This is a genomic window from Mesorhizobium sp. M0040 (assembly GCF_040323505.1).
Classification (GTDB): Bacteria; Pseudomonadota; Alphaproteobacteria; order Rhizobiales; family Rhizobiaceae; genus Mesorhizobium.
In genome coordinates, this window is record NZ_JAMYVA010000015.1 from 1 (window position 1) to 56,389 (window position 56,389).

Genomic DNA, 56,389 nt, shown 5'->3' on the forward strand with positions numbered 1-56,389 from the left:
CAGAGCCTGCCAGTCGGTTTCGATCGAATCATTCGTTCCCATCTGGCCGAGGAATCACATCTCGATTCCACCAGTCCACATCTAAGTTAGCGCCTATGGGGCGGCTACCCTCTCTCAGCGTTCCTTTCTGACCCATTCGGCAGCGAAAGTCATAAGACAAGCAATTCCAGGAAAAGGGTGGAACGGTTTTCCGTCCGGAACTGTGCAAAAATAAAGAGATAGAGCGGTTCGGCGTTTCCGTGAAACGATGAACCGGTCTAGAGAAACGGGCGCACGAGCGAACGCAGCAAAGGCGAGGGCTCGTCATCGCCGGTCGAAGCGAGCGCGCGTTCATAGCGCCGGTAATCCTCGATGGCGCCGGCATGGTCGTTCCTGGAGAGGCTCTCCTGGATGAGCGTGCCATGGAGTTTGGCCGATTCCGGGTAGAAATCGAGCGCACGCCGGCACGCCTGGCGTGCCCGATCCGCGTTGCCCTGGCTCTGCCAGTGTTTGGCGATCCGCACGGCAAGCTCCACCAACCCGTCCCGCACCCGGTCGGCCGCGGCGTTCGACCAGGCGGGCGCCGGGCCGTTCGAGAAAAGCGGGCCGACAAAGCCTTCCAGCAGCATCTCCTGCTCCTCGATTGCGCTGTCTCTTTGGCCCGACAGGACGGGTTTCAGCCGGTCTTCCCAATCCTGCAGATCGATCCAGACCTTGTCGGCAGCGAGCCGCAAACGGCCTTCTCTCAGCGTTACGAGTTCGCCTTGCCCGAGCAATTTGCGCAGACGATGCAGCGCCTGCTCCAAGGCCGCTTTGGCCTGGTCGCCGTCGAGGTCGGGCCAGAGCCAATCCTGCAGGGTTTCCACCGAACAGACCTGGTCCCTCGACAGGCAGATAATGCGCAATATGTCGAGCGCGCGGGTAGGTTTGGCACCGGGCGCGACCTCGGCGCCATCGATCTCGAGGCGGAAGCCTCCCATCAAGTGGATCCTGAGCGGCCAAGGCCACTGGGCGGGTCGGCCAGCGGGCGGGACCAGATATCGCGCCCGAACGACGCGGCGGCAGAGATCGACGTCGATCTTTCGCTCCAGCGCATCGGCGACAAGATCGGCCAATAGGTCCGGCAGGTTGAGCAGGATTGCGGAGGGATTGACCTGGCGCAACGCCTCCATGAATTCAGCCAGACGACTGCCATAGGACGCGCCGCCGTTCCACTTCTGCTCCAGGGCCTGAGCGGCCAGAATGTTGAGTTCGACGCGCTGGCGAGGGCCGCCGCTCAGCCTTTCGACGATCTCCTGGAGTAGCGCAATGGCCTCCGCTGGACGCCGATCGGCCACCAGGACCTGGTATTTGGTAACGTAATGCGGCCAGCGTTCGATCATCGGCTCATTCGCCCGCTCGATCGCATCCATGAAGGCATCGCAGTCGAGATAAGCCTTGACGAAGTCGCCGTTGCGCGTGTGCATCGCCGCGTGGCAGTCGGCGACTACAGCGACCTGGGTTGTGAACCTGCTGTCCGCGATCTCGCCCAGCCGGGAGACGAGCGCATTGAATTCCGAGAACCTGTTGTGAAGCTTCATCAGCAATTGAAGCTGATAGAGGGCGCTGAACTCGACGCCCCGTAAGGCGTGCTGCTCGCCTATCGCCGTTGCGCGTCGCAACGCATCCTCGGCCGACGCATAGACAAAACCGCGCCGCGAATACGGGAAGTAACGGCCGCTGGCCGAGCCAAAGGACACCAGCCACATGCCGAGCACCAGCGGCGGGATATCCGGATGTTCGAGATCGGCGGCAACGCTGTCCACGGCATTGGCAAAAATGTCGCGCTGCCCCGACGAGGTCGCGTAGTCGATGAGCGCTTCGCTTGCCAGCAGGCGCAACTCGACCGAATCCTCGATCGGCAGATGTGTCAGGCGCTGCTGGATATCATTCACGAGGCGCTTCGCGTCATGGGCGTCGAATTCGCCAGGTTCGGCGAAATCGACGGCCCGCAGGATGCCGAGCCTGACCATCATGAGTTCCTCCGGATCCAACTCCGGCAATCCCTTGGCAAGAACCTGTGAGGCTCGGCGCGTCCAATCCGCCAGCCCCTCATGCGTACGCCAGCTGGCGGTCTTGACTACGACCGCCCGCGCCACCGTCAGGCATCGGCCGCGCATGTCGGTGTTCTCGAATGCTTGCCATGCCTTGGAGAAGTGCGGTTCGGCCTTCGCATCGTCCGATGCGAAGGCGACGCCCAGCCAATAATGGACCCACCCGTCCATCTGGTCAGGGGGCAGCCTGTTGCACCATTCGACGAAGCTGGCCCTGCGCCCTTGCGAGAGAACGCCGTTAGCGCACTCCAGAATGAGCTGGCGTGCCAGCGGCCAGGCGCCCGCCTGCAACGCCAGCACGATTGCCGCGTCGGTTTTGTCTGCCTCGTGCAGGACCTTTGCTGCCTGCTCGCGCAGCCTGGAACGGTCCGCTTCCGTCACGCGCCGGTCCAGTAGGCCGGCAAGGTATTCGCGCAACAAGTCATGCAGCTGGAAGGCGGCGCCGCCCGGACCGTCGCGCGTGATCAGCAGCTGGCGATGCTGCAGCCGCACCAGCAGGCGAGCAGCCTGCGGCGAGCCCAGGAACGCATCGGCAAGCTCCGTGCTGATCTCCGGCAGAACGTTGAGCCTGATAAGCAGATCCTGGTCCTCCGGCGCGATGTCGCGCAGGAAATAACGTCCGACAATCTCCCGAAGGCCGGCGCCTCCGGCAAGGCCGGTCTGCGAAAGCGGGTAGTACATTCCGGCGTTGGCCAGCAGGAGAAGGCCCACCGCCCAGCCGCGCGCCTCCGAAATGTCGCCGACCTCGGACGGCGATTGCGAGCGGGCGGTGACGAGGTTGCGAGCCTCCGCAGGCGAAAACTCCAGCAGCGTTTGGTTGAGGACCGGCAACTGTCCCGACAGCACGAGGTCGGCGACATCGCCCTCGGGCAGCATCCGCGATGTGCAGATGCAGCGGACGGTGTTGGGGCGTTCGCGCAACAGGATCGCCAGCGTCCGGCGAAAGCCTGGCGCATCGGCACGATGCAGATCGTCGAGGACCAGGATCGTGCCCGGATCAAGCCGCGAGAAATAGGTGCGGAAGAACAGCCGCGCGAAATCGTCGGAATTGTCGGCATATTCCGGACCAAAGACCGGCATGCCGGCATGCCTGCCGTCGAGCGACAGCGTCAGATAGTGGAAAAGGCGCGCAACGTCCTGGTCCTCGGTGTCGACCCGATACCAGTTATACGCCGATTCGCCTTGCTTCAGCCCGCCGTGTTCCAGCCCGCCGTGTTCCAGAAAGTCGATCACCGCGGTGGTCTTGCCGTATCCACCAGGCGCAGCCAGCCAGCATGCACCGCTGTCGAGGGCCTGCGAAAGCAGCGCCACTACGCGCGGACGGCTGACAATTCCCACTGGCCGGGGTGCCGAGAGCTTTGCTATCTCGCGCGGCGCGTCCCGGAAGGATTTATCCATTGTGAGGACTCTCGCAGCGCAGTCGCCTCGCGAAAACAGGTAATCGGTTCGCCCGCAACAACAAATCGCCGGCCGGCGTTGTGCTCGTCTGACGTGCCGTGCTCGCCGGCAAGGTCGCGGTTATCCCTTGTGCGACATGATATGCGAAACCCCGACACTCACGTCGGCGGTGTGTCTTGCCATCACTGCGTTCATTCGCATTGCAATCGTCGCATAGCCGTTTCGTTCGTGGTCGGTAACTTCCGAGGGCTTGAAGAGCCAAGGAAGGGGTGCAACCTGCGCGTCCTCGAAATTGGCCGGCAGGTTCGATGGCAACGCTTTTTTCCCTAAAGGCAGCTCTAGCCCAAGGTCGCTAAATTCCTCCTCGAGACTGGCGTGCAGATGAGAAAGCACCACATAGATCGCCAGCTTTGATCTAGTCCTTTCTGTGTTGTTTTGATTGTACTCTTGAAGAACCTCATCGAACGATGGCGATACGTCGCTTTCCGCAGCGGTGGCTCGTGTTGCAACAGCACCGGCCAGGGCAGTCGCTGCCATTCCTGTAAGACCTACAAAATCACGCCTTGTCGCGCTGGTCATGGTGAATTCCCCTCGGTTTTGAAGACGGACCAAGTCTGGCAAGGACGAGGCGCAGTAGCAATAGGCCGCATACGCTACTGGTGTAGAGGGCCTTTACGTCGCCGATGTGAATCCACCCGGCGATGACACTGCCAAGCCGGCAGAGGCTCGCGATGCATTCGGTTGCTTCAGCTGAGGATAGCCATGGACTCCAAGCGGGTCTTCGGCATGCAACCAGGCAAGGGATTCTAAAAATCCGCTGGTGGAGCTGAGGAGGATCGAACTCCTGACCTCGTCATTGCGAACGACGCGCTCTCCCAGCTGAGCTACAGCCCCGTCCAGCGGATGGGGCTTTTATCGGCCGCTGCGGTTTCCTGTCAAGGCTGCGCTTGCTGCCGAAATGCCGCTCGGCCGTTTGTCCGGCCTCGCCATGCGGCAGAAGGCGGCTCTTGCCGCTTTCCCCTACAGTGGCTACATGTCGGCAACAATCGGAGACCGGCATGATCGCCCTCATTCAGACCATTGTCATGGCGCTTGACCTTTACTGGTGGATCATCATCGCCTCGGCGATATTTTCCTGGCTCTACGCCTTCAACGTCGTCAACTCTCGCAACCAGTTCGTCGACACCATCAGCAACATGCTCTATCGGCTAACCGAGCCGGCGCTGCGGCCGATCCGCCGCTTCATGCCCGACCTCGGCGGCATCGACATCTCGCCGATCATCCTGCTGCTGATCCTGTTCTTCATCCGGCAGTTCCTGCTCACCACCGTACTTTCGCTGGTCGTCTGAGCCCAGGGCGTCGATGAGCGCGCCGTTTCGCACGCGCGCCGACGGCATCGACCTGTTCGTCCGGCTGACGCCGAAATCAGCGATGGACAGGCTCGAGGGGCCCGAAACGACCGCGGATGGGCGAAGCCATCTGAAGGCTCGCGTCCGCGCCGTGCCGGAAAACGGCGCCGCCAATCGAGCGCTGGAAAGGCTGGTCGCCAAGGCGCTTGGCGTGGCCGCTTCGGCCGTCTCGATCGTCGCCGGCGGCACCGCTCGGCTGAAGACGCTGCGCGTGCTTGGCGATCCCGCGGAGCTGGCGAAACGCATCGATACGCTGGGCACGCCTGCGCCGTGATCTCGGCTCGCTGATCCACCCTAGAAAAAAGGCCGGGCTGAAAAGCCCGGCCAAGATGTGAAGGTCGAAACCTTCAGAGGGGAACGCGCCGAACGAATGGGAGGAAACATCCGACGCGAATTGCATATGGGTTGGCATCGACGACGTTTCAATGAGGTCGGGGGAACCACCGTCGCGATCACGCTTTTAAACATTTCGACTATCTGATCAGCAGCTCGACAAGTCGATCCGTCCTACCGCGCCTGACGCGGGAGGACACGTATCGCAACCCGGACCGGAAAGCTCAATGACCAGTGCTACTCGAGTTCTATTCTTCGATGTTCTGGGAACAGTCGTTGACTGGCGCAGCGGTATCGCAAGGGAGGCCGGCGCCTTCCTCGCGCGAGTTGGTGCAGAGCAGGTCGATCCCGGTGAATTCGCTGATGCGTGGGCGTCGCGCTATGACGCCTCGACCGAGGCGGTGCGGACGGGGTACCGGCCTTTCGTTTCACTTGACGTGATCAACAGGGAGAATCTGGACGCCACCCTCGTCCAGTTCGGGCTGGCCCCATCCGAGCTGCCGACCGCCGAACTTGAGGAACTCAACCTCGCCTGGCACCGGCTGGAGCCGTGGCCCGATTCGCTGAAAGGCCTTGCGAGGCTAAAGGAACGCTTCATCATCGTGCCCTTGTCAGGGGCCAATACCCGGCTGTTGCTGGATATGGCCAAGCGCGCCGGCCTGCCTTGGGACACCGTCCTTGGCTCGGATGTGTTCGGCACCTACAAGCCTGCGCCGCAGGCTTATCTCCGCGCAGTGGAGATCCTGGTGGTGCGACCTTCGGAGGCCGTGTTGGTCGCCGCGCATAATGACGACCTGGCTGCGGCGCGAAGGTGCGGTATCGGAACCGCCTTTGTTGCTCGGCCAAAAGAGCATGGCCCGGCGCAGACGACCGATCTCTCGCCTCTTGAGAGCTGGGACTTTGTGGCCGACGACCTTGTCCATCTCGCCCAAGTTCTCCCGTAGGCACAGGGCAGAAAACCTAAGCGATGTCGTCGCGGATGCAGGCCTTCAGATGGCCCTCGGCTGTCGCCCTCAGCGGCGGTACAGCCCCGGCGCAAGCCTCCAGCGCGAACGGGCAACGGGTCCGGAAAACGCAGCCCGACGGCGGATTTGCCGGACTGGGAATATCCCCTTTGAGCACTTGTCGGCCTTGCCTGGCCAGCGGATCGAGCGATGGAATGGCTGACAGCAGCGCGCGCGTGTAGGGATGCTGCGGCCGGGCATAAAGCTCGGCCGCCGGCGCAACCTCCATGATGCGCCCGAGATAGAGCACGATGACCGTGTCGCAGATGTACTCGACGACAGCCAGATCGTGCGAAATGAACAGCATGGTCAGGCCGAGCCGGAGCTGCAGGTCGCGCAACAGATTGATGATTTGCGCCTGGATCGAGACGTCGAGTGCCGAGACCGGCTCGTCGGCAACGATGAATTCCGGCTCGAGCGTCAGCGCCCGGGCGATGCCGATGCGCTGGCGCTGGCCGCCCGAAAATTCATGGGCGTAACGGTCATAGGCGTCGACCGGCAACTCGACCGCGGCAAGTGCCTTCTCGGCCTTCGCCCGCCGCTCGGACTTCTTGCCGATGCCTTGAATGTCCAGGCCTTCGGTGAGGATCTGCCCTATTGTCATGCGCGGCGACAGGCTGGCGAAGGGATCCTGGAAAATATACTGCATCTTGCGGCGCTGGCGGCGCAACTGGGCGGCACCCAGCCTGGTGATGTCGGTGCCGTCATAGTTGATTTGGCCGGATGTCGGCTCAATCAGACGCAGCACCGAGCGGCCGATCGTCGTCTTGCCGGACCCGGATTCGCCGACCAGGCCGACCACCTGGCCACGCCTGATATCGAAGGAAATATCCTCCAACGCCCTTACGACGGGTCCGCGCGAGAACGCTGTCGGCGCAAAATGCTTGGTCAGGTTTTTGACCGAAAGGAAAGGAACGTCGGCCATCAGAGCTCCTCCCAACGCAGGCAGCGGCTTTGCTGGGTCCGCGTTGCCGCAAACAATGGAGGGACCGCGGCGCGGCAGGCAGCGATAGCCATCGGGCAACGCGGCGCGAAGGAACAGCCTTTGGGCAGCAAGGCGAGCGACGGAACATTTCCGGCAATGGTCGGCAGCGGCGTTCCCGCCGCCTTCAGCGCCGTGGCCTGTCCGAGCCGCGGCACCGAGCGCATCAACCCGGCGGTGTAGGGATGACGCGGACGGGTGAACACTTCGCTCACCGGACCTGTTTCGACGATACGCCCCGCATACATCACCGCTACCCGGTCGGCGATTTCGGCGACGACGCCGAGATTGTGGGTGACGAACAGGATGCCCATGCCGCGCTGCGCCTGCAGTTCGGCCAAAAGATCGAGGATCTGGGCCTGTATGGTGACGTCCAGCGCGGTCGTCGGCTCGTCGGCGATCAGCAAGCCTGGATCGCAGGACAGGGCCATGGCTATGGTAGCGCGCTGGCGCATCCCGCCCGAAAGTTCGTGCGGATATTGCCGCGCCCGCCGCTTCGGATCGGGAATGCCGACCTGTTCCAGCAGCCGCACCGCGTCTGCTTCTGCCTCGCGGTGCGATTTGCCGAGATGGATGCGGATCGGTTCGGCGATCTGCTCGCCGATCGTGTAGACCGGGTTGAGGCTGGTCATCGGCTCCTGGAACACCATGCCGATCTCATTGCCGCGTATCTTGCGCAGCGACTCGGCATCGAGGCTGGTCAGCTCGGTGACCGTGCCGTTCTTGCGCCGCAGCGCGATCGACTCCTCGGCGATATGTCCGACCCTCTTTGGCAACAGGCCGATGATCGACAGGCTGGTGACGGACTTGCCGGACCCGGATTCGCCGACGAGCGCCACCGTCTCGCCGGAGCCGATCGTCAGGTCGACATCCGTTACCGCCGCGATGTCGCGGCCCGCGATGCGGAACACCGCGCGCAGGCCGGAAATCGAGAGGATCGGCATGGCGCTCAGCGGAGCAGCCCCACATCGCGAAGGATCATTTCGATCTTTGCGGTTTCCTCGTCGTTCAGGCTGCGCTGCGGCCGCGCCATGGTGTTCGACGCGATGATGCCGAGGCTCTTCATCGCCGCCTTGAAGGCGCCGACGCCGGCCGAGCCGGCGCTTGTCCTGCCGAGCGAGATCCAGACGATCTCGAACAGTTTCAACAACCGCTCCTGCTCCAGGCGGGCTTCGGCATGCTGGCCCGCCTGCGTCAGCTTCCACAGCCTGACATAACCATGCGGGTCGACATTGGCGAGCCCCGGGACGACGCCATGCGCACCCATCGCCAGCACGCTGTCGACCAGGATCTCGGAGCCGGTCATGCCGAAGAAACCGGGGTCGTCGGCCATGTCCTTGAGCACGTAACGCAGATTGCCGTCATCGCCGCTGGAATCCTTGATGCCCGCAATGGCGCCTTCCCTGGCGAGGCCGACCGTGGTCTTGCGCTCCAGCTTGATGTGAACGCAGACCGGGATATCGTAGGCGATGACCGGAATGTCGATCGCATCCTTGATATAGCGGAAGTGGTCGCCGATCTCCGGCTGGCTGGTGCGGGTATAAAACGGCGCGGTGACGACGATGGCGTCGGCGCCGGCCGATCTGGCGATCCGGGCGTGGTTGATGACGCGGTCGGTAGTCGGGTCGATTACCCCAGCGAAGATCGGAACCCGGCCGTTATTGACCTTGACCGCGTGCTCGAGGATGGCCCTGCGGCCCGCCTCGTCGTGGAAGACCACCTCGCTGGTCGAGCCGAGCACAAACAGCCCGTGAACACCACCGTCGAGCAGGTTCTCGATAGTGCGGGTGAACGACGGGAAGTCGATGCTGAAATCGGCATTGAGCGGGGTGACGACAGGTGGCACGACGCCGGTAAACAGGGGCATTTTGATGAACCTTTGAGGTCAGTTGAGATCGGAGCGAGGGTCGAATGCGTCGCGCAAGCCGTCGCCGATGAAATTGATGGCGAGCACGGTGAGCACCAGTGCGGCGCCCGGGAACATCCATTGCCAGGGGTAATTTTCAAGCACGACGGTGGAGCGGGCGAGATTGAGCATGTTGCCCCAGCTGGCTTCGGGCGGTGCGATGCCGAGGCCGAGGAAGGACAGGCCGGCCTCGAGCAGGATGGCGTTGGCGATCTGCAAGGTGGCGTAGACGACCAGGATATCGATGCAGTTGGGCAGGCCGTGCCGGAACAAGAGATGCGGCAGCCCTGCCCCCATGCCGCGGGCAGCGACGACAAAATCGCGCTCGCGCAGTTCGAGCAGCCGGGCGCGCACCATGCGCGACAGCACCGGCCAGGAGAGCAGCGAGATCACCAGGATGGTCGGGGCGATGCCGGTGCCGGCAATCGAAGCCAGCACCAGCAGGAAGATCACCGGCGGCAGCGTCATCGCCAGGTCGACCAGGCGCATCACCGTGCCGTCGACAAGACGCCCGCCAAAGCTGGCGACGGCACCGACCAGGAAGCCGATGACGGTGGAGATGGCGACCGAGCTGACGGCAACCAGCAATGAGATCCGCCCGCCTTGCAGCAACCGGGCCATGACGTCGCGCCCGACGCCGTCGCTGCCCAGCCAATGAATGGCCGACGGCGCCTTGTTCATTGCTCGGAGGTCGATGGTGTTAGGACCGAACGGCCACCACAAAGGATAGGTCGAAACAGCCAGCAGGATCGGAATGACGATCAAAAGCCCGGCACGCGCCGCGCGGTTTTCAAAAAAGCGGTCGAGCGCGCGGCGAAGCGGGCCTTTGGTTTGCGGCACGGCTGTCGGGTCAACTGTAGGATCTGGCGCCGTGATTGCCATCATGCCACCTGAATGCGCGGGTCGACGACGGCATAGACGACGTCGGTCAAGAGGTTGACCAGGATGACGCAAACGCCGATCACCAGGGTAGCGCCCATGATCACCGGGTAATCGCGGGTGCCGACGGCGTTGACCAGAAGCAGTCCCATGCCCGGCCAGTTGAACACGCTTTCCAGGAAGATGGCGCCGCCGATGGCGATGCCGACAGTCGAGCCGATCAAGGTAATGACCGGCAAGAGCGCATTGCGGGTCGCGTGCTTGATGATCACCCAGAACTCGCGCACGCCCTTGGCACGCGCCGTCCGCACGTAATCCTGGTTGAGCACTTCCAGCAGCGAGGCGCGCATGTAACGCATGATCAGCGCGGCATGGCCGACGGACAGCAGGCAGGCGGGCAGGACGAGGTGCGCAAGCACATCCGTCGCCGAGAACGGCGCACCCGCGGTCTGCATGCCGCCGGACGGCGCCCAGCGCAGCAGCACCGAGAAGAAATAGAGACCGAGCAGCGCCGTCAGAAAAGCCGGGCTGGAGATACCGATAAACGACAGCACCGACAGCGCGATGTCGGATGGTTCGTTACGGCGCACCGCGCTGAAAATGCCGGCGGAAATGCCGAGCACGATGGCGATCGCCAGGCCCGTACCCATCAGCAGCGCCGTCGGGCCGATGCGTTCCATGACCAGTGGCAGCACGGCAATGCCGCTGCGCTGGATCGAATAGCCGAAGTCACCGCTCAGCGCCGCGCGCAGCCAGGCGAGATATTGCACGGGAAGCGGCCGATCGAGCCCGAGCCGTTCGCGCAGGCCCTCGAGGTCGGAAGCCGACATGGGGACCGATGGGTTGATATAGGCGTCGATCGGATCGCCCGGCGCCAGCCGCAACAGGATGAAGATGAGGACGCTGAGCGCGACCAGCATCAGCAATCCTGTGGCGCTGCGGCGGGCGATGAAGCTCAACATGGGCTTTCCGTGGCGGTGGCAGGCGGCGCCAAAGTGGTCCCGCCTGCTCGCTTGGTTGCGGGTTTCTTACTGGATGTCCCAGCGCTCGGGGTGAGCTGCGTAGGGGCCGCCGCCCGGCGCCGGCGTCCAGACGAAGTCATGCAGCTTGTTGGAGGCTACGCCATAGCGGTTGGCCACCCACAACGTCGCCCAGGGTAGGTCCTTGTTCATGACCTTGCAGACCCCCTGCCAGGATTGATCGAGCTTGGCCGGATCGGTTTGGCCTAGCGCGGCGTCCAATGCGGTGCCCAGATCGTCGAACTCGATGCGCATGGTGTTGAAGCCTGCCGGCGGGATCTGCGACTTGTTGAGGCCGGGATTGAGGCCGGCCGGGTTGGGGCCGTTCTGCAGGCCGGCATAGACCATCGGAAAGGCGTTCCAGTCCGGCGTGCCTTGCTTGTAGACGATGCCGTTGTAGGTCGGCGTATCGACGACCCGCGGCACCACATTGATGCCGACCTCGGCCAGCATCGACTGGACAGCGGCCATCACATTGGCCGCTTGCGGCGAGCCGTAATAGGTCAGCAAGGTGATCGGCTTGTCGCCGTTGATCTTGTCCCAGCCGGCCTCGCTCAGCAGCGCCTTGGCCTTTGCCGGATCGTAGGCATAGGGTTCGAGGCCTGCGGGAACGAGATGCGGCGCGACATAGCCGCAATTGGCTGGCTCGGCGGCACCGCCGTAGAGGCTGTCGATGATGGCGTTGCGATCGATCGCGTACATGATCGCCTGGCGGACACGGATATCCCTAAACAGGTCGACCTTCTGGTTCAGGCCGATATAGTTGACCACGTACGAGGCACCTTCGATCACCTTGAAATTGCTGTCGCTCTTGAACGATGCCGCATCGTCGGGCTCGACATAAGTGAACTGGATTTCGCCGGCACGGAGCGCGGCAACGGCCGCCGCCGGCGACTCGAAATAGCGGTTGATGAGCACGTCTATCTTCGGCTTGCCGCCGCGATAATCGTCATCGGCTGCCAGTTCGACATATTGGTCGGTCACGTAGCGCTTGAACTTGAACGGGCCGGTGCCGACCGGAGTGGTCGACCACCAGGTGCTTGTCGCCAGCGATTCCGGCGGCAGAGCGGCCAGGGCATGCTCCGGCAGGATCATCAGCTGCGAGAGGATGGATAGAAACGAGCCGTTCGGTTTCGATAGCTTCACCACTGCGGTGTGGTCATCCGGGGCATCGACCGAGGCGATGTTGGCGAGGCGGGCGGCAAACAGGCTGCCGGAGGCCTTGTTCTTGGCAAGCTCGAGGGTGAACTTGACGTCCTTCGAGGTGAACGGTTTGCCGTCATGCCAGGTCTCGTTGACCAGGTTGAACGTATAGCTCAGCTGGTCGTCGCTGATCTTGTAGTCCTTGGCGAGGTCGCCTTCGATATCGGCCAGCCCGGCATTGTAGATGACCAGCGGTTCAAAATAGGTGCTGAGCCAGGTGTAGCCGCCGGTCGCCACCAGCGGGTTGAAGTTCTTGGGAAAACCGCCGGGGCCGACGTCGAAGCCGCCCGCAATGGTCTTGGCGCTTTGTGCCTGGACACTGGTCAATGGGGCAATGCTGGCGAGCAGCAGCCCGGCGACTGAGAATGCGATGGTCCTGATACGCATGGTTTCCTCCCTTGGCATAGTCAGGTTGTTCTTCAGCTTGTTCGGTTTTTTGCGATAACCTGCTGGATCCCCCGGTAATGGTCGTCGAGTCGCCGACGCGCCTGGTCGACGTCCTTGGCGGCGACAGCCTCGACGATCTCGTGATGGTCGCGCCATGTCGCCAGCGGCGTCGGATTATCGAGATTGGTGAAATTCGAGGCCTTGTTGAACGCCGTCCAGAAGATGTCGATCAGCGCGCTCAGCATGTGATTGTTCTGGCAGCGGAACAGCAGCTGATGGAATTGCTGGTCCTCTTCGGCGAAGCTCTCATGGCGCTCGGCACGTTGCCGCATGCGCTCGGTCAACTGGCGCAGCGCCTCGATGTCCTCGGCACTGATCATCTCGATCGTCTTGGCGATGAGGCCGGTTTCCAGCACGCGACGGATTTCGCGCAGCTCTTCGACATCGCGCAGCGAATCCTGCAAACCGTAGGCCAGGTTATCCAGCAGCGGCTTGAACGAGAACTCCTTGACGAACACGCCGATGCCGCGTCGCGTCTCCAGGATGCCGATCGATTCCAGCGCCTTGATGGCTTCCCGCACGGAGTTGCGGCCGACGCCGAGCCGCTGCGCCAGGAACGTCTCCGGCGGCAGGGGATCGCCTGCCTTGAGCTGGTTGCTTTCGATATAGGCCCTGAGGCTTTCCTGCACGGTGACGTGAAGCAGCGGCGGTCTGCTCAACGGTTCGATCGACTTCAGTTCCGCCATCCCACTGCCTTCATCATCCGCTGAAGCTTGACCGCCGCTTGTCGTATAGCCACTTGTAGGATATCCTGCAAGCCCATAACAAACCTGCTGCCTCCGAATGAAGATTACCCTCGCCGGCTCGAGCCACTGGCACGCCGAAATACACCTCGACGCCGCACGCTTTTACGGCACGGAGATCGCCGGTATCTGGGACGAGGATCCTGGCCAAGCGCAAGCGTTCGCCGCGCACCACGACCTGCCGTTTATCCAGGATTTCAAGGAGATACTCTCCAGCCCACCGGATGTGATCCTGTTGATGGGGCACCCTTCGATGGTGCCGGCGCGGGCACGTGCGATCATCGCGGCAAGGATACCGCTGATCCTGGAGAAGCCGGCGGCCAGCCATACGAGGGAACTGATGGCACTGCGCGACCTTGCCAGGCAGTACCAGGCTTTTGTCGCTGTTCCCCTGCCCAACCGTTTCGGGCCGGCCGTTGCCGGCCTTGAACGGCTGCGCCGGCAAGGTCGCGCCGGCCCCGTGGCGCATTGCCAGTTCCGGCTGGTCAACGGCCCACCGCAACGCTACATCGCCGACGGTGTCGCCTGGGTGCTCGATCCGGCGGTTGGTGGCGGGGGTGCGTTGAGGAATCTCGGCATACACGGCGTCGACGCGGCACTCAGCCTCGCAACCGGCAAGCTCGGCCTGAAAAGCGTTTCGATCGCGAACCGCATCCATCCCGGCCCGGTCGAGGATCACGCACTTCTGGTGCTGGAAGACGAGGCCGGCGCGCTGTTCATCGTCGAGGCCGGTTACACCTTTGCTTCGATGCGCCCCGGCGGTGACTTCGAGTGGCGCATCGTCAGTGCCAATGCCACCCTCATCGATCATGGCGACCATGTTATCTGCGCAACGCTCGACGACGCGGCAATCGTCGACTTGCCGGTCGAACTGCCGGCAACGCGCTATCGTCTGTTCATGCGCGATACGCTTGACCGGCTGGCCAGAAAGGCGCCTCCGCCGGTGTCCATCGAAGATTATGTTGCGGCGATGTCGCTGATCGACGCCGCTTATCAAAAGGCAGGACCATGATTGGAATAGGAATTATCGGCGCCGGCGATTTCGGCTCAGCCCATGCGCGGGCAATCCGTGAGGTTGGCGGCATTCGTCTCGTCGCCGCCTCTCGAGGAAATGCCGACGCACTGCAGCAATTCACCGCTGAACATGGCGGCCGCGGCTACGCGGACTGGCGAAGGCTGCTGGACGACAAGGAGGTCGATGCGGTCCTCATTGCCAGCCCGCACCATCTCCATGCCGAAATGGCCATCGGCGCGGCAAAGGCCGGCAAGCATATCCTGCTCGAAAAACCGATGGCGCCGACGGTGGCTGCCTGCGATGCGATCAACGCCGCCGTGGCCAAGGGTGGCGTCAAGCTGATGGTCGCCCACCTCATGCATTTCGCCCTGCCCTGCATGGCGGCCAGGCAAATTCTGGAGGAAGGCGAGCTCGGCCGGCCGCTCGCCGGATCGAGCTGGATCATCAAGCTGTGGATGGAGCACAATCGCCGCGACTGGCATCTGCGCAAGGCGACCGGCGGCGGCATGCTGTTGACGGCCGGCATCCACGCGGTCGATCGCCTGGTCTGGCTGATGGATGACGATGTCGTGTCGGTGAGCGGCATGCTCGGCGCCAAGTTCCATGACCAGGAAGCAGACGACAGCGCTCTGCTCGGATTGCGCTTCGCCGGCGGCGGCATCGGCCAGGTGCAGAGCGTCGGCTATCGCACCGGCGCCACCACCTACGCCATGGATCTGGTCTGCGAGCGGGGAACGCTGCGCATCGACATGGACCGCGGCACCATGCTTGGCCGCGAGACGGTCTGGACCGAGCTGCCCGGTTCCTTTGAGCCGAACTGGATGCATAACGCGCTGGTGCGCGAATGGAGCGCAATGCGCGATGCCATTGCCGATGACACGCCGGTGCCGGTCGACGGCATCTATGCGCGCAAGATCATCGCCATTATCGAGGCTGCCTTCGCGTCGAACGAAACCCGCCGCGAACACGAGATCGCCGGTGGACGCTGACCTCGACGACCATCTGGCCCGCTTGCCCGCACACGCACCGCGCGGCATCTGGGGCGCGGTGATGCTGGCCATCGACGATCGCGGAGCGATCGACTGGCAGGCGACGGAAGAGACGATCGCCCGGCTCTGCGCCTCAGGCGTCGACGGCGTCTATTCCAATGGCACGGCCTGCGAATTCCATTGCCAGACCGAGCCCGAATTCGACCGGCTTTGTGAGTTGGTCGCAACCATAGCCGGCCGCGCGCGCCTTCCTTTCCAGATCGGCATCAGCCAGTCCAATCCGCGCGTCGCGCTGGAGCGACTGGCGCGGGTCGCCGGACTTCGCCCGGCGGCGGTGCAGTTCACGCTGCCCGACTGGTGGCCGCCCAGCGACGACGAGGTCATGCGCTTTGCCGGCGGCATGTGCGACGCCGCGCCTGAAACGCCGCTGGTGCTCTACAATCCGCCGCACGCCAAGCGCCACCTGACGCTCGACGGCATCGCCAGTCTGCGTGCGGCCGTGCCATCGCTGGTCGGCGCCAAGCTGCCGGGCGGCGACGCCGGCTGGTATGCCGACATGCGCCGCAAACTGGACGGATTTTCCGTCTTCGTCCCCGGCCACACGCTGGCAACAGGCTATGCTGGAGGGGCCCATGGCAGCTATTCCAACGTTGCCTGCCTCAACCCGAAGGGCGCGATGATGTGGTGGCAGATAATCCGCACCGACATGGCCGCCGCTGCCGAGGTCGAGGCCCGCATACAGGCCTTCCTCGCCGCAAATGTCCTACCGTTTCGCACCCGTTACAATGTCGGTGATGCAGCACTCGACAAGGCGATGGCGGCAGCCGGCGGCTGGGCGCCGCTCGGCCCGCGACTGCTCTGGCCCTACAGCTCCGTTCCCGATCAGGAAATACCGGCGCTGGCCAGGGCGGCTCACGCGGCTTTCCCGGAATGGTGGTAGACCCGTCACCAAGGCGCGGACGACGGAGGCGCTTCAGCAGCCGGCGCGTGCTCCCTGTATCGAGCGTGACGCAAACGCCCCCGGCTGAGGGACATCGGCCTCGCGCCGTGCCAGCGAATTGCGCAAGAGCGCGATCGCCTCGCGGCCGGCGGTCGCAATCTCGCGTGGCCTGTCGACGCCGACGATCATGAACTCCTTGATCCCCAAAGCGGCGTAGGAAAGCAGCGACAGCGCGACCTGCGCCGGCGGCCCGGCAAGTTCGAGCGCCTTCTGGCAGGAAGCGGCCGGTTTGTCTTCCGAACGGATTCGGACGGGAAGCGCGAAACGCAGCTTGCCGGCCCGGCCGTGTTCGGCAGCAGCGCCGCGTACGCGCTCCATTGACTGGCGGATTTCTGCAAGCGAGCCAGGCGCCAGTTCGAACACGTCCGCATGCCTGCCCGCGACCCTGAGCGCAGTGCCCGACTGCCCGCCCATGCGGATGGTCACATCGGCACCATGCGGCCCCTTGCGCGGCACATAGCCGCCTTTGATGCTGTAAAAGGTGCCTTCATGGTCGAACGGCCTGTCGTTCGACCACAACCGCTTCAGCAGCACCAGATATTCGTCGATGCGTTGCCAGACCACTGTGTGGCCGGCCGGACGTGCCTCGGCATCGTCGTCGCTCAGCGGCTCGCTGAGCATCCTGAGCGACAGCCGGCCACCGCTTCTCGCGTCGAGGGCAGCGAGCTGCCGCGCCGCCACGGTTGGTTCGATCACGCCTGCCCAATGCGTGAGCACGACCTCCAGGGACGAGGTCCGGTCCAGCGTCTGGGCGGCAAGGTCCATATTGGTCAGCAGCCCGGCCTGGTCGTCGATGACGATCTTCCGGAATCCGGCATCCTCGATCAGTGACAGCTTCGTCGCGGTCTCGACATAGTCGTAGAAAAAGCTGGCGTCGGCAGCGTGGATCTTACCGGGAACATGCGTGAACTCGATTGGCATTGCCATCTCCTCCATCACGTTGGAATCAGGGCGCGCAAAAGCGCACCGGCATTCGGTTCATCAACTCCGGAATTTCTGCAAACGGCAGGCCGCTATCCCGAGGAAGCCTCGATGATCAGAGCCTTGACAATCAGGGGATAAGCCCCAGTACCACTGCCCCGGTGAATACAAACGCAAGGGCAAAGACGAGATAGGCGAAAGCGCCGGCATAGGCCGGCCGCCACACCTGGTCGGAACCCAGCCTTTGGCCTTTGCGGGCAGTCTGAGCGTTCTGGCTATAGGACATATCGACCTCCGTCTCGGCGCTTAATCTATAAAATCAGTAGACTTTGTCGAGTGCTATTTTCGCGCGATCCTTAGAACAATTTTCTCCAAACGGCGGACAAGTTGGTGCTTTTACTGCTTAGCGCTGCCTTTTGCGGCATGCCGGGGTGACGGCAGGAAAGGTCAGGTCCATGTGTCTGTGGCTCCTTGGCCATCCAATGGATGAGGGATAGCATCGCTTCAGCGGAAAGCCGCGACGTCACGGCAAGGCAGCAGGGAGCAAACCATGGGGACAAGACTGGCCGGCAAGGTCGCCATCATTTCGGGCGGCGCGACGGGAATGGGCGGTGCGGCCTCGGAGCTTTTCGCGGCCGAGGGCGCCAAGGTGGCGATCGTCGACCGCAACGGCGAAGCGGCGGCGGCTACCGCAGCGGCAATCAGGCAACGCGGCCATGTCGCCGAGCACTGGGTCGCCGACGTATCGGATGAGGCGCAGGTCGAAGCGGCGGTGAAGGGCGCGACGGAAAAATTCGGCCCGGTTACGGTTCTGTTCAACCACGCCGGCACCATCGTCATCAAACCCTTCCTGGAGACCACGCTGCAGGAATGGGACTGGCTGCATGCCGTCAATGTGCGTTCGATGTTCCTGATGACGCGCGCCGTGCTGCCCGGCATGATCGCCGCCGGCGGTGGTTCCATCGTCTGCACCTCGTCGATCTCGGCGGTGGCGGCGACGCCGATGGAGGTGCTTTACGACACCACCAAGGGCGCCTGCCACATGTTCGCGCGCGCCATCGCCGTCGAGTTCCGCGACCGCAACATCCGCTGCAATGCGGTCTGTCCAGGCTTCATCAGGACACCGCATGGCCTGCGCGAGGTCGCCGATCTCGACAAACTCGGCGTCGATGTCTCCGACGCGGCAATGGCGGCGCAACAAGGGCGGATCGGCGAGCCGGAAGAGGTCGCGAAGGCAGCCCTGTTCCTGGCCAGCGACGAGGCCAGCTTCGTCAACGGCGCCCATCTGTTCGTCGATAACGGCTTCACCGCGATGTGAAAGGCGAAGCGCCGCTACCGCTCTTCGCGCCGGAACGGCTTGAGCAGCGCCGACGGGGCCACCGCATTGCGCGACATCACCGCCATAGCGACGATGGTGAAGATGAACGGCAGCATCAGGAACGCCTCGTAGGGGATATGGCCAAGCCCGCTCGCCTGCATACGCAACTGCAAGGCGTCAACGAAGGCAAACAGCAGTGCCGCGCCTGCCGATCGCCACGGATCCCAGCGGCCGAAAACGACGAGCGCGATTGCCACCCAGCCACGCCCCGAAACCACACCGAAGGTGAAGGCGTTGAATTGCGCCATCGACAGGAAGGCACCGGCCAGTCCCATCAAGGCACCGCCGAGGATCACCGCCTGGAAGCGTGTTGCAATGACGCTGACGCCGGCAGAATCGGCGGCACGCGGGTTTTCGCCGACCATGCGCACCGACAGGCCCCAAGGTGTGCGGTAGAGCACGAAGGCGGCCAGCGGTATGGCCAGCATCGCCATGTAGACCAGCGAAAACTGGTTGAACACCGCCGGCCCAAGCACCGGTATGTCGGACAGGATCGGGATCGGCAGCGTCTCGAACCCCTTGATGTTCGGTGGCACCGATTGCTGTCCGAAGATCAGCCGGTAGAGGAAATAGGCAAGGCCCGACGAGAACAGCGTCACGCCGATGCCGCAGACATGCTGGCTGAGGCCGAGCGCTACAGTGAACAGCGCGTGCACGGCGCCCATCAGCGCCCCGGTCAGCACCGCCGCGAGCACGCCGAGCCAGAGGCTGCCGCTGAGGCTCGCCGCGGTGAAGCCGGTCATTGCCGACAAAAGCATGATGCCTTCGATGCCGAGATTGAGCACGCCGGCGCGCTCGGAGAACATCTCGCCCAGCGTCGCAAAGGCCAGCGGCGTGGCGATGCGGATGATCGCGGCCAGGAAGCCGACCTGGAAGATCTGTTCCAGCACCACGCTCATTTGGCTATTCCCACGCGACGGAGGCGATAGGCGGTGAACAGCAGCGCCACCAGCATGGCGAGCAGCGCCGTTCCCTGGATGACATCGCTGAGGAAGGCCGGAACGCCGGTCGCCCGCGACATCGCCTCGGCGCCGGTCATCACCGCGGCAAGGAAGATCGCCGCCGGCACGACGCCGAGCGGATTGAGCCTCGCCAGCATGGCGACGACGATGCCGGAATAGCCATAGCCCGGCGAGATGTCGCTCATCACCTGGAAATGCACGCCGCCGACCTCGCCGACGCCCGCAAGGCCGGCCAATGCGCCAGACAGCAGCGCCGTCGAAATCAGCACCCGCCCAACATTGATGCCGCCATAGCGCGCCGCCTCGGGGTTTTCGCCGGTGACCCTGATGCGGAAGCCGAGCGTGGTGCGCGCGACCACGAGCCAGATGACCGGTGCGGCGACCAGCGCCGCGACGACCCCGAGATGCAGCCGCGTGCCTTCGAGCAGCACCGGAAAATTGGCCGTATCCTCGATCGGCGGCGAGATCGGGTAGCCGCTGAAACTGTCCTTCCATGGCCCCTCGATCAGCGCCATCAGTGCGTAGAAAATGACCGAGTTGAGCAGCAGCGAGCTGACCACGTCATCGACCCTGAATTTTACCCGCAGCGTGGCGGGGATCAGGGCGACGGCCGCGCCGGCGGCAGCGCCCGCCAGCGCCATCAGCAGCATGGCGAGCGGCCCCGGCATCGGGATTGCACCGATGGCACAGCTCGCCACCGCACCAGCCAGCAATTGCCCTTCGGCGCCGATATTCCAGAATTTGGCGCGGAAGGCGACTGCCACGGCAAGTCCCGTGAAGATCATCGGCGCGGCACGCACCAGCGTTTCGGTGACGGCGTAGCTGTCGCCCAGCGACGCCGAAAACATAACGCCATAGGCCTCGATCACGCCGGCGCCAGCCAGTGCAATGAGGCCGCTGCACAGGATCAGCGTCGCGCCGATGGCGAGCAGCGGCAGCGCCAGATTGAACCAGGCGGGCGTTGAGGTGCGGGCCTCGAGACGGAACATCAGGCATGGCCCTCCGCTCCGGTCATCATCAACCCGAGTCTGGCGATGCTGGCGTCGGCGCTGTCCAGCGTGCCGACGATGCGGCCCTCATACATCACCGCGATACGATCCGAGAGCATCAGCAACTCTTCCAGATCCTCGCCGATGACGACGATGCCGCAGCCCTTGGCGCGCATGTCGAGGAATTTTTCGTGGATGAAGCGCGCGGCGCCGATATCGAGGCCGCGAGTCGGCTGCGAAACGATCAGCACCTTCGGATCGAAGGCGAGTTCGCGCGCCAGAAGCGCCTTCTGCAGATTGCCGCCGGAAAGCGCCCCGGCGCGCGTCATCGGCCCGGGGCAACGTATATCGTAGGCTTTGATCTGTGCCTCGGCGAAGGCGCGGATCGCATCCGGCTTGAGCAGGCCGTTGCGGCTGAACGCCGCCGTGCCGATGCGCGGCAGCACCATCGAATCGGCGAGCGGCAGATTGGTGACCAGTCCGGTCGTCATGCGGTCTTCCGGTATGCGGCCGAGGCCGAGCGCCTGGACTGTGCTCGGCGAGAACCGCGAAACTGTTTTGCCGGCTATGGTCATCTTCCCGGCATCGGGCGCACGCACGCCGGAGATGACCTCGGCAAGCGCGCGCTGGCCATTGCCGGAGACGCCGGCGATGCCGAGGATCTCGCCGCCACGAACCGACAGCGAAACATCGCGCAGCGCCATGCCGGAATGATGCGATGTCGAGATACCGTCGAGGGTCAGCACGGCCGCACCCGGCATCGACGGTCCTCTGGCCGGAGGCACGATCTCGTGGCCGCACATCAGCCGCGCCATCTCCGACGACGTGGTGCTGGCCGGCGCATCGACGCGGCCGGCAACGCGCCCATGCCGGAGCACGACGCAGCGATGCGTCAGCGCTCGCACCTCGTTGAGCTTATGCGAGATGAAAATGATGCCGAGCCCTTGTGCCGCCATCGAGCGCAGCGCCGAAAACAGCCCGTCGACCTCGGTTGGTGCCAACACCGCCGTCGGCTCGTCGAGGATCAGCAGCCTTGCGCCGCGAAACAGCGCCTTGACGATTTCGAGCCGCTGTTGCTCGCCGACCGACAGCGCCGAGACGGGGAGGTCCGGGTCGAGCGTCAGCCCGTGCTGGCGGCCGATCTCGGCGAGCCGCGCCAGCCCGCCGGCGCGGTCGATCCGGCCCGATCTGCCGGGAATGCCGATCAAGAGGTTCTCCAGCACCGAAAGCCGCGGTGCGAGATGAAAATGCTGGTGCACCATGCCGATGCCGGCGGCCAGCGCATCGGCCGAACTGTTGATCGCCACCGACCGGCCCTGCACCAGGATCTCGCCGGCATCGGGCGCATAGGCGCCGAACAGCACGTTCATCAGCGTCGTCTTGCCGGCGCCGTTTTCGCCGAGCAGCCCGAGGATTTCACCCGGCGCGACACTGAGATCGACGGCCTCGTTCGCCTTGACGGCGCCAAAGCTCTTGGAGATGCCGCGCATTTCGATGAGAGGGGCAGGCGTTGACAAGGCGGGATCCTGGTGGCGTTGACGCCGATATCCCTCCCCCTTGAGGGGAGGGTGCCGAGCGAAGCGAGGCGGGAGGGGTCCCCTCAGCTGCCTCGACGTTTAGACCGAAAAAGATGGAGCGCGTCGCCGAGGACCCCACCCGGCCCTGCGGGCCACCCTCCCCTCAAGGGGGAGGGATGCGCCGCTCAGTCTGAGACCGGCGTATTCTCATCGACGTCGACGCGGAAATTGCCGTCGAGGATCTCGGCCTTCTTCTTCTCGACCAGTTCCTTGACCTCGGCCGGCAGCGTCTTGTCGAACTTGTGGTAGGGCGCGAGGTAGGAGCCGCCCTTGGCCATGCGCGAGAAATCGCCGTAATCCTGCGCGGTGAAGACGCCGGCCTTGACCAGCTTGATCGCCTGCTCGACGGTCGGATACATATCCCAGACCGGCCCGGTGATCACCGTGTCGGGGCCGAGGCTCGACTGGTCCGACATGTTGGAAATGGCGAGGATCTTCTTCTCCGCCGCCGCTTCGATGACGCCGAAGCGCTCGGCATAGATGACGTCGACGCCTGCGTCGATCTGGGCGACAGCCGCTTCCTTTGCCTTTGGCGGATCGAAGAACGAGCCGATGAAGGCGACCTTCTTCTTGATGTTGGGATTGACCTCTCTGGCGCCGGCAAAGAAGGCGTTGACCAGCCGGTTCACTTCCGGAATGCCCATCGCCGCGACGGCGCCGATCGTGCCTGACTTCGACATCTTTCCGGCGATCATGCCGGACAGATAGGCCGGCTCATGGATCCAGTTGTCGAAAACGCCGAAATTCGGCTCGGCCGGCCCGGCGCCGGAGCCGAACAGGAAGGCGGTCTTCGGGAACTGCTTGGCGGTCCTGCGCGATTCGCGCTCGGCGGCGAAAGCATCGCCCAGCACCAGCTCATAGCCGCCTTGCGCATATTCGCGCATGACGCGGCTGAAATCGGCGGTCTGCACCTTCTCCGACCATTTGTATTCGATGCCGAGTTCCTTCTCGGCCTTCTGCAGGGCAACATGGATCTGGTTGTCCCACGGCTCCTCGATCGGCGTGGCGAAGATCGCCGCCACTTTCAGCTTGTTGGTCTTGGCAAAGGCGCTGCCAGGCAGCATCGCTGCCGCTAGGCCGAGCGCGCCCAGCTCCAGCACGTTGCGTCGCGAAAGCCCTTCGCGTTTCGATTGGATTCTGCTCTTCCCGTTGTCCATTGCATGCCCCTCTGATTGGCGCCGTGTCGAGCCGGCTCTCTTCTCTGGAATATCGGCGAAGGAACTATGGAGCGGTGCCCGGCTTTTGTCCACATGGTCAAATTTGAGTGGGCGGAACGCGCCATTAAATGGCCCGGCAAATCGACGCTTGCTCACAATCTCTCCAGCGCCACCGCGATCGCCTGGCCGACCCCGATGCACATGGTGGCGAGGCCGTAGCGGCCGCCGCGTTCGCGCAGTTCCAATGCCGCCGTGCCGGTGATGCGCGCTCCGGACATGCCGAGCGGATGGCCGAGCGCGATGGCACCGCCATTCGGGTTGACGTGCGCCGCATCCTCGGCAATGCCGAGCTGGCGCAGCACGGCGATGCCTTGCGAGGCGAAGGCCTCGTTGAGCTCGACGACATCGAACTGTTGCGGCGTCAGGCCGAGCCGGGCACACAGCTTTTGCGTGGCCGGCACCGGGCCGATACCCATGATGTGCGGCGCCACGCCGGCGGTGGCACCGCCCAGAATACGGGCGATCGGCGTCAGCCCATATCTTTTCGCGGCGGCTTCCGAGGCGATGATCAGCGCCGCGGCGCCGTCATTGACGCCCGAGGCATTGCCGGCCGTAACCGTGCCGCCTTGTCGGAACGGCGTCGGCAACTTGGCCAACGCTTCGATCGACGTGCCCCCGCGGGGATGCTCATCTCTGTCGACAACGACCGGATCGCCCTTGCGCTGCGCGATCGTCACCGGCGTGATTTCCTTTGCCAGCCGGCCATTGGCTTGTGCGGCTACAGCCTTGTCCTGGCTGCGCACGGCAAATGCGTCCTGGTCGGCGCGGGAGACAGCGAACTCTTCCGCCACGTTCTCGCCGGTCTCCGGCATCGAATCGACGCCGTATTGCTTCTTCATCAGCGGATTGATGAAGCGCCAGCCGATCGTGGTGTCGTAAATCTCGGCATTGCGCGAAAAGGCGGTCTCTGCCTTCGGCAGCACGAACGGAGCGCGGCTCATCGATTCGACGCCGCCTGATATCATCAGCTCCGCCTCGCCGGCCTTGATGGCGCGGGCAGCAATTATCACCGCATCCATGCCCGAACCGCAGAGACGGTTGACGGTCGAGCCCGAAACCTCCTTGGGCAGGCCGGCCAGCAGCAGCGCCATGCGCGCCACATTACGATTGTCCTCGCCGGCCTGGTTGGCGCAGCCATAGACGATGTCGTCGATGGCAGCCCAGTCGATGTTTGGATTGCGCTCGACCAGCGCCTTCAGAGGGATAGCGCCGAGATCGTCGGCACGGACCGCCGACAACGAACCGCCGAAGCGTCCGATCGGCGTGCGGATGTAGTCGCAGATATAGGCCTCGGCCATTATGCAGCCTTCCCGTTTGCGCTGATGGTTTCTGCTCGCGACCCAGCCATGTTGGCCGCATTCTCCTTGAGACGAAAGCACATCTCGCCGCCGGCCGTTAGGCCAAAGAGAATTTCAGCTGCCGCCCGCCGGGAGCGGCGGATCAGCCGATGCTTTCTCCACCGTCGATCACCAGCGCCTGACCGGTCATGAAGGACGAGCGGTCGGAGACGAGGAACAGGATCGCTTCGGCGATTTCCTCCGCGCTGGCCCAGCGCTGCATGGGAATTTTGGTGCGGACATAGTTCTCGATCGCTGCCCGCCCGCCCATCTGCGCGATGAACGGCTCGTTGAAGGGCGTATCGACCCAGCCGGGGCACAGCGCGTTGATGCGGACATTGTGTTTGGCATAGTCGAGCGACATCTGCCGGGTCATCGCCACCACTGCATGTTTTGACGTTGCGTAGGCGATCATTTCGCGGTCGTAGAACACACCCGAATTCGAGGCGGTATTCAGGATCACCCCGCCGCCTTGCGCGATCATCGACGGCATGACCAGCCTGGCCGCGAGGAACTGCGCCCGCACATTGATCCGCCAGGAGGCATCCATGCCGTCGGCGCCGACTTCGGTCAGCGTGCCGCCGACCTGGATCCCGGCATGATTGTGCAGGATGTCGATCCGCCGATGCCGGCCCAGCGTTCCCGCAATGAGCTGCTCGACCGCCGCATCCTCGCCGACGTCGGTGGCGACGGCCTCGGCCCGACCGCCGGCCGCACGAATGTCGGAAGCGGTTGCTTCCCCCGCCGCCTGGTCCCTGTCGGCGATCACCACGAGCGCGCCTTCCCTGGCCATCATCATGGCGCCGGCACGCCCGATCCCCGACCCGGCACCCGTCACCACGGCGATGCGATCTCTCAGAATCATGTTTTTTTATCTTTCAGTGTGATGGTTTTCGTTGCCGCAGTTGCCATTGGGCAAGCACCACGAGCAAAACGGAGGCGACGAGCACGATCGTCGCGATGGCATTGATCTCCGGCGTGACCCCGCGCCGGATCGAGGCGAAGACATAGATCGGCAATGTCGTCTGTGCGCCGGCGACGAAGAAGGCGACGATGAAATCGTCGAAGGAGAATGTGAAGGCGAGCAGGAAGCCGGCGATCACCGCCGGCATGATCTGCGGCAACACGATGCTGCGGAACGTCGTCAGCGGGGTGGCGTAAAGATCGCTCGAGGCCTCGACCAGATTGCGGTCGAGGCTGCCGAGGCGCGTGCCGACAATCATCGCCACCAGCGCCATCGAAAACAGCCCGTGCGCGGCGATGATCGAGCCATAGCCGAGCGCCAGGCGCGGTGGCTGGTCGTTCGGCCACAGCGAAGCGACAAACGGGTTGACCACCCCGAATAGCTGGACCAGCGCGACCAGCGTCGAGATGCCGATGACGACACCAGGAACGACGATCGCAGCACCCAAAAGCGCATCGAACACGGCTCGCGTCCGCACGCCGACACGCGCCAGGCCAAGCGCGGCGGCCGTGCCGCACAGCGCCGCCAGCAAGGCGCTGGTCGTGGCGATGAACAGGCTGTTCTTCAGCGCTTCGACCAGGAACGGGTTTGCCAGGGCCTTGCCGTACCATTGCACCGAGAAGCCAGTGAACTCGCTGGCGTGGTGGCCGGCGTTGAACGAAAACAGCACCACCAGCGCGATCGGAAGGTAGAGAAAGGCAAAGACTGCAACGACGAAGGCACGCATCAGATCAGGTCCACCCGGCGGGCACCCGAAAGCCGGGTCGAAATGCGGTTCGCGGCAAGCAGCACGACCACTGAAACCGCCACAAGTGTGATTGCGATTGCCGATCCGAATGGCCAGTTGCGCGATTGCAGGAACAGATCGACCAGCGCGTTGCCGATGAAGAAGACCTTGCCGCCGCCGAGTAGCGTCGGGATCAGATATTCGCCGAGCAGCAGGATCATGACCAGCGAGAAGCCGGTCATCACACCTGGCAGCGACAGCCGCAGCGTCACGCCGAGGAATGTCGAGATCGGCGTCGCGCCGAGATCGGCGGAGGCCTCCAGCAGCCGGCGGTCGAGCCGCTCGAGGCTGACATAGATCGGCAGGATCATCAGCGGCAGATAACCATAGACGATGCCGAGCAGAACCGCTCCCGGCGTGTTGATCAGCCGCACGTCCTCCATCCCGACATAGGCCAGCAGAGCTGGGATGCCGCGCCCGCCAAGCACATACATCCAGGCATAGGTTCGCATCAGCAGGCTGGTCCAGAACGGGATGACGACAAGCGCCAGCAGGATCAGCCGCCACCGTTCGGGTGCGCGCAAAGCGAGGTAATAGGCGACCGGATAGGCAACGAGAAGACAGGCCAGTGCGCCCGCCGGCGCCAGCACCATGGTGTTCCAGAAGGCGGTCGCCCGCGCCGGAAGATTGGCAAACTGCGCCAAGGTGAAAGCGGCCTGATAGCCGCCTTCCGGCGCCCGCTCGCCGACGCTGAAAACGGCAATCGCCACGAACGGCAAAACTAAAAACACCACCAGCCACGCCGTTGCTGGACCGAGCAGCAGGGCGGTCAGGAGATTGTGACGGAGGACGTTGCTGCGCATTGAAAAAACCGCCCGGGTGCCGGCGGACATCTGTCCGCCGGGGAGTTGCCTGCATCGAGCCTGTGGCCTGCCCGGTTCAAGCCGACTTGAAGCGTGCCATCAATTCGGCCCGGCCCGGATCGGTTAGCGTCGCAGCCGCACCGAATTCGAGCGGCTTCAGCAGATCCGCCGCCGGATAGAGGATCGGATTGTCCAGCACCTCCTTGGGCAGCAGCGCATTGACCCGCGCATCGGTGGAAGGCGCACCGTTGGCCAGGTGCTCCTTGACCGCGACTTTCGGGTTCATCAAATAGTTGAGCAAGGCATAGCCGGCAGGCTTGTTCGGCGCATCCTTGGGTATTGCGTAGAAGTCGGTCCAGATCTCGCCGCCTTCCTTGCCAAGCACGTAGGCGATTTCGGGGATGTCGCGGTGGAGCTGCGCCCCGTCATTGGTCCAGCACATCGTCATCCACGCGTCGCCGGCACGCATCGACGGCTGGTAGTCGCTAGAGACCGCGAACAGATGCGGCTTGACCTTCAGCAGCAATTCCTCCGCCTTGGCGAGTTCCTCCGGCCTCAGCGAGTTGAACGAGAAGCCGAAATATTTCAGCGCGTTGCCGATCGTGGTCAGCTGGTAATCATGAACCATGGTCCGGCCGTCGCCCTCCGCCATGGCCGTGTCCCAGAATTCCTTCCAGCTCGTCATCGGCTTGGTCAGTTTCTTGGTGTTGACGGCAAATCCGGTGGTGCCCCAATTCTTCGGCACAGCGTAGGTCACCCCGTCGATGGTGCCTTCCCCAGTGAAGCGCGGGTCTTCTTGCGAGCCGTCATAATTGGCAAGCTTGGCCATATCCAGCGCTTCGATGATGCCAAGCTTCTTGTAAGTCGAGATCGTGTAGTTGGTCGGAACGAAAAGGCTCCAGCCCGAGGCGCCGGCCTGCAGCTTGGCCAGCATCTCCTCGTTTGACCCGAACACGTTCACCTCGACGGCAACGCCGGTTTCGGCCTTGAAATTCTCGAACGTCGCCGGGTCGTGATAATTGGGCCAGGTGGCAATCGACATGCGGTCGCCAAGCCCCTCCTGGGCGAAGGCTGGCGACGGCATGATGCCGAGTTCGCGGGCCATTACTGCCGTTGCGATGCCTAGGCCGGTGAGGCCAAGGAACTCGCGGCGGCCGATGGAACCGCGCTTGAGGCGCATCAACTGGTCGACGAATTTTTCAGGGCTTATCGGCAGTCCGTCACGATACGATTTCGACATTTTTGTTTTCCCTCTGGTTGGTCCCGTTATTCTCCGGAAACGCCAGCGGCGTTCCGGCTGTAAAGCCGACGGCGACGGGTTCACCCGGCTTGAAGAGATTTCCACCGCCAACCAGATGATCGGCCTTGGCGAGCAGCGTCCCGATGCCTTGGACCTCGATTGCATATTCCGTGGTGGAACCGAGAAAGATCCGGTTGCGGACAAGCCCGTTCAGCCGGCCGCTTCCGGGCGCGCCGAGGCTTAAGGATTCAGGACGCAGGCTTACCGAGACGGCTTCGCCCTGGGCTAGCGAAGTGCGCTTGCGCGCGGCGATGACGGTGCCGTCAGCAAGCGCTACCTCGACGAGCTTGCCCGAGAGCCCGACGACCTTGCCGCTCAAGAGATTGGTCTTGCCGACGAAATCGGCGACGAAGAGGTCGGCGGGTTCGTCGTAGATTTCGCTCGGCTGCCCAAGCTGGACGATGCGCCCGCCATTCATGACGCAGACGAAATCGCTCATCGACAGTGCCTCTTCCTGATCGTGGGTGACCAGGACGAAGGTGATGCCGATCTCGCGCTGCAGGTTCTGCAGCTCTATCTGCATGTCGGTGCGCAGCTTCTTGTCGAGCGCCGCCAGGGGCTCGTCGAGCAGCAGCACCGCCGGCTTGTTGACCAGCGCCCGCGCCAGGGCGACACGCTGCTGCTGGCCGCCGGAAAGCTCATGGATCTTGCGGCGTCCATAGCCGGCAAGCCGAACCATGGCGAGCGCCTCGCCTGCCTTCAGGCTGATCTCCCGCGACGACAGGCGCGGCCGCGCCTGGCGTAGGCCATAGGCGACGTTGTCCGCCACATCCAGATGCGGAAACAACGCATATTGCTGGAACACCATGTTGACCGGCCGCCGATAGGGCGGCGTGCCGGCCATGTCGCGGCCACGGATGAATACCACACCTTCGCTTGGCTGTTCGAAACCGCCGATCATGCGCAAACAGGTTGTCTTGCCGCAGCCGGACGGCCCGAGCAACGCGACAAAGGCAGACGGCGGGATGGCAAGATCGATGCCGCTGACCGCGATCACGCTGCCGTAGCGTTTGGTGACCCCGCGAAACTCGATGTCGGGCACTGCGGTCAAAGCTGCGGGCTCCAGCGGCTAGTTGGTCTCGAAACGCTATCAGAGCCAATGGCGGCTAGTATATACCTCCCAGGTGGTATATTTCATCTATTTTCTCGTCTGGAGGGGTATGAATTGGGCGTTTCACGCAGGGATGAATACAGCCGGCTCGCTGCGCTCATCGCAGCGACGCGGGAGACGAGCGGCGAGCTTTTCGGCAAGGCGATGGTCGCCTGGCTCCGCCAGCATGTCAGCTTCGATCATTGCGTGATCTTCGGCTATCGCGGCGCCTCACGCCCGCCGCTGCTGTTCGAGACATTCTCGCCGGCCGAAAGCCACGTCTTCGTCGCGCTCTATCAGGAAGGGCCTTATCTGCTCGATCCGTTCCACCATGCGGCAGTCGAGCGCAAGGAAGGCTTTTGGCGCATGCGCGAATTGGCGCCGGATCGCTTCTATGCCAGCGAATATTACCGCTCCTATTACAGCCAGACCAGGCTTGCGGAGGAGGTCGGCTTTTTCGTGCCGCTGCCGGGAAAGGACGCGCTGGTGGTCTCGCTAATGCGATTGCGCGCTTCGGGGCCGTTCGGAACCGCCGATGCCAGGTTGCTGCGCGACATGGCGCCTGCGGTGATCAGCCTCGTCAGGCTGCGCTGGCCTACCCTTCCGGCTGACGGACCGGTTGGGACGAAGCAAGACGAGGCGATTGCTCCGGTCAGTGAGTTCGAACGTGCTCACATCTGGAAGAGCCTTTCGCTCACGCCGCGCGAGCAGCATGTCGTCGATCTGGTGCTTCAGGGCCATTCCACGGAATCGATTGCCAGGGCGATGCGCATCGTGCCGGGAACCGTAAAAGTTCATCGCCGCAACATTTACCGCAAGCTCAAGATAAAGTCGCAGGCGGGTCTGTTCGCGCGTTTTGTCGAGATCATGGACGCACGGATTCGGTAGTCCCAAGTTCAGCCGGCAGCGCCGTCCCAGGAATCGGTTTCGGCCATCTGCCTGAGCCGGGGTGCCACTCGAAAGACATCCTTGCCGGTCTGCTGGTGCCAGTGATCCAGCCGCCGGATGATCTTGTCCACGCCTTCGAGGCTCGCCCAGAACATCGGCCCGCCCTTGCCGACCGGGTAGCCGTAGCCGTTGACCCAGACGACGTCGATATCGGAGGCGCGGGCGGCAATCTTTTCCTTGAGGATTTTGGCGCCCTCGTTGATCATCGGATAGAGCGTCCGCTCGATGATCTCCTCGGCGCCGATCGCGCGCGGTGCAACACCGCGCTCGGCAGCCTTGTTGCGGATCAGCGCCTCGACATCGGGATCGGGCAGCGGCGTGCGCGAACCGCCTTCGTAGCGATAGAAGCCGCTGCCGGTCTTCTGGCCGAAATGTCCCTGTTCGCACAACGCATCGGCGATCACGGCCGTCTGGCCACGCGCCTTGCGGTTGCGCCAGCCTATGTCGAGGCCGGCGAGATCGCTCATCTCGAACGGCCCCATCAGCCAGCCGAAATCGGTGAACACCTGGTCGACCTGGCGCGGCATTGCGCCTTCCAGCAGAAGCGTCTCCAGTTCCGCACCGCGCGCCGCCAGCATGCGGTTGCCGACGAAGCCGTGGCAGACGCCGACGACGACCGGCACCTTGCCGATCCGCCGTGCCAGATCGACGATGGTCGCCAGCACGTCGGGCGAAGTCTTGTCGGCGCGGACGATTTCCAAAAGCTTCATGACGTTAGCCGGCGAAAAGAAATGCATGCCGAGGAGATCTTGCGGCCGCGACGTCGAAGCGGCGATTTCGTTGACGTCGAGATAGGAGGTGTTGGTGGCGAGGATCGCGCCCGGTTTGCCCACGGCATCGAGCCTGCCGAAGACATCCTTCTTGACCGCCATCTCCTCGAACACGGCCTCGACGATCAGGTCGCAATCGGCAAGATCGGCATAGTCGGTGGAACCCTTGAACAACCCAAGCCGTTGGCGCTTGGCGTCTTCGCTCAGCGAGCCGCGGATGACGGAAACGGCATAATTCTTGTTGATCGTCGCCAGCCCGCGCTGCAAGGCCTCGTGTGTCGCTTCCAGCAAGGTCACGGGGACGCCGCCGTTGGCGAACGCCATGGCGATGCCGCCGCCCATCGTGCCGGCGCCGATGACGCCGACCCGGGTGATCTTGCGCCTGACGACGTCCTTGCCGGCAATCTTTGCCGCCTCACGTTCAGCGAAGAACAAATGCCGCTGCGCGCGTGATTGGTCCCCGGCGACAAGCTTGACGAACAGGTCGCGCTCCGCCGCCAGCGCTTCGTCGAAGGGCAGCGTCAGGGCGTTGCGGATCGACTGCGCACAGGCGATCGGCGCCTCGAGGCCGCGTGCTTTGCCGGCAAGCACTGCCGCTTCCTTGTCGAACGCCGGCAAGTCGGCCTGGTCGAGGCGATCATTGCGGTCGCGCACCGGCGTGAACGGACCGCCTTTCGCGGCCGTTTCGTTGGCGAAATTCACCGCTTGCGCGGTCAGGTCGCCATCGAAGACGGCATCCACCAGGCCGGCGGCGAGCGCCTCGGCCGCACCGATCGGCGTTCCCGAAACGATCATGCTGAGTGCCTTCAGCGGACCAACCAAGCGCGGCAGGCGAACCGTGCCGCCGCCGCCCGGCAGCAGGCCGAGCTTGACTTCCGGCAGGCCGAGCCTTGCCGTTCGGTCGGCAACACGGAAATGGCAGCCGAGCGCCAGTTCCAGGCCGCCGCCGAGCGCAGTGCCGTGAATGGCCGCGACCGTCGGCTTGGCGATGGTTTCCAGCATGGCGACTAGGGCGCCCAGGTCCGGTTGCCTCGCCGGCTTGCCGAATTCGGTGATGTCGGCGCCGGCGACGAAGGTCCGCCCGGCGCATGCTATCACGATTGCTCCGACCGACGGCTCGTCGCCCAGGGAAACGAGCGCCTGCATCAGCGGCTCGCGCACATGGAAGCTCAGCGCGTTGACCGGCGGATTGTCGATGCTCACCACCGCGACGTTGCCGTGCCTTGTAGTGCTGACGAAATCGGACACGCAAACCTCACGCAATGATGTTGGCCAATAGCGCGACGGGATTTACAGCGCTGGCATGCGGATGGGAACCACGTGTTTTGCGGGCCGGATCGATATCCCCTCGCCGCCGGGTGGCCTTGCCTTAGCGCAGCGCCTTCTGCCCACCGGCGGCGGTGATGACGCCGACGATGATCAGCCCTGTCAGCACCAGGCGGACGCCGACGCTGACGCCGAATGTGTTGAGCATGGTCAACAGCAGCACCAGGAACAGCGCCGCGCCCCAGACCCCCGGCACATTGGCCTTGCCGCCCGCCACCGACGTGCCGCCGATGACGACGACCGCGATCGAGGCCAGCAGATACTCATTGCCGATATCGACATTGGCGCCGCGGAAATAGCCGGCGAGCAGTGCGCCGTCGAGGCCGCCGAGCGCGCCCGACAGCGTGTAGGTGAGGAAGCGGGTGCGGCCGACATTGACGCCGGCCAGCCAGGCAGCGCGGATGTTCTGGCCGATCGCCAGCACCGAGCGTCCGTAGATCATGCGCTGCAAAACGATGCCGGCGCCGATGGTGAACAGCACGGTGAGGATCGCCAGCACCGGGATGCCGAAGATCTGCCAGTTGGTGAAATCGGCAAAGCCCGGCGGCGGCTTGATCTGCAGGCCCCGCCCATAGCTGATATCGACCGACTGGATGACGAAGCTGGCCGACAGCGTCGCGATGATCGGCGGAATGCGCAGCGCCCAGATCAGCAGATAGTTGACGGCGCCGATCGCCATGCCGCAGGCAAGCGCTGCCAGCAGGCCGACCGCGATCATCGCATCATTGCCGTCCATCACCTTCATGGCGACGGCGCTGGCAAGGCCGATATTGGCCGGCAGCGACAGGTCGACATTGCCCGGCCCGAGCGTGATGACGAACATCTGCCCGACGCCGACGATGACCGTGAAGACGGCGAGCGACAGCGCCGCCGTGATCATGCCGCCGCCGCCATAGCCGCCGGTGAAGGCGATGGTCGCCAGCCACACTAGCAGCGCCCCGAAGAACGACCAGATCCAGGGCCTGGCGAGCAGCGTCCGCAGCGAGGCCATGCTCACCTCTCCCTGCGGCTGATCAGCACCCGCGCCGCCAGCACGATGATCAGGATGGCGCCATTTGCGGCGACCTGCCAGTCGGGCGGAATGTGCATGAACGTCAAGAGGGGCGATGCCGCCAGCGCCAGCGTCAGCGCGCCGATGACGGCGCCGATCGGCGACACCCGGCCGCCGACGAACTCACCGCCGCCGAGGATGACGCCGGCGATCGAAAGCAGCGTGTAGCCATTGCCGATATTGGCATCGGCCGAGGTGGTGATGCCGATCAGCGCCATGCCGGACAAAACGCCGAACAGGCCGGTCAGCGCAAAAAGGGCGATCTTGGTGCGCAGCAGCGACCAGCCGGCGCGCTTGAGTGCGGCTGAATTGCCGCCCGATCCACGCAGGATGACGCCGTAGGAGGTGCGCATCAGGCCAAAGTGGACGACGGCTGCGATCAGCAATGCCGCGATGATCGGGAACGGAATGAAGGGTGGCTTGAAGGCCATCAGCGCCAGCAGCCAGTCCGGCGCCTTGCCGCCGGGCTTAGGCAGGATGAGGATGGCCATGCCCTGCCAGACAAAACTCATGCCGAGCGTCACCACGATAGAGGGCAGGTTGCGCAGATGGATCAGCGCGCCGAGCAGCGCGTAGACGCCGATCGACCCGAGCAGGATCACGACGCCGAGCAGCGGCGCGTCCTTCAGCCATGTCGCCGTCACGCAGCCGACGAAGCCGACAAAGGTGCCAATCGACAGATCGAGCTCGTTGCCGGCGATGACGAACATCTGCGCGATCGTCGCCAGAGCGATCGGGATCGCCAGATTGAGCATCAGGCTGAAACCGAAATAGCTGATGGCGCGCGGGTTGAGCCAGGCGATGGCGATGAGCACCAGCGCCAGCGACAGTGCCGGCAGCAGGCTGCGCAGCATGCGCGCCCGCCTCGTGGCGCGAGCCGAAGATTTTAGCCCATTCTCGACGGATACCGCTGTCATCTCAGGCCGCATCGCCGAACGAGGACTGGATGATCTTTTCCTCCGTCAGTTCGTCGCGACGAAGATTGGCGACGATCCGGCCGTTCTTGAACACATAGATGTGGTCGCAATTGTCGAGCTCTTCGGTTTCGGTGGTGTACCAGAGGAAGGTGCGGCCATGGCGAGCCTCTTCGCGCACCAGGTCGTAGACTTCGAGCTTGGTGCCGATGTCGACGCCGCGCATCGGATCGTCCATCAGCACGATCTTGGCGTCGGAGCCGAGCGCCCGCGCGAACAGCGCCTTCTGCTGGTTGCCGCCGGACAGCGAGAAGATGTTGTTGTTCATGTCGGGCGTACGGATGCCGATTTTCCGCTGCCACAACTCCGCGAGCTCGGCTTCGCGCTGCGGCGAGATCAAGAGGCCGTTGCGCAATCGCGCCAGCGAACGGATGCCAATGTTCTCGGCAATCGACCATTGCGGAAAAATCCCGTCCGACTGGCGGTCGCCGGCAACCAGCGCCACCGGCGCGGTGACCTCGATGCCGGTCTTGGCACGGGAAGCCGCAGCAAAGATAGCCAGCAAAAGATCGGTCTGCCCATGCCCGGCAAGTCCGGCAAGGCCGATGATCTCACCGGCACGGGCGACGAGCTCGTTGCCGTCCTGCTGTCGCGCCGGGCGCGCCCGGACCCGCAGCGGGCCGGGCTCCGGCTTGCCGCTCGCAATTTCTGCGGCGGTCTTCTCGCGCGCCTCCGCTCCGCCCATCGCCGTCACCAGGCTGTCGCGGTCGAAGGCGTCGGCCTGCCCGGCGGCGACCACCTTGCCGTCGCGCATCACCACGATGCGGTCGGCATTTCCGAGCACTTCGCCCAACACATGCGAGATCAGGATGCAGCTCTTGCCGGCGGCGATGAAGCGGCGCACGAACGCCAGCAGCTGGCCGGCGGTATGCGCGTCGAGCGAGGATGTCGGCTCGTCGAGGATAACCAGCTCGAGCGGCTCCTGCGTGACCGTGAAGGCGCGCGCCACCTCCACCATCTGCCGGCTGGTGATGGAAAGATCACCGACGATGTCGGATGCCGAGATGCTGTGGCCGGGGAAGATCTCGTCGAGCTTGGCGGCGATCAGATCGGCCGCCTTGCGCCGCCAGCCGAAGCCATGCAGCGACGCGTGGTTGATCCGCGTGTTCTCGGCGACGCTGAGGTTCGGGCAGAGCGACAGCTCCTGGAACACACAGCGTATGCCGAGCTGCTGCGCGCGCGGCACCGAATAACTTGCCTCGACACCGCCGCGGACCGCGATCTGCCCGCTGTCGGGGGCAAGCGTGCCCGCCACCATATGCATGAGCGTCGATTTTCCGGCGCCGTTATGGCCGACGAGACCGACACATTCTCCGGCACGAACGCTGAAATCGACACCGGCGAGCGCCCTGACGGCGCCGAAATGTTTTTCGGCTCCGTCCAGTCTTATGATGTCCAAACTGACGGCGCCGAAAAGCTTTTCGGCGCCGTCCGGCATGATGATGTCTGCATTGGCCTCGGGCATCCCTCAACGATACCCGGTTATCCGTGGCGGCAACAATAGTGCCATGCTCACTTGATGTTGGCCTTGATCGCCGCGACGGCGTCTTCCTGCGTGTATTCGTGGCTGGCGACGCCGCCCTTCGGAATCTTCGGCAGCGCGGCCTCGAAATCGTCCTGGGTGAAGGCAAGATAGGGCACCAGCAGGTCGTGCGGCACGTCGGTGCGGCCGTCGAGCACCTGCTGCGCCACCCAGAAGGCAAGCGTCGATACGCCCGGTGCGATCGATGCCGACCAGGTCTTGTAACCGTCCTTTTCCTTCTGCTCCTTCCACCACTGCAACTCGTCCTGGCGATTGCCCATGATGATGGTCGGGCGTGGCTTGCCGGCGGCGGCGAAAGCCTGCGCCGCGCCGTAGCCGTCACCGCCCTGGTCGACGACCCCGACAACATCCGGCAGCGAAGGCAGGATCGTCGCCACGGCTTTCTGTGCCGTGGTCTGGTCCCAGTCGCCGGTCACCGAGCCGACGATCTTGAACTCGGGATGGGCAGCGACGCCTTCGAGGATGCCGGCATGGATGGCATCGTCGATCGAGGTGCCGGCGAGGCCGCGGATTTCCAGCAGGTTGCCGCCCTTGGGCTGGAACTTGGCCATCTGCTCGACCTCCTGCTTGCCCATGTCCTTGAAGTCGACAACGACGCGGTAGGCGCAGGGTTCGGTGACGATGCCGTCGAAGGAGACGACGACGATGCCGGCGTCGCAGGCCTGCTTGATGGCGCCGTTGAGCGCATCCGGAGACGCCGCGTTGATGACGATCGCGTCATAGCCCTGCAGGATCAGGTTCTGCACCTGGGCTGCTTGCGTCGGCACTTCCTTGTCGGCCGTCGTGAAGACGTCCGCGGCGCCGACCACCTTGTCGGCAACCGCCTTCTTGGTAACGATGGCGTAGCTGTCCAGCATCGCCTGCCGCCAGGAATTGCCGGCGTAATTGTTGGAGAAGGCGATTTTCTTGCCGCTGGTGTCGGCAAGCGCTGTACCTGCGGCGAGCATCGCCGCAAGAGCCCCCAAAACGAATATTTTCCTCATGTCATACTCCTCCCGTGAGTTGCTGTCTTACTGGTGGTTAATGGCTGGCTGGTGGGTATTGGCTGATACGCTCACAATCTTGTTTTTTATCTATTATCAGACAAATGCAGATAGGCGGCAAGCTGTCAACAGCAATCCATGGCCGGCGATCAACTTGCGGTGCAATCATTGAAACCGGTTCGACTCCTGGTCTAGGGATGGCACTGGAGACCGATCGAATGGCAACGAACCTTGCCCCGGGTGCACCCGGCATTCCGGCGCGCTGGACCTCGAGCGCCAAGAGCGGCGTCGGCACCGCGCTCTCGCCGGCCTGCCCGATCTGGTTCACCATCAGCCACGGTATCCTCAACGAGATCTACTACCCGCGCCTCGATAGCGCCTGCACCCGCGATCTGGGGCTGATCGTCACCGGACCCGACGGCTATTTCTCGGAAGAAAAACGCGACGCCGAACACAGTATCGAACCCCTGGCGGACGGGGTGCCTGCCCACCGGCTGGTCAACGCCGCAAGCGATGGAACCTACAGGATCGAAAAGCGCATCCTGACGGATCCGGAACGTCCCGTCTTGCTGCAGGAGATTATGTTCACGCCGCTCAAAGGCGCGGCCGCCGACTACCGCGTCTACGCGCTGCTGGCACCGCACCTCGTCAACGCCGGCATGGGCAACACCGCCTGGATCGACGACCATGAAGGACAGCCTGTCCTGTTTGCATCGGGACGCGGCACCTGCCTGGCGCTCGCCTCGTCGCTGCCGTGGAAGGTGTGCTCGGCCGGCTATGTCGGCGTCTCCGACGGCTGGCAGCAGCTTCGTCAACGCGGCCGGCTCGATCCGGCCTGCCGCAGGGCCGAGGACGGCAATGTCGCGCTGACCGGCGAGATCGCCTTTTCGGCCGCGAACCCAAAAATATTGCTGGCGCTCGGCTTCGGCACGACGCCGCAACAGGCGGCGGAAACCGCTTTCGCCAGCCTGAAGCAAGGTTTTGAGCCCGCGGCCAGTTCCTATGTTCAAAAATGGCACCAATGGCAGGCCGGCCTGCTGCCGCTGGACCGGCATGCGGCGTCCGGCCTCAACAGCTACCGCCTCAGCACGGCGGTGCTGGCGGCACACCGGTCGTCTGCCGGAGCAGCCGTTGCCAGCCTGTCGATCCCGTGGGGCTTCAACAAGGGCGACGACGACCTCGGCGGCTATCACCTGGTCTGGCCGCGCGATCTGGTCGAAACCGCCGGCGGCTTCCTCGCCGCCGGCGACCCGGCGGAAGCGCTGCGCATCCTCTCTTATCTGCGCTCGATCCAGCAGCCGGATGGCCACTGGCCGCAGAACGCCTGGCTCGACGGATCGGCCTATTGGCCGGGCATCCAGATGGACGAATGCGCCTTCCCGCTGCTGCTTGCCGACGCACTGCGCCGCGCCGGCCATTTGCCCCCTGCCGCACTCTCCTCCTTCATGCCGATGATCGAGCGCGCTGCCGCCTATGTCGTGCGCAACGGCCCGGTCACCGGCGAGGACCGCTGGGAAGAAGACGCCGGCTACAGCCCGTTCACCCTTGCGGTCGAGATCGCGGCTCTGCTTGCGGCTGCGGACATCTTCGATGCCGCCGGCAAAACAGAGCCGGCAAACTATCTGCGCGAAACCGCCGATGTCTGGAACGATCAGATCGAACGCTGGACCTACGTCGCCGGCACCGCCGCATGCGAGCAAGCCAGCGTCGAAGGCTACTATGTCCGCATCGCCCCGCCCGACACCGCCGGCGCGGCATCGCCGAAAGACGGCTACGTCCCGATCAAGAACCGCCCGCCGGCCGATACGGACCGGCCGGCCAAGGCGATCGTCAGCCCGGATGCGCTGGCGCTGGTCCGCTTCGGCCTCAGGGCGGCCGACGATCCGCGCATCCTCGACACGGTCAAGGTCATCGACGCGCAATTGCGCTGCGAACTGCCGCAGGGCCCGCTCTGGTACCGCTACAATGGCGATGGCTATGGCGAGCATGCCGACGGCGCGCCCTTCGATGGAACCGGCCGGGGCCGGCCCTGGCCGCTGCTGGTCGGCGAGCGCGCTCATTACGAGCTGGCGGCAGGCCGTAGGGATAGTGCGGCAAGCCTGCTCAGGACGTTCGAGAACTCTGCCGGACCGGGCGGCCTGCTACCGGAGCAGGTCTGGGACGGTCCCGACATGCCGGAGCGCGAATTGCGGCATGGCGGGCCCTCCGGCAGCGCCAAGCCGCTGGTCTGGGCGCATTCCGAGCACATCAAGCTGCTGCGGTCGCTGCGCGACGGCACTGTGTTCGACATGCCGCCGCAAGGCGTCAAGCGCTATATCGAGGGCAGGACGGTGTCGCGCTTCAGGGCATGGCGCTTCAACCACAAGATCCGTACCATCCCGGCAGGCAAGGCGCTGCGCATCGAACTTCTGGCCCGGGCGGTGGTTCATTGGAGCAGCGACAATTGGGCAACCGTCCATGACACCCAGACCACCGCGAATGCTTTCGGCATCCATCTTGCGGAATTGCCGGTTGCCGAGATTGCTCCGGGCAATAGCCCGGGCAATAGCATTGTCTTCACTTTCTTCTGGCCCGATAGCGGCCATTGGGAGAATGCTGACTTTTCTGTCGGCATCGGCGATACCGGATAGAGCATGATCCCGCAAAGTGGAGACCGGTTTTCGGAAAAGATCATGCTTCAATCACAGCGCCACTAGATCATCGATCCCTCAAGTAAGGCAGGACGAGACCATGCAGATAGGAATGATGGGACTGGGCCGGATGGGCGCCAACATGGTTCGGCGCCTGCTGCGCGATGGCCACGAATGCGTCGTCTACGACATCAACCCGGCGAGCGTCGCCGCGCTTGTGAGCGCCGGCGCGGTCGGAGCCGCCTCGATGGAGGAGTTCGTCGGCAAGCTGGCGAAGCCGCGCAGCGCCTGGCTGATGCTGCCGGCGGCGATCACCGGCAGGATCGTCGACCAGGTGGCTGCCCTGATGGAGCCGGGCGACATCATCATAGACGGCGGCAATTCCTATTATCACGAGGCCGTCGACCACGCCGCGCGCCTCGCCTTGAAAGGCTTGAGCTATGTCGATGTCGGCACCAGCGGCGGCGTCTGGGGCCTCGAGCGCGGCTACTGCCTGATGATCGGCGGCCCCGACAGCGCGGTCCAGCATCTCGATCCGGTCTTCGCAACGCTGGCGCCGGGCGCCGACGCCGCTTCGCCCGCCCCTGCCAAGGATGCCGGAACCGCTCCCTTCGGCTATCTCCACTGCGGACCAAGCGGCGCCGGCCATTTCGTCAAGATGGTCCATAACGGTATCGAATATGGCGTTATGGCCGCCTATGCCGAAGGCATGAACATCCTGAAGTCGGCGAATGCCGGCAAACGGCAGCGCACCGCCGACGCCGAAACCAGCCCGCTGGAAAACCCGCAATATTACCAGTTCGACATCGACATCGCTGAAGTGGCCGAGGTCTGGCGGCACGGCAGCGTCATCGGCTCGTGGCTGCTCGACCTGACGGCCGGCGTACTGAAGGCCGATTCGTCGTTGACGCAGTTCGGCGGGCGGGTCTCGGATTCCGGCGAAGGCCGCTGGACACTGAAGGCGGCGATCGACACCGGCGTGCCGGCGCCGGTGCTGTCCTCGGCGCTGTTCGACAGGTTCTCCTCGCAAGGCGAATCCGAATTCGCCGACAAGCTTCTGTCCGCCATGCGCTATGCCTTTGGCGGCCATGTCGAAAAACCCAAGGCCGGCTCGTGACGGGCGACAGGGAGGCACGCCCATGAGCCAGGAACGATCGGACACGCTGGTGCTTTTCGGCGCCACCGGCGATCTCGCCCACAAGAAGATCTTCCCCGCCCTTTACGCCATGGTGGCCAAAGGGACGCTGAACGAGCCGGTGATCGGCGTCGCCTTCGATCCCTGGGACCTCGCCAAGCTGCAGGCGCGCGCCCGCGACGGCATCGTCAACGCCTTGGGCAGCATCGACGACAAGATCTTTGCCAGGCTTGCATCGCTGCTGCGCTATGTCAGCGGCGACTACCGGGCGCCTGCGACCTTCGAGAAGCTGAAGACCGCGCTCGGCAGTGCTGAGCGGCCGCTGCACTATCTGGCGGTGCCGCCGGCGATGTTCGAGGTGGTCGTCCAGGGGCTGGAGCAGTCGGGGGCCGCCCAGGGCGCGCGCCTGATGGTGGAAAAGCCGTTCGGCCACGATCTTCAATCGGCGCGCTGGCTGAACCGGGTGCTGCATCTGGTCTTCGACGAGAAGTCGATCTTTCGCATCGACCATTATCTCGGCAAGGAGGCGATCCAGAACCTGCTCTATTTCCGCTTCGCCAACTCCTTCCTCGAGCCGATCTGGAACCGCAATTACGTCGAGAGCGTGCAGATCACCATGGCCGAGGATTTCGGTGTCGAGGGCCGCGGCCGCTTCTATGACGAGGTCGGCTGCATTCGCGACGTCATCGAAAACCATCTGCTCAACATCCTCTTGCTGCTCGCCATGGAACCGCCGGTCGGCCGCTCGGCCGACGATCTCATCGACGAGAAGGTGCAGGTCCTGCGGGCGATCCGGACGCTGACCAGGGACGATGTGGTGCGCGGCCAGTTCGACGGCTATCTCAACGAGCCGGGCGTGGCGCCGAACTCGCCGGTCGAGACCTTCGCGGCGGTGCGCTTTTTCGTCGATACCTGGCGCTGGCAAGATGTGCCGTTCTTCATTCGCGCCGGCAAATCCCTGCCGGTGCACGCCACCGAGGTCATCGTGCGGCTGAAGCGGCCGCCGCTCGACGTCTTCGATCCGATCAAGCCCGGCGACTGCAATCACGTGCGCTTCCGCATCGATCCGCAGGTGGCGATCTCGATCGGAGCCCGGCGCAAGGCGCCCGGCGACGACATGGTCGGTGAGCAGGTCGAGCTCACCGCGCTGGACGATTCGAAGGGCGACATGCCGCCTTACGAGCGGTTGATCGGCGACGCCATGAACGGCAACGGCCAGCTGTTCACCCGCCAGGACGCCAGCGAGCTCGCCTGGCGCATCGTCGGCCCGGTGCTCGGCGACACCACGCCGCCCCTTGTCTACGCGCCAAAGACGTGGGGGCCGGCCGAAGCCATGGCTGGATTCGGGCCGCAGAACGGCTGGATCAATCCAGCGAAATGATTTCTGGGAGGCGAAAGCGATGGCCAAGGCGGTGAAGCAACCGGCATCGGAGGAAGAAAAGATCGTGCTTGCGATCGATATCGGCGGCTCGCACGTCAAGATCCGCACCAGCGCCGGCGGCGACGAGCGCAAGACCGCTTCCGGACCGGAGCTTACGCCGCAGCAGATGGTCGCGGCGGTGAAGACGCTCGCCGAAGGGCTGCACTACGATGTCGTCTCGATGGGCTATCCGGGCCCGGTGCACCACAACCGGCCGCTGACCGAACCCGCCAATCTCGGCAAGGGCTGGGTCGGCTGCGATTTCGCCGCCGAGTTCGGCAAACCGGTCAAGGTCGTTAACGATGCGCTCATGCAGGCCATCGGCAGTTATGAGGGCGGCCGCATGCTGTTCCTTGGCCTCGGCACCGGCCTGGGGGCCGCGATGATCGTTGATAACGTTGCCCAGCCGATGGAGCTTGCCCATCTTCCCTACAGGAAGCGCGGCAGTTTCGAAGACTATGTCGGCGAACGCGGCCTGCAAAAGCGCGGCAAGAAGAAATGGCGCAAACACGTCTTCGACGTGGTCGACCGGCTTCGCGCCGCCATGCAGCCGGATTACGTGGTCATCGGCGGCGGCAATGTCGACGAACTCACCGACTTGCCCGCCGATTGCAGACGCGGCGACAACACACGCGCCTTCGAGGGCGGATTTCGACTATGGCGCGACAAATCCCTGATTATTTGATATTGCTGATTGTCTGATATTATCGAGCACCGGCTCAGGGTTGTTAATCCCGCGCTGCCGTTAGTATTATTATTCAAAATAATGTGTGACGTGGTGCGGCGTCATTGCATTGCGCAGATTTGCCGACTAGGAATTTCTGCGACCCCCATGGACGGAGAGATAGATTGACCGACGACAACAACAACGCTCGCAAAGACATCGACCTGCTCGAGCTGACCGCCCATATCGTCTCCGCATACGTCGAGAAGAACCGCTTGCCGGCTTCCGGCCTCGGCGATCTCATCGCCAGCGTCAGCGCTGCCATAGGCGGCCTCGGGCAACCGGCTGTGCCGGTCGCCGCGCCGCTGACGCCTGCCGTCAATCCCAAGAAATCGGTGACGCCGGACTACATCATCTGTCTCGAGGACGGCAAGAAGTTCAAATCCTTGAAGCGCCATATCGGCGTTCATTTCGGGCTGACGCCCGACGCCTATCGCGCCAAATGGGGCCTGCCGTCGGACTACCCGATGGTCGCCCCCAACTACGCGGCCTCGCGTTCGCAACTGGCCAAGGCAATCGGCCTCGGCCGCAAAGCCGCCCCGCCCGCGCCCGTCAAGGGCAGGGGCAGGAAGGCCAAGGCGCCGGCTTGATACCATTGGATCGAGCGGGATGCACATTGAACGCGTTCTGCTGATCGGTCTGTTGGTGTTCAGCGGAAGCTGCGACGCTCGAAGCTAACGGCATAGCATCCTAGGGTCTGCGCCGCGTCGCTTCGCTCCTTGCTCCGCCCTAGGACGAAGGTAAGGATGGCTGAAGGCTAATCGCTGATGTCGGAGAGTGGCAGCTCGTCCGGTGTATCGGACGACGATTGATGGCGAATTACAAGCTTTCGAGATTGGCCGAACACCCCTCCACTTCGTCATCCCAGGGCGGAGCAAGGAGCAAAGCGACGCGGCGCAGACCCTGGGATCCATGCCGTTACCTCGCGGCAGTGCGCCTGCGGACCAGAACCGTACGCTACCACCCCGTCCCGCGAAAAAGCTCGAACCACTCAGGGTTGGTCTTCTCGATCAGCTCGATCTTCCACTGGCGTGGCCAGCGCTTCAGCGACTTCTCGCGCTGGATGGCGTCGCGAATGTCGAAATGTTCCTCGTACCAGACCAGACGCTGCACGCCGTAACGGCTGGTGAAGCGCGAGCCTTGGCCGGTCTTGTGCTCCGGCATGCGGCGGCCGAGATCGTTGGTAACGCCGATATAGATCGTGCCGCGCTTCTGGCTCGCGGTCATGTAGACATAGCCGGTCATGGTTGAAGGGTAGCTGACGCCAATGCCGACACAAGTGCCGTTCTGAACCGCTGCATTCTTCGACTGAGGTAACGGCATGGATCCCAGGGTCTGCGCCGCGTCGCTTCGCTCCTTGCTCCGCCCTGGGATGACGAAGCGAGAGGTGTTTCGGCTAGTCTCGAAGGTTTGCAATTTGCCATGCGCTTGTTATCTGCCAGGACGAAATTGTTGATCCAGGCCGGATTTTTGCGCGCGCCTCCGGCCGAACTGCGCTAAAGGCTCTTTTGGCCGGACCAGCGCCCATCGTGGAAGTGCCCCGCCGGCCGACATAGCCGCCACGGGGCCTTATTCCATGACCACAGAATCCCAAGTACCATCCGACCAGCGCTATGCCGCCTTTCGCCACCGGCCGTTCCTGAGCTACTGGGCGGCGCGCTTCCTCTCGACATTCTCCACCCAGATCGTGTCGGTCGCCGTCGGCTGGCAGGTCTACGATCTCACACGCGACCCGTTCGACCTCGGCCTTGTCGGCATCGTCCAGTTCCTGCCTTCGCTGCTGCTGGTGCTGGTCACCGGCGACGTTGCCGATCGTTTCGGGCGCCGGCTGATCATGGCGCTGGCGGTGCTGGTCGAGGCGGGCTGCGCCTTGGCCCTCCTGCTGCTGACGCTACGCGGCCTCTCCGGGCCGATGCCGGTCTTCATCGTGCTCGCCATGTTCGGCATCGCGCGCGCCTTCTTCGGGCCGGCCTCCTCATCGCTGTTCGCCAATCTGGTGCCGCCCGAGGATTTCGCCAACGCCATCGCCTGGAACTCGTCCGCCTGGCAGACGGCAACCATCGTCGGGCCGGTCGCCGGCGGCCTGCTCTACGGGCTTTCAGCCGAAGCCGCCTACACCACCGCCGCCGTGCTGATGCTGGTTGCCGCCGTGCTGATCTTCACCATCCCGAAGCCTGCCCAGCGCAGCCGGACCGACAGGCCGACGGTACAGACCCTGTTCGCCGGCTTCGGCTATATCTGGAGCGAAAAGATCGTGCTCGGCGCGATTTCGCTCGATCTGTTTGCGGTGCTCCTGTCCGGCGCCTCGGCGCTGCTGCCGGTCTACGCGCGCGATGTCCTCGAACTCGGCCCATGGGGGCTCGGCCTGTTGCGCTCGGCGCCCGGCGTCGGCGCCATCTGCGTCGCCATCTGGCTGGCCGGACACCCGATCCGCAACCATGCCGGCCTTGTCATGCTCGGCTTCGTCGCGCTGTTCGGCGCGTTCACGGTTCTGTTCGGCCTCTCGACCATCACCTGGCTGTCGATTGCGGCCCTTGCGCTGCTCGGCGCCACCGACATGTTCAGCGTATATATCCGCGAGACGCTGATCCAGCTGTGGACGCCGGACGACGTTCGCGGCCGCGTCAACGCTGTCAACCAGGTGTTTGTCGGCGCTTCCAATGAGCTCGGCGAATTCCGCGCCGGTACCATGGCGGCGTTGATCGGCACGGTTCCGGCCGTGGTGGTCGGGGGTGTCGGGGCGATCGCTGTTGCCGGCCTGTGGGCGGTGCTGTTCCCGCAGCTGCGCAAGGTGCGTCATCTCAGGGGGCGAAACTGATTACCGCAGCGCCGGCTTGCCGAAAATCATCGGCAGGAACTCGCCGAGCCAGCGCTTGAGGTGCATGTCCCAGATCAGCCGGCCGCCGAGATGGTCGCGACCGGGCTGCGCGCCGGGCAGTTCGAAGCGGTGCGCGCCGCGCACCACCCAGCGCTGCATCATCGCCCGGGTCAATTCGCCATGGAACTGAATGCCCCAGGCATTGTCGCCATAGCGGAAGGCCTGGTTGGGATAGGTTTCGGCCGTCGCCAAAAGCGTCGCGTCCTTCGGCAGCGAAAAGCCTTCGCGATGGAACTGATAGACCATCTCCGGCCAATGCATCAGCCTGCTGCCCGCTTCGGTCGCCTTCAGCGGATACCAGCCGATTTCGACGAGGCCCTCGCCATGGCCCTCGACCCTGCCGCCGAGATGCTTGACCAGCATTTGCGCGCCGAGGCAGATGCCAAGCAGCGGCCGGTTCTCGTTGAGCGGAATTTTGAGCCAGTCGGTCTCGCGGCGGACGAACTCGTCGCCGTCATTGGCGCTCATCGGCCCGCCGAACACCACGGCGCCGGCATGGCCATCCAGCGTCTGCGGCAAGGCCTCGCCGAGCGGCGGTCGGCGGATGTCGAGATCGAAGCCCTCCTCGATAAGCATATGGCCGATCCGTCCGGGGCTCGAATGCTCCTGATGCAGCACGATCAGGATCTTTGGTCTCGGACTTGGCTTGGGCGGCATTGGACGGCGGGATCCTGTCTATTCGTCGCTTGAGGTTCCGGCAGCACCAGGAGCCGCGGCGGCCGCCTTGAGGCGCGCCTCGACACGGTCGCGACGTTCGACGCCGATCAGCTCGGCGACCCGCCACACGGTATTGTCCTCGAGTTCGTGCAGCTCGCCGTCGGCATAGACGATCTCCCACATCAGGCCGATGAAGGCCTTTCGCGCCTCGGCGTCGAGATGGCGCTTGAGCACGCTGGTGAAAGCGTAGAGGTCGATCGCCTCATTGTCGGCCCGCTCGCCGGCAGCCGCCAACGCGTCGAGTTCGTCGCCGCTGATCGAGTAGCTTTCCGCCAGCACCTTCTTGAACCGTTCCCATTCGGTATCCTGGCGCACCCCGTCGGCGTTCATCACGTGGAAAAGCAGGGCGGACGCGGCAATGCGCGGATCGTCGGCGCTGGGGCTGGCGCCACCACCGGACGGCAGATCCCTTAGAAACGACAAAACGCGTTCGAACATCAAATCATTCCCAATAAGCCCGGGTCCACTCGACCCTGATCAGAACAAACGAAACCGGCGCGTCGATTTATCCGCCGCGTCGTCTGGATCGACGCCGGGGTCGTCGGGCAGCCGCGTCAGCTCCTGCGCCGGCTCGACGGCCTCGGCATCTTCCGGCACTTGGGCAAACGCCGCCGCGGTGATTGGTGTCACATGATCCTCGCCGGCACGGTCGTCCGTCTTCTCCTCGGTCGCTGTGCCCGGTGTCTCCGCCGTGTGCTCGATCGTCCCGGCTCTTTCCTGTACCGGCCTGGCTGGAGCCGCGATGGCCGGCACCGGCGCCTCCGGCGTATCCTCATGACCGTCGATCAACTGTCCGAGCCGCTCCATCGGTGCCCGCCATTCGAATGCGTCGAGCCTGCCGGTGATCGGCGATATCGGAGCCCAGCGCTCGGAGACGACGCCGTCGGCGACCCAGGCCGGGTCGCGCGGCGCTCTCACCGCTTTCGACAGCAACTGCCGCACCTTGCCCTGGTCGGCGGTTTCGGCCTCCTCGATATCGGCCAGCAGCAGATAGGCGCCTTCGCGGCGATCGATGCGGATGGCGGCTTCAGCCTCCCGGCGGGCGGTTGAAAACTCCTGGGCATCGAGCGCGGCGCGCGCCACGGCCAGCGAGGACTCGGCATGGTTCTTCTTCAGTTCCTGCAGCTTCTTTGCCCGGTTCAGCCGGTCGAGCACGGCATCGCCCGGCCTGGCATGGGTGTAGAGTTCGGCGATCTCCGGATGGGGCTCGGCCTTCCACGCCGCCTCGAGGATTTTCGAGCCTTTGCGCACGTCGTTCTGCCGAAACAGCAATTTCGCCGCGACGACCGCCGCCGGCGCGAAATCCGGCCGCAGCCGGTTGGCTTCCAGAGCCGCCGTCCGGGCGGCATTGGCATCGCTGTCGATCAGCGCCTGCGCCTTGGCGGTCAGCAGCACGACGCGGCGCCGGTTGGCGGCGTCACGCTCGATCTGCCGGGTCGACTTCTGGGCGTCGACCAGTTTCAGCGCGCCATCCCAGTCGCCGCGTTCGGTCAGGTCTTCCAGCGTCGATTCGGCCGCCCAGGCCAGTTGCGGCGCTACCGCCGCGGCACGGCCGGCATAGTGGCGGGCTGCGTTGCGGTCGCCGAGCCGCTCGGCCTCGAGATAAAGCCCGCGCAGGCCGAGCAGCCGCATTTCGGGATCATCGAGCATGGTCTCGAACTTTTCGCGGGCGCCTTCATGGTCGCCTTCGAGCAGCGAGGCCTGCGCGTCGAGCAGCTGGATCAGTGGCTCCTGATCGGAGCGGATCAGCTTTGCCGCTTCCTTGGTCTTCTTGCGGGCGAGCGCGCCGTCACCGGCGCCGGCGGCGATCATCCCGGTCGACAGCGCCTGGTAGCCGCGGTCGCGGCGACGCACGCGGAAATAGCGCGAGATCGTATAGGGGCTGGTCCACAGCGCCTTGACCAGCCACCAGACGATCATCACCGCGGCAACCACGGCAACGACCGCCACCGCCGCGACCATCAGGCTGACCTGGTATTGATAGCCGTTGAAGGTGACGAGCATTTCGCCCGGCCGGTCGGCCAGCCAGGCGAAGCCGAGCCCGAGCGCAAAGACGACGGCAAGGAAGGCGAGGATGCGGATCATTGGGTTCCTCACGCCTTCATTGCGCCGGCGATGAGCGAATCGATCTGCGTCTCGACCTCCATCCGCGCTTTCAGCTTGCCGGCAAAGTCGGCGCCGGCGGCCTTGGCCGCCTCAGGCAGGGTTTCGTATTCGCTGAGCGCCTTGGCGTAGTCGCCCTGGTTGACCGCGACCTCCATGCGCGCGACGGTTTCCGGAACGCCGGTGCCTTCGACGGCGCCGATCGGCCTGACCTTGACCAGCGATTCGGCGCTGGACAGCAGCTTCTGCAGGATGCCGGCATTCTGGTCGATGGGCGTCGCGGCAGCGACCATTGCGTTGGCGGCGCCGTCCGCTTCGGCGGCGATCTCGGAGCGCATCGGGACGCCCTTTTCGGCATAGGTGCGCAACGTCGCGATCTCGGGTGCATCGGGTGAGATCGCGGCAAAGGTTTCGAGCTCGGCGGCGAACGGTGCACCACGGTCGAGCGCTGCCTTGAGCGCCGAAGCGGCAATGGCCAGTGCGATCTTCGGCTGCGAAGCCTGTGCATCGACCTTGCCCGAGAGCTGTGAAACCGACTGTTCCAGCGTCGCAAGCCGGCCTTCCTGCGCCTTTGCCGTGTCGCCGGCCGATTTCACCAGCGCATCGAGCGCGGCCAGCCTCTCGTTGAGCGGGCCGAGATCGACCGGCGCGGTGCCGCCGGCCTTGCCGAGGGCCGCGACCCCCGTCTCGATCTGCCGGACCTTGTCGCCAAGTGCTGCAAGTCCGGCATTGTCGCCGGCGCCGCCTTGCTCGACCGTCGATTTCAGAGCCGTGACGTCCGCCCTGACCTGGTCCAGCGCCGACGACAGCCCGTCCACCTTGGCCGATGCGTCATTGTTGGCGCCCGACTGTCTGAGGTCCGCGACCTCGCGTTTCAGCGAAACGATCTCACCATTGACCGCGTCGAGCGACACGCCGCCCGACCCCGGCGCACCGAGCAGGCCGGCAAATTGCAGCCCGCCGGCCGCGGCGAGGGCGATGACGCCGCCGATAATACCGGCGGCGATGCCGTTGATGCCGCTTCGCTTCGGCTGCGCTGCCATATGGTCGTCCCTCGTCTCAGCTGTCTTCTCGCCGGAACCTGGGATCCCCGGTTCGTTGGCCCCGGTTCCGCTGGATGCATCTTCGAAACTGTAGTCGGAAACCGTGGAGCGCCCGGCCGGCGCATCCGAACCGGCGGGATAAGGGGTTTCCGCTTCCCTGGCAGAATCGACGCCGGCGTCCGCCGGCTCTTGCGTGCCGGCCGGCGCGGCTGCGTCGGCATGTTCCCATGGCTCGAGATCGGTCTGGTCCGCATGCACCGGCTCTTCAGGTGGCTCCGGCTGCGAGGCGTTCGCCGCTTCCTCGGCCCGCGCCTCGTCGGTCTGCGAGGTCACGGCATCCTGTTCGTCGGCGACTCGCGAGACGGCGCCAGGCTCAAGCTCGATGGTCACCGGCTCACGGCGGCTCTTGGAATGCCGCATCTTCGGCGTCTTGACCATGCTCGGGCTCCGCAAAATTCGCTTCGGGATGGTTTGAAGGGTCTAGCACATCACCAAGCGGTGAAAAGGGGCGGCGTGATGACGCCACGGCTTGGAGTTCAGTTTTGGCAAAACGCCGCAGGGCCGAATCCACGTTTCAAGCCAAGGCCCATGCTCGGCACACAAAAAACCCGCCTCGGCGGGCGGGTCGTTGGAGCCAATTAGCACCATAACCAAACTAGTAGCATAGCTGCCGGCACAAAGCAAGAACAAAATGTGCCCGAGCGCAGTCATCCACGTTGGCACTGCCCCTCATCGCCCTGCCGGGCACTTCTCCCCGTATAGTGACGGGGAGAAGGGCTGTCACGAGTCTCGACGCTTCTCCTGCAACGCTGGAGGTTGGCGAAATCCTCGGCGAAGGCACCCTCTCCCCGTCACTATACGGGAGAGGATGCCGGCAGGCAGGTGAGGGGCGGCGCCAACGTTTGGAACAAGCTGGCACAGAGCAGCGGCGGATGCCGGTCAGCGCGACGCCTGCAAAAGTCCCAACAGCGCGTCCTCGCTGGGCTCAGGCGCAATCCGGATCTCGGCGACATCGCCCAAGGCCGCGGCGATGCGCCCCGATAATCCGAAAAAGCGCGTTTTTTCAAAAACACCGCGCAGCACCGGCCGGCTAGCCAGGGCCTGCATAGCGGTGGCCGCCTTGGCCGAATAGAGCAGCACCGCCTCGACCGGCCGGGCGGACAGGCGCGCAAGCACGGTCTCGTCGGAATAATCCAGCACAACGGTGTCGTAGGTCTCGACGGCGCGGACCTGAACGCCCGACGCCAACAGCCCTTCCTCGAAGCCGGGAAATCGCACCCGCCCGCAGAGATAGACGATCGTCTGCCCCGCGTAACCGCCAGCAAGCGCATCGGCCAGCGCCTCGGCATTGCCCGGGCCTTCGCTGACCGACAGAAACCCGGCAGCGCGGGCGGCTTCCGCCGTCTTCCTGCCGACGGCGTGGCACGGCAAGCCGGCCAGCGCCGCGATGACCTCTTTCGGCGCATGGCGAACGGCATTGGCGCTGGTGACCGCGACCGCCGCGGCGTCAGCGAGCGCGCCGGCATCGACCGGCAGCGCCACGGTTCCGGTCAATGGCAGCAGGATCGGCTGAAAGCCGGCATCCGCAAGCCGGCGCCCCGTGCGCGACGCGCCCGGTTCGGGCCTCGTCACAAGGACGCGGAGCATGTCAGGTCCAGCCATCGAAGAATGTTTCGCCGGCCTTGGCCCGAACGGTCGCGGCGGCTTCCGCGCCAATGCGCGCCGCCTCCTGCGCCGGCCCTTGCAGCCTGACTTCATGCGACTGCGTGCCATCGGGCGAGATGATCAGCCCGGCAAAGGAAACCGTTCCGCCCGATATCGTCGCATGTCCGGCGATCGGCGTGCGGCAGGACCCGTCGAGCGCCGCCAGGAAGGCGCGCTCGCAGGCCAGCACCTCGCCGGTCGGCCCGTCGTGGATCGCTGCCAGCATCTGTTCCACGTCGCGGTCTCCGATGCGGCTTTCGATGCAGATCGCGCCTTGCCCCGGCGCCGGCGGAAAGACCTCGAGCGGCATCAGGTCGGTGACGACGTCTTCGAGCCCGAGCCGCTTCAGCCCGGCATAGGCGAGGATGGTGCCGTCGGCGATGCCGTCGTCGAGCTTGCGCAGCCGCGTCTGCACATTGCCGCGAAACATCACCACTTCGACGTCCGGCCGCATCCGCCGGATCAGCGCCTGGCGCCGCAGCGACGACGAACCGACCCTGGCGCCCTGCGGCAGGCCGGCAATCGTTCGCGCCGCCTTGCCGATGAAGGCATCGCGCGCGTCCTCGCGCGGCAGGAACGCGGACAGTTCCAGCCCTTCGGGCAACAGCGTCGGCATGTCCTTCGACGAATGCACGGCGATGTCGATGCGGCGCGCCAGCAGCGCCTCCTCGATCTCCTTGGTGAACAGGCCCTTGCCGCCGGCTTCCGACAGCGGCCGGTCCTGGATGCGGTCGCCGCTGGTCGAGATGACGACCACCTCGAACGCCTCGGCCGGCATGCCGTGCGCCGCCATCAGCCGCGCCTGCGTTTCATGCGCCTGCGCCAGCGCCAGCGGGCTGCCGCGTGTTCCGATTTTCAAGGTTGTTTGCATGACGCGCCGTCCGTGATAACCCCCGGCAGGTTTTCGGGTTTTCTCCTATCGGGGAAAGGCCGACAGTACAATCTGTACGATTTTTGGACAGCGACGAATTGATCCGCGTTCTGGGCATCGAGACGAGTTGCGACGAGACCGCCGCCAGCGTGGTGGCGCTGGACGGTCGCAGCACGCCGCAAATCCTGTCGAACATCGTGCTCAGCCAGATCGAGGAGCATGCTGCTTTCGGCGGCGTCGTGCCGGAGATCGCCGCGCGCGCCCATGTCGAGGCGCTCGACGGCATCATCGAGGCAGCGCTGGCCGATTCCGGCGTCGACCTCGCCGACATCGATGCGATTGCCGCCACCGCCGGTCCCGGTCTTGTCGGCGGGCTGATCGTCGGCCTGATGACGGCAAAAGCAATCGCCGCGGCAGCCAAAAAACCGCTGATCGCCATCAACCATCTCGAAGGCCACGCGCTGACGGCCAGATTGACCGATGGGCTCGACTTTCCCTACCTCTTGCTGCTGGTCTCCGGCGGCCATACCCAGATCGTCGCCGTACGCGGCGTCGGCGACTACCAGCGCTGGGGCACGACGATCGATGACGCGCTTGGCGAGGCCTTCGACAAGACGGCCAAGATGCTCGGCCTGCCCTATCCGGGCGGACCGAATGTCGAGAAGGCGGCGGCAAATGGCGATGCGGCCCGTTTTGCCTTTCCGCGCCCGATGAAGGGCTCGGTGCAGCCCGATTTTTCCTTCTCCGGCCTCAAGACCGCGGTCCGCCAGGCAGCCACCGCGATCGCCCCGCTGAGCGACCAGGATGTCGCCGATATCTGCGCCTCGTTCCAGGCGGCGGTGGCGGATGCGCTGGGCGACCGTGTTGCGCGGGCGCTGACCCGGTTCCGTCAGCAATTCCCGGACAAGGCCGAGCCTGCATTGGTTGTCGCCGGCGGCGTGGCCGCCAATCGGACCATCAAGGCGACATTGCAGGGCCTGTGCGAGCAGGCCGGGTTCAGCTTCGTCGCGCCGCCGCTTAATCTCTGCACCGACAATGCGGCGATGATCGCCTGGGCCGGCATCGAGCGCTTGCGCGCCGGCATATCAGGTGAAAACGCCGCCGATTTCGTGCCGCGCTCGCGCTGGCCGCTGGACAGCGTCTCGGCCCCGATGGTCGGCTCGGGCCGGCGTGGGGCCAAGGCATGACCGGCAGCGAGCACAAGGCGCCAAGCGGCTGGCGCGTCGCCGTGCTCGGCGGCGGCGCCTGGGGCACGGCGCTGGCGCTGGCTACGCTGCGCGCCGGTCATTTCGTCCGCCTCTATGCGCGCGACCCGGAGACCGTCGCAGCGGTCGACCGTGGCGAAAACCCACGCTATCTGCCGGGCATCGCGCTCGATCCCGGCATCGTGGCGACGAGCGACATCGAGGCGGCGCTCGACGGTGCCGACTGCGTTCTGGCGGTAGCGCCGGCGCAATCGTTGCGGATTATGCTGACGGCCGCGTCCAGCCATATGCCGAAAGGCGTCCCGCTGGTCCTCTGCGCCAAGGGCATCGAGCGCGACACCGGCGCGCTGCTGTCGTCCATCACCGAGGAAATACTGCCGGCAAATCCGATCGCCGCTTTGTCCGGCCCAAGCTTTGCCACCGACGTCGCCAGGGGCCTGCCGACGGCCGTCGTGGTCGCCGCCCGCGACGAGGCTCTGGCCACCGACCTTGCCGCCCGCTTTTCGGCGGAAAATCTGCGCTGTTATTCGAGCGACGATCTAATCGGCGTCGAGATCGGCGGCGCGCTGAAGAACGTCTTTGCCATTGCCGCGGGTGCCGTCACCGGCGCCGGGCTCGGTGCCAGCGCCCAGGCGGCGATGGTGACGCGCGGCTTCGTCGAATTGCGCCGCATCGGCGCCGCCTTTGGCGCCAGGCCGGAGACGCTGATGGGGCTTTCCGGCCTCGGCGACCTGCTGCTCACCTGCTCGTCCGCGCAGTCGCGCAATTTCGCCTATGGGCTGGCGCTGGGGCAAGGCAAGCCGCTTGCCGGCCTGCCTTTGGCCGAAGGCGTGCCGACGGCGGCAATCGCCGCCCGCATCGCCGGCGAGCGCCGGATCGACGCGCCGATCATCGCCGCCGTCGCCGCCATACTGGACGGCACCATAACCATAGACCAGGCTGTGTCGGCGTTGATGACAAGGCCACTCAAGACCGAAACCGACATGTAATCGCGAACGATTGCGGAGATGGAAAGATGCTGTTTGCGTTGATTTGCAAGGACAAGCCAGGAAAGCTGCAGGTGCGGCTCGACACGCGGCCCGAGCACATTGCCTTTCTGGAAGGGCTGAACGGCGACAAGAAACTGGGTTTCGCCGGCCCTTTCCTCGACGCCGACGGCAAGCCGGACGGCAGCCTCGTCGTTGTCGAGGCGCCCGATCTGGCGGCGGCAAAAGCCCTGTCGGCGGCGGATCCCTATACCAAGGCAGGGCTGTTCGAAAGCGTCGAAATCCGGCAGTGGAACTGGAGCTTCAACAAGCCGGCGGATATCTGATGCATGTCGCGCAAAAGTGTGCAGCGGTTTTGTGATAACGACATGCATACAACAAGAACCTAAAGCGCGTCGCATGAGGCCGGTCGAACGCGACGCGCTTTTAGTCGCGGCGGCACCCTGAGGAGGAGCAAGACAATGAACTACTGGCTGTTCAAATCCGAACCTTCGGTCTTCTCCTTCGAGGACCTCAAGGCCAAGGGCAAGGCCGGCACGCAATGGGACGGCGTGCGCAATTATGCGGCGCGCAACAACATGAAGGCGATGCAGATCGGCGATCTCGGCTTCTTCTACCATTCCAATGACGGGCTGGACATCGTCGGCATCGCCGAAGTCTGCGCTCTGGCCCATCAGGACAGCACCACCGACGATCCCCGCTGGGAGTGTGTCGACATCCGCGCCTTCAAGGCCATGCCGAAGCCGGTGACGCTGGAGCAAGCCAAGGCCAATCAAAAGCTGGCCGACATGGCGCTGGTGCGGCTCGGGCGGCTGTCTGTGCAGCCGGTGACGCCGGCCGAATGGCAAGAGGTTTGCCGCATGGGCGGCCTGACGCCGGCGCCATGACGGCGCTGACGCCGGACCGCGCCAGGAAATTCATCCTCGACAACACGGCGCTGATGGCGCCGCCACATGTGCCGGAGATCCGCCTGCACCTGGCCGACGAGGCGCACGAACTGTGGCGGCGGACCGAGGACGAGCTGACCGAAATCGGCCTGCCGCCGCCCTTCTGGGCTTTTGCCTGGGCCGGCGGCCAAGGCCTTGCCCGCTACATCCTCGACAATCCGGCGGCGGTGCGCGGCAAGCGCGTGCTGGACTTCGCCTCCGGCTCCGGCCTTGTCGCCATTGCCGCGGTGAAGGCCGGAGCTGCCGAGGTGATCGCCGCCGATATAGACCCATTCTGCGCGACCGCGATCCGCCTCAATGCCGAGGCAAATGGGACCGAGATAAAATTCCTCGTCGGCGACTGCATCGGCACCGATGCGGGCTGGGACGTGGTGCTGGCCGGCGACGTCTTCTATGACAAGACTTTCGCCGACAGGCTGATGCCGTGGTTCGCGGCATTGAAGGCGCGCGGCGGCGACATTCTCGTCGGCGATCCCGGCCGTTCCTATCTGCCGAAGACCGGGCTGGAGCCGCTTGCCGTCTATGAAGTGGCGGTGACCCGGGCGCTGGAGGACGCCGAGGTCAAGCGCACCACCGTCTGGCGCCTTGCTTGACGGCATCGCCGAACAGGCGTTCCATCGCGCAATCGACCGGAGGGAACCATGGATTTTTCAGCAATCAATTGGCTGGCGGTAATCGTTGCTGCCGTCGTGGCGTGGCTGTTCGGC

Annotated in this window: 53 protein-coding genes and 1 tRNA gene (1 of these 54 cut by a window edge); 20 read left to right on the forward strand and 34 right to left on the reverse strand. The window is 64.5% G+C overall.

Features of this window, described 5'->3' with window-relative positions; genetic code table 11:
* Nucleotides 1-257: 257 nt before the first annotated feature.
* From NKJ91_RS15330 to NKJ91_RS15340, 3 genes are all read right to left on the reverse strand, one after another.
* Nucleotides 258-3,470 carry an AfsR/SARP family transcriptional regulator gene (locus tag NKJ91_RS15330; protein WP_352456270.1) on the reverse strand — a complete coding sequence of 1,071 codons (3,213 nt, stop codon included), beginning with the start codon at nt 3,468-3,470 and terminating at the stop codon, nt 258-260.
* A gap of 120 nt (nt 3,471-3,590) precedes the next feature.
* A complete protein-coding gene (locus NKJ91_RS15335; protein ID WP_352456271.1) occupies nt 3,591-4,049 on the reverse strand; it encodes a hypothetical protein in 459 nt (152 codons plus the stop codon).
* Nucleotides 4,050-4,288: 239 nt separating this feature from the next.
* Nucleotides 4,289-4,364: transfer RNA gene (locus tag NKJ91_RS15340), tRNA-Ala, on the reverse strand.
* A gap of 164 nt (nt 4,365-4,528) precedes the next feature.
* Here NKJ91_RS15340 and NKJ91_RS15345 point away from each other — a divergent pair.
* From NKJ91_RS15345 to NKJ91_RS15355, 3 genes are all read left to right on the forward strand, one after another.
* Nucleotides 4,529-4,819: a YggT family protein gene (locus NKJ91_RS15345; protein ID WP_023678162.1), complete on the forward strand. Its 291-nt coding sequence runs from the start codon at nt 4,529-4,531 to the stop codon at nt 4,817-4,819.
* 13 nt (nt 4,820-4,832) lie between these two features.
* A complete protein-coding gene (locus tag NKJ91_RS15350) occupies nt 4,833-5,153 on the forward strand; it encodes a DUF167 family protein (protein ID WP_352456272.1) in 321 nt (106 codons plus the stop codon).
* A gap of 286 nt (nt 5,154-5,439) precedes the next feature.
* Complete coding sequence (locus tag NKJ91_RS15355; RefSeq protein WP_352456273.1) at nt 5,440-6,156, forward strand: haloacid dehalogenase type II; 717 nt, start codon at nt 5,440-5,442, stop codon at nt 6,154-6,156.
* A 16-nt stretch (nt 6,157-6,172) separates the two neighbouring features.
* Here NKJ91_RS15355 and NKJ91_RS15360 read toward each other — a convergent pair whose 3' ends face one another.
* The 7 genes from NKJ91_RS15360 to NKJ91_RS15390 form a co-directional block, all read right to left on the reverse strand.
* On the reverse strand, nt 6,173-7,141 hold the full coding sequence (locus NKJ91_RS15360) for an ABC transporter ATP-binding protein (RefSeq protein ID WP_352456274.1): 969 nt from the start codon (nt 7,139-7,141) through the stop codon (nt 6,173-6,175).
* Nucleotides 7,141-8,151, reverse strand: coding sequence for an ABC transporter ATP-binding protein (locus tag NKJ91_RS15365; RefSeq protein ID WP_352456361.1), 1,011 nt, complete (start codon nt 8,149-8,151; stop codon nt 7,141-7,143). The genes NKJ91_RS15360 and NKJ91_RS15365 overlap by 1 nt, the downstream gene beginning before the upstream one ends.
* Nucleotides 8,148-9,065, reverse strand: coding sequence for a dihydrodipicolinate synthase family protein (locus NKJ91_RS15370; RefSeq protein WP_352456275.1), 918 nt, complete (start codon nt 9,063-9,065; stop codon nt 8,148-8,150). Before NKJ91_RS15370 ends, NKJ91_RS15365 begins: the two co-directional genes overlap by 4 nt.
* Nucleotides 9,066-9,083: 18 nt before the next feature.
* A complete protein-coding gene (locus NKJ91_RS15375) occupies nt 9,084-9,989 on the reverse strand; it encodes an ABC transporter permease (protein ID WP_023678168.1) in 906 nt (301 codons plus the stop codon).
* Nucleotides 9,986-10,945 carry an ABC transporter permease gene (locus NKJ91_RS15380; RefSeq protein WP_352456276.1) on the reverse strand — a complete coding sequence of 320 codons (960 nt, stop codon included), beginning with the start codon at nt 10,943-10,945 and terminating at the stop codon, nt 9,986-9,988. The genes NKJ91_RS15375 and NKJ91_RS15380 overlap by 4 nt, the downstream gene beginning before the upstream one ends.
* A 66-nt stretch (nt 10,946-11,011) precedes the next feature.
* The gene (locus NKJ91_RS15385; protein WP_352456277.1) at nt 11,012-12,592 is read right to left on the reverse strand and encodes an ABC transporter substrate-binding protein; all 1,581 of its coding nucleotides are present in this window, start codon (nt 12,590-12,592) and stop codon (nt 11,012-11,014) included.
* A gap of 32 nt (nt 12,593-12,624) precedes the next feature.
* Complete coding sequence (locus NKJ91_RS15390; protein WP_031212077.1) at nt 12,625-13,338, reverse strand: FadR/GntR family transcriptional regulator; 714 nt, start codon at nt 13,336-13,338, stop codon at nt 12,625-12,627.
* Nucleotides 13,339-13,435: 97 nt separating this feature from the next.
* Here NKJ91_RS15390 and NKJ91_RS15395 point away from each other — a divergent pair, with 97 nt between their 5' ends.
* Genes NKJ91_RS15395 through NKJ91_RS15405 form a run of 3 tightly spaced genes read left to right on the forward strand, consistent with a single transcriptional unit; the run spans nt 13,436 to nt 16,339 of the window.
* Nucleotides 13,436-14,407 carry a Gfo/Idh/MocA family protein gene (locus NKJ91_RS15395; protein WP_352456278.1) on the forward strand — a complete coding sequence of 324 codons (972 nt, stop codon included), beginning with the start codon at nt 13,436-13,438 and terminating at the stop codon, nt 14,405-14,407.
* Nucleotides 14,404-15,399, forward strand: coding sequence for a Gfo/Idh/MocA family protein (locus NKJ91_RS15400; RefSeq protein WP_352456279.1), 996 nt, complete (start codon nt 14,404-14,406; stop codon nt 15,397-15,399). The genes NKJ91_RS15395 and NKJ91_RS15400 overlap by 4 nt, the downstream gene beginning before the upstream one ends.
* Nucleotides 15,389-16,339, forward strand: a complete 951-nt coding sequence (locus NKJ91_RS15405; protein ID WP_352456280.1) for a dihydrodipicolinate synthase family protein — start codon at nt 15,389-15,391, stop codon at nt 16,337-16,339. Before NKJ91_RS15400 ends, NKJ91_RS15405 begins: the two co-directional genes overlap by 11 nt.
* Nucleotides 16,340-16,372: 33 nt before the next feature.
* Here NKJ91_RS15405 and NKJ91_RS15410 read toward each other — a convergent pair whose 3' ends face one another.
* Entirely contained in the window at nt 16,373-17,320 is a 948-nt protein-coding gene (locus NKJ91_RS15410) for an LLM class flavin-dependent oxidoreductase (protein WP_352456281.1), read from the reverse strand.
* A 130-nt stretch (nt 17,321-17,450) separates the two neighbouring features.
* Nucleotides 17,451-17,606, reverse strand: coding sequence for a hypothetical protein (locus tag NKJ91_RS15415; RefSeq protein WP_023678176.1), 156 nt, complete (start codon nt 17,604-17,606; stop codon nt 17,451-17,453).
* A 264-nt stretch (nt 17,607-17,870) separates the two neighbouring features.
* Here NKJ91_RS15415 and NKJ91_RS15420 point away from each other — a divergent pair, with 264 nt between their 5' ends.
* A complete protein-coding gene (locus NKJ91_RS15420; RefSeq protein WP_352451294.1) occupies nt 17,871-18,638 on the forward strand; it encodes an SDR family NAD(P)-dependent oxidoreductase in 768 nt (255 codons plus the stop codon).
* 14 nt (nt 18,639-18,652) lie between these two features.
* Here the strand turns inward: NKJ91_RS15420 and NKJ91_RS15425 are convergent, their stop codons facing one another.
* From NKJ91_RS15425 to NKJ91_RS15470, 10 genes are all read right to left on the reverse strand, one after another.
* Nucleotides 18,653-19,597: an ABC transporter permease gene (locus NKJ91_RS15425; protein ID WP_352456282.1), complete on the reverse strand. Its 945-nt coding sequence runs from the start codon at nt 19,595-19,597 to the stop codon at nt 18,653-18,655.
* A complete protein-coding gene (locus NKJ91_RS15430) occupies nt 19,594-20,649 on the reverse strand; it encodes an ABC transporter permease (protein WP_352456283.1) in 1,056 nt (351 codons plus the stop codon). The genes NKJ91_RS15425 and NKJ91_RS15430 overlap by 4 nt, the downstream gene beginning before the upstream one ends.
* Complete coding sequence (locus tag NKJ91_RS15435) at nt 20,649-22,139, reverse strand: ABC transporter ATP-binding protein (RefSeq protein WP_502901491.1); 1,491 nt, start codon at nt 22,137-22,139, stop codon at nt 20,649-20,651. The genes NKJ91_RS15430 and NKJ91_RS15435 overlap by 1 nt, the downstream gene beginning before the upstream one ends.
* Nucleotides 22,140-22,351: 212 nt before the next feature.
* The gene (locus NKJ91_RS15440) at nt 22,352-23,383 is read right to left on the reverse strand and encodes a BMP family protein (RefSeq protein ID WP_352456284.1); all 1,032 of its coding nucleotides are present in this window, start codon (nt 23,381-23,383) and stop codon (nt 22,352-22,354) included.
* Between the two features lie 152 nt (nt 23,384-23,535).
* Complete coding sequence (gene pcaF, locus NKJ91_RS15445; RefSeq protein WP_352456285.1) at nt 23,536-24,741, reverse strand: 3-oxoadipyl-CoA thiolase; 1,206 nt, start codon at nt 24,739-24,741, stop codon at nt 23,536-23,538.
* Nucleotides 24,742-24,883: 142 nt separating this feature from the next.
* A complete protein-coding gene (locus NKJ91_RS15450; RefSeq protein WP_023678183.1) occupies nt 24,884-25,645 on the reverse strand; it encodes an SDR family NAD(P)-dependent oxidoreductase in 762 nt (253 codons plus the stop codon).
* 13 nt (nt 25,646-25,658) lie between these two features.
* Nucleotides 25,659-26,471, reverse strand: coding sequence for an ABC transporter permease (locus NKJ91_RS15455; RefSeq protein ID WP_352451299.1), 813 nt, complete (start codon nt 26,469-26,471; stop codon nt 25,659-25,661).
* On the reverse strand, nt 26,471-27,334 hold the full coding sequence (locus tag NKJ91_RS15460; RefSeq protein ID WP_352451300.1) for an ABC transporter permease: 864 nt from the start codon (nt 27,332-27,334) through the stop codon (nt 26,471-26,473). The genes NKJ91_RS15455 and NKJ91_RS15460 overlap by 1 nt, the downstream gene beginning before the upstream one ends.
* Nucleotides 27,335-27,410: 76 nt before the next feature.
* Nucleotides 27,411-28,574, reverse strand: a complete 1,164-nt coding sequence (locus tag NKJ91_RS15465; RefSeq protein ID WP_352451301.1) for an ABC transporter substrate-binding protein — start codon at nt 28,572-28,574, stop codon at nt 27,411-27,413.
* Nucleotides 28,555-29,685, reverse strand: a complete 1,131-nt coding sequence (locus NKJ91_RS15470) for an ABC transporter ATP-binding protein (protein WP_352456286.1) — start codon at nt 29,683-29,685, stop codon at nt 28,555-28,557. Before NKJ91_RS15470 ends, NKJ91_RS15465 begins: the two co-directional genes overlap by 20 nt.
* A gap of 114 nt (nt 29,686-29,799) precedes the next feature.
* On the opposite strand from NKJ91_RS15470, the gene NKJ91_RS15475 reads away from it, so the two are divergent.
* Nucleotides 29,800-30,612 (forward strand): helix-turn-helix domain-containing protein, encoded by an 813-nt coding sequence (locus NKJ91_RS15475; RefSeq protein ID WP_352451302.1) that lies wholly within the window; start codon nt 29,800-29,802, stop codon nt 30,610-30,612.
* Between the two features lie 8 nt (nt 30,613-30,620).
* Here NKJ91_RS15475 and NKJ91_RS15480 read toward each other — a convergent pair whose 3' ends face one another.
* From NKJ91_RS15480 to NKJ91_RS15500, 5 genes are all read right to left on the reverse strand, one after another.
* Nucleotides 30,621-32,690, reverse strand: coding sequence for a 3-hydroxyacyl-CoA dehydrogenase NAD-binding domain-containing protein (locus NKJ91_RS15480; RefSeq protein WP_352456287.1), 2,070 nt, complete (start codon nt 32,688-32,690; stop codon nt 30,621-30,623).
* A gap of 121 nt (nt 32,691-32,811) precedes the next feature.
* The gene (locus tag NKJ91_RS15485; protein WP_352456288.1) at nt 32,812-33,759 is read right to left on the reverse strand and encodes an ABC transporter permease; all 948 of its coding nucleotides are present in this window, start codon (nt 33,757-33,759) and stop codon (nt 32,812-32,814) included.
* A 2-nt stretch (nt 33,760-33,761) separates the two neighbouring features.
* A complete protein-coding gene (locus NKJ91_RS15490) occupies nt 33,762-34,736 on the reverse strand; it encodes an ABC transporter permease (protein ID WP_023678190.1) in 975 nt (324 codons plus the stop codon).
* A 1-nt stretch (nt 34,737) separates the two neighbouring features.
* Nucleotides 34,738-36,231 (reverse strand): sugar ABC transporter ATP-binding protein, encoded by a 1,494-nt coding sequence (locus NKJ91_RS15495; protein WP_352456362.1) that lies wholly within the window; start codon nt 36,229-36,231, stop codon nt 34,738-34,740.
* Nucleotides 36,232-36,305: 74 nt separating this feature from the next.
* Nucleotides 36,306-37,319 (reverse strand): ABC transporter substrate-binding protein, encoded by a 1,014-nt coding sequence (locus tag NKJ91_RS15500; protein WP_023678192.1) that lies wholly within the window; start codon nt 37,317-37,319, stop codon nt 36,306-36,308.
* Between the two features lie 218 nt (nt 37,320-37,537).
* Here NKJ91_RS15500 and NKJ91_RS15505 point away from each other — a divergent pair, with 218 nt between their 5' ends.
* The 5 genes from NKJ91_RS15505 (at nt 37,538) to NKJ91_RS15525 (ending at nt 43,818) form a co-directional block, all read left to right on the forward strand.
* Nucleotides 37,538-39,949 carry a glucan 1,4-alpha-glucosidase gene (locus NKJ91_RS15505; RefSeq protein WP_352456289.1) on the forward strand — a complete coding sequence of 804 codons (2,412 nt, stop codon included), beginning with the start codon at nt 37,538-37,540 and terminating at the stop codon, nt 39,947-39,949.
* A 100-nt stretch (nt 39,950-40,049) separates the two neighbouring features.
* The gene (gnd, locus tag NKJ91_RS15510; protein WP_352456290.1) at nt 40,050-41,066 is read left to right on the forward strand and encodes a phosphogluconate dehydrogenase (NAD(+)-dependent, decarboxylating); all 1,017 of its coding nucleotides are present in this window, start codon (nt 40,050-40,052) and stop codon (nt 41,064-41,066) included.
* A 22-nt stretch (nt 41,067-41,088) separates the two neighbouring features.
* Complete coding sequence (gene zwf, locus NKJ91_RS15515; RefSeq protein ID WP_352456291.1) at nt 41,089-42,465, forward strand: glucose-6-phosphate dehydrogenase; 1,377 nt, start codon at nt 41,089-41,091, stop codon at nt 42,463-42,465.
* 19 nt (nt 42,466-42,484) lie between these two features.
* Nucleotides 42,485-43,189, forward strand: coding sequence for an ROK family protein (locus NKJ91_RS15520; RefSeq protein WP_352456292.1), 705 nt, complete (start codon nt 42,485-42,487; stop codon nt 43,187-43,189).
* 164 nt (nt 43,190-43,353) lie between these two features.
* Nucleotides 43,354-43,818, forward strand: a complete 465-nt coding sequence (locus NKJ91_RS15525; protein WP_352456293.1) for a Ros/MucR family transcriptional regulator — start codon at nt 43,354-43,356, stop codon at nt 43,816-43,818.
* 367 nt (nt 43,819-44,185) lie between these two features.
* Here NKJ91_RS15525 and NKJ91_RS15530 read toward each other — a convergent pair whose 3' ends face one another.
* Complete coding sequence (locus NKJ91_RS15530) at nt 44,186-44,473, reverse strand: GIY-YIG nuclease family protein (RefSeq protein WP_352456363.1); 288 nt, start codon at nt 44,471-44,473, stop codon at nt 44,186-44,188.
* A gap of 331 nt (nt 44,474-44,804) precedes the next feature.
* Here NKJ91_RS15530 and NKJ91_RS15535 point away from each other — a divergent pair, with 331 nt between their 5' ends.
* The gene (locus NKJ91_RS15535) at nt 44,805-46,046 is read left to right on the forward strand and encodes an MFS transporter (RefSeq protein WP_352456294.1); all 1,242 of its coding nucleotides are present in this window, start codon (nt 44,805-44,807) and stop codon (nt 46,044-46,046) included.
* Here NKJ91_RS15535 and NKJ91_RS15540 read toward each other — a convergent pair whose 3' ends face one another.
* From NKJ91_RS15540 to hemC, 6 genes are all read right to left on the reverse strand, one after another.
* Nucleotides 46,047-46,763 carry a glutamine amidotransferase gene (locus NKJ91_RS15540; protein WP_352456295.1) on the reverse strand — a complete coding sequence of 239 codons (717 nt, stop codon included), beginning with the start codon at nt 46,761-46,763 and terminating at the stop codon, nt 46,047-46,049.
* Nucleotides 46,764-46,781: 18 nt separating this feature from the next.
* Entirely contained in the window at nt 46,782-47,261 is a 480-nt protein-coding gene (locus tag NKJ91_RS15545) for a tellurite resistance TerB family protein (protein WP_023678200.1), read from the reverse strand.
* 39 nt (nt 47,262-47,300) lie between these two features.
* A complete protein-coding gene (locus tag NKJ91_RS15550; RefSeq protein WP_352456296.1) occupies nt 47,301-48,908 on the reverse strand; it encodes a heme biosynthesis protein HemY in 1,608 nt (535 codons plus the stop codon).
* A gap of 8 nt (nt 48,909-48,916) precedes the next feature.
* Entirely contained in the window at nt 48,917-50,407 is a 1,491-nt protein-coding gene (locus tag NKJ91_RS15555) for a COG4223 family protein (protein ID WP_352456297.1), read from the reverse strand.
* A gap of 501 nt (nt 50,408-50,908) precedes the next feature.
* On the reverse strand, nt 50,909-51,616 hold the full coding sequence (locus NKJ91_RS15560) for a uroporphyrinogen-III synthase (RefSeq protein ID WP_352456298.1): 708 nt from the start codon (nt 51,614-51,616) through the stop codon (nt 50,909-50,911).
* Nucleotide 51,617: 1 nt separating this feature from the next.
* Nucleotides 51,618-52,544 carry a hydroxymethylbilane synthase gene (gene hemC, locus NKJ91_RS15565; RefSeq protein ID WP_352456299.1) on the reverse strand — a complete coding sequence of 309 codons (927 nt, stop codon included), beginning with the start codon at nt 52,542-52,544 and terminating at the stop codon, nt 51,618-51,620.
* Nucleotides 52,545-52,645: 101 nt separating this feature from the next.
* Between hemC and tsaD the strand changes: the two genes are divergently transcribed.
* The 6 genes from tsaD to NKJ91_RS15595 form a co-directional block, all read left to right on the forward strand.
* Nucleotides 52,646-53,731, forward strand: a complete 1,086-nt coding sequence (tsaD, locus tag NKJ91_RS15570; RefSeq protein WP_352456364.1) for a tRNA (adenosine(37)-N6)-threonylcarbamoyltransferase complex transferase subunit TsaD — start codon at nt 52,646-52,648, stop codon at nt 53,729-53,731.
* A complete protein-coding gene (locus NKJ91_RS15575) occupies nt 53,728-54,738 on the forward strand; it encodes an NAD(P)H-dependent glycerol-3-phosphate dehydrogenase (protein WP_352456300.1) in 1,011 nt (336 codons plus the stop codon). Before tsaD ends, NKJ91_RS15575 begins: the two co-directional genes overlap by 4 nt.
* A 26-nt stretch (nt 54,739-54,764) precedes the next feature.
* On the forward strand, nt 54,765-55,061 hold the full coding sequence (locus NKJ91_RS15580) for a YciI-like protein (RefSeq protein ID WP_352456301.1): 297 nt from the start codon (nt 54,765-54,767) through the stop codon (nt 55,059-55,061).
* A 135-nt stretch (nt 55,062-55,196) separates the two neighbouring features.
* Nucleotides 55,197-55,622, forward strand: coding sequence for an EVE domain-containing protein (locus NKJ91_RS15585; protein ID WP_352456302.1), 426 nt, complete (start codon nt 55,197-55,199; stop codon nt 55,620-55,622).
* Nucleotides 55,619-56,275 carry a class I SAM-dependent methyltransferase gene (locus tag NKJ91_RS15590; protein ID WP_352456303.1) on the forward strand — a complete coding sequence of 219 codons (657 nt, stop codon included), beginning with the start codon at nt 55,619-55,621 and terminating at the stop codon, nt 56,273-56,275. The genes NKJ91_RS15585 and NKJ91_RS15590 overlap by 4 nt, the downstream gene beginning before the upstream one ends.
* A 48-nt stretch (nt 56,276-56,323) precedes the next feature.
* Nucleotides 56,324-56,389: the beginning of a DUF1761 domain-containing protein gene (locus NKJ91_RS15595; protein WP_023680475.1), read on the forward strand. 351 nt of this gene lie beyond the right edge of the window; only the first 66 of its 417 coding nucleotides appear in the window; the start codon lies at nt 56,324-56,326; the stop codon falls past the right edge of the window.

Excerpts from the sequence above, each read along its gene's own strand:
- NKJ91_RS15330 (WP_352456270.1), bottom strand. The coding sequence starts at position 3,470 with ATGGATAAATCCTTCCGGGACGCGCCGCGCGAGATAGCAAAGCTCTCG.
- NKJ91_RS15335 (WP_352456271.1), bottom strand. The coding sequence starts at position 4,049 with ATGACCAGCGCGACAAGGCGTGATTTTGTAGGTCTTACAGGAATGGCA.
- NKJ91_RS15345 (WP_023678162.1), top strand. The coding sequence starts at position 4,529 with ATGATCGCCCTCATTCAGACCATTGTCATGGCGCTTGACCTTTACTGG.
- NKJ91_RS15350 (WP_352456272.1), top strand. The coding sequence starts at position 4,833 with ATGAGCGCGCCGTTTCGCACGCGCGCCGACGGCATCGACCTGTTCGTC.
- NKJ91_RS15355 (WP_352456273.1), top strand. The coding sequence starts at position 5,440 with ATGACCAGTGCTACTCGAGTTCTATTCTTCGATGTTCTGGGAACAGTC.
- NKJ91_RS15360 (WP_352456274.1), bottom strand. The coding sequence starts at position 7,141 with ATGGCCGACGTTCCTTTCCTTTCGGTCAAAAACCTGACCAAGCATTTT.
- NKJ91_RS15370 (WP_352456275.1), bottom strand. The coding sequence starts at position 9,065 with ATGCCCCTGTTTACCGGCGTCGTGCCACCTGTCGTCACCCCGCTCAAT.
- NKJ91_RS15375 (WP_023678168.1), bottom strand. The coding sequence starts at position 9,989 with ATGATGGCAATCACGGCGCCAGATCCTACAGTTGACCCGACAGCCGTG.
- NKJ91_RS15380 (WP_352456276.1), bottom strand. The coding sequence starts at position 10,945 with ATGTTGAGCTTCATCGCCCGCCGCAGCGCCACAGGATTGCTGATGCTG.
- NKJ91_RS15385 (WP_352456277.1), bottom strand. The coding sequence starts at position 12,592 with ATGCGTATCAGGACCATCGCATTCTCAGTCGCCGGGCTGCTGCTCGCC.
- NKJ91_RS15390 (WP_031212077.1), bottom strand. The coding sequence starts at position 13,338 with ATGGCGGAACTGAAGTCGATCGAACCGTTGAGCAGACCGCCGCTGCTT.
- NKJ91_RS15395 (WP_352456278.1), top strand. The coding sequence starts at position 13,436 with ATGAAGATTACCCTCGCCGGCTCGAGCCACTGGCACGCCGAAATACAC.
- NKJ91_RS15400 (WP_352456279.1), top strand. The coding sequence starts at position 14,404 with ATGATTGGAATAGGAATTATCGGCGCCGGCGATTTCGGCTCAGCCCAT.
- NKJ91_RS15410 (WP_352456281.1), bottom strand. The coding sequence starts at position 17,320 with ATGCCAATCGAGTTCACGCATGTTCCCGGTAAGATCCACGCTGCCGAC.
- NKJ91_RS15415 (WP_023678176.1), bottom strand. The coding sequence starts at position 17,606 with ATGTCCTATAGCCAGAACGCTCAGACTGCCCGCAAAGGCCAAAGGCTG.
- NKJ91_RS15420 (WP_352451294.1), top strand. The coding sequence starts at position 17,871 with ATGGGGACAAGACTGGCCGGCAAGGTCGCCATCATTTCGGGCGGCGCG.
- NKJ91_RS15425 (WP_352456282.1), bottom strand. The coding sequence starts at position 19,597 with ATGAGCGTGGTGCTGGAACAGATCTTCCAGGTCGGCTTCCTGGCCGCG.
- NKJ91_RS15430 (WP_352456283.1), bottom strand. The coding sequence starts at position 20,649 with ATGTTCCGTCTCGAGGCCCGCACCTCAACGCCCGCCTGGTTCAATCTG.
- NKJ91_RS15435 (WP_502901491.1), bottom strand. The coding sequence starts at position 22,139 with ATGCGCGGCATCTCCAAGAGCTTTGGCGCCGTCAAGGCGAACGAGGCC.
- NKJ91_RS15440 (WP_352456284.1), bottom strand. The coding sequence starts at position 23,383 with ATGGACAACGGGAAGAGCAGAATCCAATCGAAACGCGAAGGGCTTTCG.
- pcaF (WP_352456285.1), bottom strand. The coding sequence starts at position 24,741 with ATGGCCGAGGCCTATATCTGCGACTACATCCGCACGCCGATCGGACGC.
- NKJ91_RS15450 (WP_023678183.1), bottom strand. The coding sequence starts at position 25,645 with ATGATTCTGAGAGATCGCATCGCCGTGGTGACGGGTGCCGGGTCGGGG.
- NKJ91_RS15455 (WP_352451299.1), bottom strand. The coding sequence starts at position 26,471 with ATGCGTGCCTTCGTCGTTGCAGTCTTTGCCTTTCTCTACCTTCCGATC.
- NKJ91_RS15460 (WP_352451300.1), bottom strand. The coding sequence starts at position 27,334 with ATGCGCAGCAACGTCCTCCGTCACAATCTCCTGACCGCCCTGCTGCTC.
- NKJ91_RS15465 (WP_352451301.1), bottom strand. The coding sequence starts at position 28,574 with ATGTCGAAATCGTATCGTGACGGACTGCCGATAAGCCCTGAAAAATTC.
- NKJ91_RS15485 (WP_352456288.1), bottom strand. The coding sequence starts at position 33,759 with ATGGCCTCGCTGCGGACGCTGCTCGCCAGGCCCTGGATCTGGTCGTTC.
- NKJ91_RS15490 (WP_023678190.1), bottom strand. The coding sequence starts at position 34,736 with ATGACAGCGGTATCCGTCGAGAATGGGCTAAAATCTTCGGCTCGCGCC.
- NKJ91_RS15495 (WP_352456362.1), bottom strand. The coding sequence starts at position 36,231 with ATGCCGGACGGCGCCGAAAAGCTTTTCGGCGCCGTCAGTTTGGACATC.
- NKJ91_RS15500 (WP_023678192.1), bottom strand. The coding sequence starts at position 37,319 with ATGAGGAAAATATTCGTTTTGGGGGCTCTTGCGGCGATGCTCGCCGCA.
- NKJ91_RS15505 (WP_352456289.1), top strand. The coding sequence starts at position 37,538 with ATGGCAACGAACCTTGCCCCGGGTGCACCCGGCATTCCGGCGCGCTGG.
- gnd (WP_352456290.1), top strand. The coding sequence starts at position 40,050 with ATGCAGATAGGAATGATGGGACTGGGCCGGATGGGCGCCAACATGGTT.
- zwf (WP_352456291.1), top strand. The coding sequence starts at position 41,089 with ATGAGCCAGGAACGATCGGACACGCTGGTGCTTTTCGGCGCCACCGGC.
- NKJ91_RS15520 (WP_352456292.1), top strand. The coding sequence starts at position 42,485 with ATGGCCAAGGCGGTGAAGCAACCGGCATCGGAGGAAGAAAAGATCGTG.
- NKJ91_RS15530 (WP_352456363.1), bottom strand. The coding sequence starts at position 44,473 with ATGACCGGCTATGTCTACATGACCGCGAGCCAGAAGCGCGGCACGATC.
- NKJ91_RS15535 (WP_352456294.1), top strand. The coding sequence starts at position 44,805 with ATGACCACAGAATCCCAAGTACCATCCGACCAGCGCTATGCCGCCTTT.
- NKJ91_RS15540 (WP_352456295.1), bottom strand. The coding sequence starts at position 46,763 with ATGCCGCCCAAGCCAAGTCCGAGACCAAAGATCCTGATCGTGCTGCAT.
- NKJ91_RS15545 (WP_023678200.1), bottom strand. The coding sequence starts at position 47,261 with ATGTTCGAACGCGTTTTGTCGTTTCTAAGGGATCTGCCGTCCGGTGGT.
- NKJ91_RS15550 (WP_352456296.1), bottom strand. The coding sequence starts at position 48,908 with ATGATCCGCATCCTCGCCTTCCTTGCCGTCGTCTTTGCGCTCGGGCTC.
- NKJ91_RS15555 (WP_352456297.1), bottom strand. The coding sequence starts at position 50,407 with ATGGTCAAGACGCCGAAGATGCGGCATTCCAAGAGCCGCCGTGAGCCG.
- NKJ91_RS15560 (WP_352456298.1), bottom strand. The coding sequence starts at position 51,616 with ATGCTCCGCGTCCTTGTGACGAGGCCCGAACCGGGCGCGTCGCGCACG.
- hemC (WP_352456299.1), bottom strand. The coding sequence starts at position 52,544 with ATGCAAACAACCTTGAAAATCGGAACACGCGGCAGCCCGCTGGCGCTG.
- NKJ91_RS15575 (WP_352456300.1), top strand. The coding sequence starts at position 53,728 with ATGACCGGCAGCGAGCACAAGGCGCCAAGCGGCTGGCGCGTCGCCGTG.
- NKJ91_RS15580 (WP_352456301.1), top strand. The coding sequence starts at position 54,765 with ATGCTGTTTGCGTTGATTTGCAAGGACAAGCCAGGAAAGCTGCAGGTG.
- NKJ91_RS15585 (WP_352456302.1), top strand. The coding sequence starts at position 55,197 with ATGAACTACTGGCTGTTCAAATCCGAACCTTCGGTCTTCTCCTTCGAG.
- NKJ91_RS15590 (WP_352456303.1), top strand. The coding sequence starts at position 55,619 with ATGACGGCGCTGACGCCGGACCGCGCCAGGAAATTCATCCTCGACAAC.